The 40,686-nt window shown below is 69.3% G+C and carries 38 protein-coding genes, 1 tRNA gene and 1 pseudogene (1 of these 40 cut by a window edge); 22 read left to right on the top strand and 18 right to left on the bottom strand.

The window, feature by feature from the left end; translation table 11 throughout:
- Positions 1-290: S1 RNA-binding domain-containing protein (locus ACIQ6S_RS02050; RefSeq protein ID WP_397606888.1), on the top strand; the 290-nt coding region annotated here is incomplete at its 5' end.
- Positions 291-348: 58 nt separating this feature from the next.
- Here the strand turns inward: ACIQ6S_RS02050 and ACIQ6S_RS02045 are convergent.
- The 3 genes from ACIQ6S_RS02045 to ACIQ6S_RS02035 form a co-directional block, all read right to left on the bottom strand.
- Entirely contained in the window at positions 349-978 is a 630-nt protein-coding gene (locus tag ACIQ6S_RS02045) for a hypothetical protein (protein WP_397606887.1), read from the bottom strand.
- A 62-nt stretch (positions 979-1,040) separates the two neighbouring features.
- Positions 1,041-2,327 (bottom strand): diguanylate cyclase, encoded by a 1,287-nt coding sequence (locus tag ACIQ6S_RS02040; RefSeq protein ID WP_397606886.1) that lies wholly within the window; start codon positions 2,325-2,327, stop codon positions 1,041-1,043.
- A 66-nt stretch (positions 2,328-2,393) separates the two neighbouring features.
- A complete protein-coding gene (locus tag ACIQ6S_RS02035; RefSeq protein ID WP_397595595.1) occupies positions 2,394-3,236 on the bottom strand; it encodes a 23S rRNA (adenine(2030)-N(6))-methyltransferase RlmJ in 843 nt (280 codons plus the stop codon).
- Between the two features lie 69 nt (positions 3,237-3,305).
- Here ACIQ6S_RS02035 and ACIQ6S_RS02030 point away from each other — a divergent pair, with 69 nt between their 5' ends.
- Together ACIQ6S_RS02030 and ACIQ6S_RS02025 are read left to right on the top strand one after the other, a co-directional pair.
- Positions 3,306-5,147 carry a DUF885 domain-containing protein gene (locus ACIQ6S_RS02030; protein ID WP_397606885.1) on the top strand — a complete coding sequence of 614 codons (1,842 nt, stop codon included), beginning with the start codon at positions 3,306-3,308 and terminating at the stop codon, positions 5,145-5,147.
- The gene (locus ACIQ6S_RS02025) at positions 5,147-5,743 is read left to right on the top strand and encodes a GNAT family N-acetyltransferase (protein WP_397606884.1); all 597 of its coding nucleotides are present in this window, start codon (positions 5,147-5,149) and stop codon (positions 5,741-5,743) included. The genes ACIQ6S_RS02030 and ACIQ6S_RS02025 overlap by 1 nt, the downstream gene beginning before the upstream one ends.
- Here the strand turns inward: ACIQ6S_RS02025 and ACIQ6S_RS02020 are convergent.
- Complete coding sequence (locus tag ACIQ6S_RS02020; RefSeq protein ID WP_397606893.1) at positions 5,727-6,272, bottom strand: phosphatase PAP2 family protein; 546 nt, start codon at positions 6,270-6,272, stop codon at positions 5,727-5,729. The genes ACIQ6S_RS02025 and ACIQ6S_RS02020 overlap by 17 nt on opposite strands.
- On the bottom strand, positions 6,269-7,426 hold the full coding sequence (locus ACIQ6S_RS02015; protein WP_397606883.1) for a glycosyltransferase family 4 protein: 1,158 nt from the start codon (positions 7,424-7,426) through the stop codon (positions 6,269-6,271). The genes ACIQ6S_RS02020 and ACIQ6S_RS02015 overlap by 4 nt, the downstream gene beginning before the upstream one ends.
- Before the next feature lie 169 nt (positions 7,427-7,595).
- On the opposite strand from ACIQ6S_RS02015, the gene ACIQ6S_RS02010 reads away from it, so the two are divergent.
- Positions 7,596-9,830: a TonB-dependent receptor gene (locus tag ACIQ6S_RS02010; RefSeq protein ID WP_397606882.1), complete on the top strand. Its 2,235-nt coding sequence runs from the start codon at positions 7,596-7,598 to the stop codon at positions 9,828-9,830.
- On the top strand, positions 9,830-10,942 hold the full coding sequence (locus ACIQ6S_RS02005) for an alkaline phosphatase D family protein (protein ID WP_397606881.1): 1,113 nt from the start codon (positions 9,830-9,832) through the stop codon (positions 10,940-10,942). The genes ACIQ6S_RS02010 and ACIQ6S_RS02005 overlap by 1 nt, the downstream gene beginning before the upstream one ends.
- A gap of 6 nt (positions 10,943-10,948) precedes the next feature.
- Here ACIQ6S_RS02005 and ppx read toward each other — a convergent pair whose 3' ends face one another.
- From ppx to ACIQ6S_RS01980, 5 genes are all read right to left on the bottom strand, one after another.
- Positions 10,949-12,469, bottom strand: coding sequence for an exopolyphosphatase (gene ppx / locus ACIQ6S_RS02000; protein ID WP_397606880.1), 1,521 nt, complete (start codon positions 12,467-12,469; stop codon positions 10,949-10,951).
- A gap of 1 nt (position 12,470) precedes the next feature.
- Positions 12,471-14,579, bottom strand: coding sequence for a polyphosphate kinase 1 (gene ppk1 / locus ACIQ6S_RS01995; RefSeq protein ID WP_397606879.1), 2,109 nt, complete (start codon positions 14,577-14,579; stop codon positions 12,471-12,473).
- A gap of 77 nt (positions 14,580-14,656) precedes the next feature.
- Positions 14,657-15,985, bottom strand: coding sequence for a phosphate regulon sensor histidine kinase PhoR (phoR, locus tag ACIQ6S_RS01990; RefSeq protein ID WP_397606878.1), 1,329 nt, complete (start codon positions 15,983-15,985; stop codon positions 14,657-14,659).
- 16 nt (positions 15,986-16,001) lie between these two features.
- The gene (phoB, locus tag ACIQ6S_RS01985; RefSeq protein ID WP_297875290.1) at positions 16,002-16,691 is read right to left on the bottom strand and encodes a phosphate regulon transcriptional regulator PhoB; all 690 of its coding nucleotides are present in this window, start codon (positions 16,689-16,691) and stop codon (positions 16,002-16,004) included.
- Between the two features lie 146 nt (positions 16,692-16,837).
- Positions 16,838-18,433 carry a M48 family metalloprotease gene (locus ACIQ6S_RS01980; RefSeq protein ID WP_397606877.1) on the bottom strand — a complete coding sequence of 532 codons (1,596 nt, stop codon included), beginning with the start codon at positions 18,431-18,433 and terminating at the stop codon, positions 16,838-16,840.
- 130 nt (positions 18,434-18,563) lie between these two features.
- On the opposite strand from ACIQ6S_RS01980, the gene grxC reads away from it, so the two are divergent.
- The 3 genes from grxC (at position 18,564) to ACIQ6S_RS01965 (ending at position 20,324) form a co-directional block, all read left to right on the top strand.
- Positions 18,564-18,830, top strand: coding sequence for a glutaredoxin 3 (grxC, locus tag ACIQ6S_RS01975; RefSeq protein ID WP_397573615.1), 267 nt, complete (start codon positions 18,564-18,566; stop codon positions 18,828-18,830).
- A gap of 38 nt (positions 18,831-18,868) precedes the next feature.
- A complete protein-coding gene (locus ACIQ6S_RS01970) occupies positions 18,869-19,210 on the top strand; it encodes a carboxymuconolactone decarboxylase family protein (RefSeq protein ID WP_297875433.1) in 342 nt (113 codons plus the stop codon).
- 103 nt (positions 19,211-19,313) lie between these two features.
- Positions 19,314-20,324, top strand: coding sequence for an isocitrate dehydrogenase (locus ACIQ6S_RS01965; RefSeq protein ID WP_397606876.1), 1,011 nt, complete (start codon positions 19,314-19,316; stop codon positions 20,322-20,324).
- Positions 20,325-20,419: 95 nt separating this feature from the next.
- On the opposite strand, the gene ACIQ6S_RS01960 is transcribed toward ACIQ6S_RS01965, so the two are convergent.
- The 5 genes from ACIQ6S_RS01960 to ACIQ6S_RS01940 all read right to left on the bottom strand — a co-directional run bounded on the left by ACIQ6S_RS01960 (position 20,420) and on the right by ACIQ6S_RS01940 (position 24,826).
- A complete protein-coding gene (locus ACIQ6S_RS01960) occupies positions 20,420-21,178 on the bottom strand; it encodes a Bax inhibitor-1/YccA family protein (protein ID WP_397573613.1) in 759 nt (252 codons plus the stop codon).
- A gap of 29 nt (positions 21,179-21,207) precedes the next feature.
- Positions 21,208-21,876, bottom strand: coding sequence for a YoaK family protein (locus ACIQ6S_RS01955; protein WP_397606875.1), 669 nt, complete (start codon positions 21,874-21,876; stop codon positions 21,208-21,210).
- Positions 21,873-22,676, bottom strand: coding sequence for a bifunctional hydroxymethylpyrimidine kinase/phosphomethylpyrimidine kinase (gene thiD / locus ACIQ6S_RS01950; RefSeq protein WP_397606874.1), 804 nt, complete (start codon positions 22,674-22,676; stop codon positions 21,873-21,875). The genes ACIQ6S_RS01955 and thiD overlap by 4 nt, the downstream gene beginning before the upstream one ends.
- Positions 22,677-24,074: a PhoH family protein gene (locus ACIQ6S_RS01945; RefSeq protein WP_397606873.1), complete on the bottom strand. Its 1,398-nt coding sequence runs from the start codon at positions 24,072-24,074 to the stop codon at positions 22,677-22,679.
- A 137-nt stretch (positions 24,075-24,211) separates the two neighbouring features.
- The gene (locus tag ACIQ6S_RS01940) at positions 24,212-24,826 is read right to left on the bottom strand and encodes a glycine cleavage system protein R (protein WP_397606872.1); all 615 of its coding nucleotides are present in this window, start codon (positions 24,824-24,826) and stop codon (positions 24,212-24,214) included.
- 26 nt (positions 24,827-24,852) lie between these two features.
- On the opposite strand from ACIQ6S_RS01940, the gene dapA reads away from it, so the two are divergent.
- Both dapA and ACIQ6S_RS01930 read left to right on the top strand, forming a co-directional pair.
- Positions 24,853-25,755 carry a 4-hydroxy-tetrahydrodipicolinate synthase gene (gene dapA, locus ACIQ6S_RS01935; RefSeq protein ID WP_397606871.1) on the top strand — a complete coding sequence of 301 codons (903 nt, stop codon included), beginning with the start codon at positions 24,853-24,855 and terminating at the stop codon, positions 25,753-25,755.
- Positions 25,756-25,771: 16 nt separating this feature from the next.
- Positions 25,772-26,281, top strand: a complete 510-nt coding sequence (locus tag ACIQ6S_RS01930; RefSeq protein ID WP_397574285.1) for a hypothetical protein — start codon at positions 25,772-25,774, stop codon at positions 26,279-26,281.
- A 39-nt stretch (positions 26,282-26,320) separates the two neighbouring features.
- On the opposite strand, the gene fdxA is transcribed toward ACIQ6S_RS01930, so the two are convergent.
- Both fdxA and ACIQ6S_RS01920 read right to left on the bottom strand, forming a co-directional pair.
- Complete coding sequence (fdxA, locus tag ACIQ6S_RS01925) at positions 26,321-26,644, bottom strand: ferredoxin FdxA (protein WP_397574286.1); 324 nt, start codon at positions 26,642-26,644, stop codon at positions 26,321-26,323.
- Positions 26,645-26,746: 102 nt separating this feature from the next.
- A tRNA-Glu gene (locus ACIQ6S_RS01920) sits at positions 26,747-26,822 on the bottom strand.
- A gap of 117 nt (positions 26,823-26,939) precedes the next feature.
- Between ACIQ6S_RS01920 and pcnB the strand changes: the two are divergent.
- The 6 genes and pseudogenes from pcnB to pgi form a co-directional block, all read left to right on the top strand.
- A pseudogene (pcnB, locus tag ACIQ6S_RS01915) lies at positions 26,940-28,283 on the top strand (polynucleotide adenylyltransferase PcnB); the annotation flags it as partial.
- On the top strand, positions 28,280-28,771 hold the full coding sequence (folK, locus tag ACIQ6S_RS01910) for a 2-amino-4-hydroxy-6-hydroxymethyldihydropteridine diphosphokinase (RefSeq protein WP_397606870.1): 492 nt from the start codon (positions 28,280-28,282) through the stop codon (positions 28,769-28,771). The pseudogene pcnB and the gene folK, both read left to right, overlap by 4 nt.
- A gap of 31 nt (positions 28,772-28,802) precedes the next feature.
- Positions 28,803-29,627 carry a 3-methyl-2-oxobutanoate hydroxymethyltransferase gene (gene panB / locus ACIQ6S_RS01905; protein WP_397606869.1) on the top strand — a complete coding sequence of 275 codons (825 nt, stop codon included), beginning with the start codon at positions 28,803-28,805 and terminating at the stop codon, positions 29,625-29,627.
- On the top strand, positions 29,624-30,484 hold the full coding sequence (panC, locus tag ACIQ6S_RS01900; protein WP_397606868.1) for a pantoate--beta-alanine ligase: 861 nt from the start codon (positions 29,624-29,626) through the stop codon (positions 30,482-30,484). Before panB ends, panC begins: the two co-directional genes overlap by 4 nt.
- A gap of 97 nt (positions 30,485-30,581) precedes the next feature.
- Positions 30,582-30,962 (top strand): aspartate 1-decarboxylase, encoded by a 381-nt coding sequence (panD, locus tag ACIQ6S_RS01895; RefSeq protein WP_297866694.1) that lies wholly within the window; start codon positions 30,582-30,584, stop codon positions 30,960-30,962.
- Between the two features lie 14 nt (positions 30,963-30,976).
- Positions 30,977-32,491, top strand: a complete 1,515-nt coding sequence (pgi, locus tag ACIQ6S_RS01890; protein ID WP_397606867.1) for a glucose-6-phosphate isomerase — start codon at positions 30,977-30,979, stop codon at positions 32,489-32,491.
- Between the two features lie 37 nt (positions 32,492-32,528).
- Here pgi and queG read toward each other — a convergent pair whose 3' ends face one another.
- Entirely contained in the window at positions 32,529-33,590 is a 1,062-nt protein-coding gene (gene queG / locus ACIQ6S_RS01885) for a tRNA epoxyqueuosine(34) reductase QueG (RefSeq protein WP_397606866.1), read from the bottom strand.
- Between the two features lie 24 nt (positions 33,591-33,614).
- On the opposite strand from queG, the gene ACIQ6S_RS01880 reads away from it, so the two are divergent.
- The 6 genes from ACIQ6S_RS01880 to ACIQ6S_RS01855 form a co-directional block, all read left to right on the top strand.
- Positions 33,615-35,084 carry an NAD(P)H-hydrate dehydratase gene (locus ACIQ6S_RS01880; protein ID WP_397606865.1) on the top strand — a complete coding sequence of 490 codons (1,470 nt, stop codon included), beginning with the start codon at positions 33,615-33,617 and terminating at the stop codon, positions 35,082-35,084.
- Complete coding sequence (tsaE, locus tag ACIQ6S_RS01875; RefSeq protein ID WP_397606864.1) at positions 35,081-35,575, top strand: tRNA (adenosine(37)-N6)-threonylcarbamoyltransferase complex ATPase subunit type 1 TsaE; 495 nt, start codon at positions 35,081-35,083, stop codon at positions 35,573-35,575. Before ACIQ6S_RS01880 ends, tsaE begins: the two co-directional genes overlap by 4 nt.
- Positions 35,576-35,676: 101 nt before the next feature.
- Positions 35,677-37,059 (top strand): N-acetylmuramoyl-L-alanine amidase, encoded by a 1,383-nt coding sequence (locus ACIQ6S_RS01870; RefSeq protein ID WP_397606863.1) that lies wholly within the window; start codon positions 35,677-35,679, stop codon positions 37,057-37,059.
- Between the two features lie 64 nt (positions 37,060-37,123).
- On the top strand, positions 37,124-38,974 hold the full coding sequence (mutL, locus tag ACIQ6S_RS01865) for a DNA mismatch repair endonuclease MutL (protein WP_397606862.1): 1,851 nt from the start codon (positions 37,124-37,126) through the stop codon (positions 38,972-38,974).
- 11 nt (positions 38,975-38,985) lie between these two features.
- Positions 38,986-39,993, top strand: a complete 1,008-nt coding sequence (locus ACIQ6S_RS01860; RefSeq protein ID WP_397606861.1) for a DUF1684 domain-containing protein — start codon at positions 38,986-38,988, stop codon at positions 39,991-39,993.
- 2 nt (positions 39,994-39,995) lie between these two features.
- A protein-coding gene (locus tag ACIQ6S_RS01855; RefSeq protein ID WP_397606860.1) for a TraB/GumN family protein crosses the window boundary here: on the top strand, positions 39,996-40,686 show its 5' portion. The gene runs 212 nt beyond the window's last position; only the first 691 of its 903 coding nucleotides appear in the window; its start codon is at positions 39,996-39,998; its stop codon lies off the right edge, out of view.

Raw genomic sequence — 40,686 nt, 5'->3', positions numbered from 1 at the left:
CTGCCGCGCAGGCCGCGAAGGCGCGCATCGAGCAGATCACGTCGGACGTCGAGCCGGGCCGCATCTACGAAGGCAAGGTCGCCAAGATCATGGACTTCGGTGCGTTCGTGACGATCGCCCCCGGCAAGGACGGCCTGGTGCACATCTCGCAGATCTCGGACGAGCGCGTCGAGAAGGTCAGCGACAAGCTGAAGGAAGGCGACGTGGTGCAGGTCAAGGTGCTGGAAGTCGACAAGCAGGGCCGCATCCGCCTGTCGATCAAGGCCGTGGCCGAGGGCGAGGGCGTCTAAGCCTTCGCCTCGCTGCCGAGCTGGAACGAAAAAACCCGCCGGAAGGCGGGTTTTTTCGTTATCGCGTCAGAAGGCGAGCTTCGCGGGCGACGCGCTTGAGTTCGGCCGCATCGATGGTGTTGTTTGCCTGAGAGGCCGCGAGTAGCAACGACGCCAGCTCGTCCAGCACGGCCACGATGCGGTCGCCGCGTGTGCCGGCGCCGTGCAAATGCAGCTGTGCGCAGCGGCCCATGCGATCACGGACGTGCAGCATCGTGCCATCGAGGTGATGGTACTGGTACGGTTCCAAGGATGCCGTGCGCAGCGCGCTGTCGAAGAGCTTCACGAAAACGTCGTTTTCGTCGGGTGGTAGCGTTGCCGAGCCGTTCCACGTCGGTCGCCCGAGAACGCTTTCCGTGGACGTGCGGTCCTGATGGTCGTACGTGCTGACGGTCCATCGTCGTCCATCGACCCCGAGCACGATCCTGTCGAAAAAGCTCGGGAAGATGAGAATCTCCCAAGTCGACGTGGGCGGCGGCATCAACTCATGCGTGAACTTGGGGAGCCCTGGTTCGGATACGTGGCAACTAAACATGCCCGACGCGTCGGCCTGCTCGCGCGCGATCCGGGCAGCAGCGTTCCTTTCACCAATCTGCCTCGCCCACTCGTTGGAAATCGGGCTGAGCGCGGGTACCGAGGCCAGCAGCATAGCCCCGAGTGCAATGCGCCGCGCATTGCCCCACGCGAATGGCAGAGGCTTCGCCACCCGAATCAGGCCGACGTCGACGCCGTCATCTCCACGCGATTCCGCCCACCCGCCTTGGCGATGTACAGCATGCGGTCCGACTCGTTGAGCGCGGCATGCATCGGCACCTTGGCGCTGCTGGCAGGCAGGCGGCAGACGCCGATGCTGGTGGTCAGCGAGAAGGTGCGGCCGTCGGGCAGCTCCACCGAGAGGGCGGCGATGCGCTCGCGAAGCGCCTCGAAGTAAGCGCGGCTGGAATCGGCATCGAGATCGCCCGCCAGCACCACGAACTCCTCGCCGCCGAAGCGGGCGACGACGTCCTCGGCACGCATGTGCGCCTGCAGTGCGCGAGCGACGGACTTGAGGGCGAGGTCGCCGCCGTCGTGGCCCCAGGTGTCGTTGATCTTCTTGAAGTGGTCGATGTCGAGCGTGGCCACGGCGCACTCGCGGCCCGCGGCATGCAGCGCATCGATGCGGCGCTCGGCGAGCTCGAAGAAATGGCGGCGGTTGGACAGGCCGGTGAGGAAATCCTTCGTCGCGAGATCCTGCAGCGTGCCGATGAGGTCGAGGTTGTCGACGTTCTGCGAGACGCGGCAGAAGAATTCCTCGCGCGAGAACGGCTTGTGCAGGAAGTCGTTGGCGCCGTTCTTCAGGAAGCGCGCCACGAGCTCCGGCTTGTTGGCGCCCGACACGCCGATGATCGCCATGCGGTCGCGCGCGTAACGTTCGCGCAGCTTGGCGCTGAGGTCGACGCCGGTGAGGCCGGGCATTTCGTGGTCGGTGATGACGAGGCGGATGCCCGGGTCCTGATCCATCGCAAGCAGGCCGTCCTCGCCACTGCTGGCCAGCAGCACGCGGAAGCCGTAGGACGACAGCAGCTCGGCGACCATCAATCGTGCCGACGGTGAGTCGTCGACGACGAGTGCGGCGATGCGGCGGTTGCGGTCCAGGCGCTGGGCCAGCCAAGCCAGGTACTCGAGGTGTCCGGGTGCGCTCTTGATGACGTAATCGACGACGCTGCGGCCGAGGATACGGTCACGCAATGCCTCGTCGTACTTGCTCGACACGACGACGATCGGCAGGCCGGTCTCGGCGAAGCGGTCGATGATGGCGTCCTGCGCGGCGTCGGGAAGGACCAGCCCGCTCAGCACGAGGAAGATGTCCGGGTTCGCGGCGAGTGCCGTTTCGGCTTCGGCCATCGTGCGCGCGAGGACGACCGGCAGCCCGGCGCGTTCCTCCATCGCTTCAGCCAGCATGCCGGCGTAACTGCGGGAGTTCTCGACGATGAGGACGCGTTGGGGCAGGGCGGCCATGGCGGGGGCTCCGTGATGTTGGGCCGAGCATCGCCCTTGGCCGGGCCTGCGGCAAGCCAAACGGTGTCAAGGCGCCGGGCGCAGCCACTCCAGCCGGTGCGAGGCGTGGTGCTCCCCAAGCATCCGGGCCAGCACCGGCAGGGCCGGGGCGAGCGCGGCGTCGAGCTTCCACGGCGGGTGGAACATCAGCATGCCGCTGCCGTTGAGCCGCAGCGGCGAATCGTCGGGGCGGACGAGGACCTCCGCGCACAGCAGGCCGCGCGGGGCGAGCAGGGTGGCCTGGCGGAAGAAGCCGTGCAGCGCCCGCCGCTGCTTGATCGGATACCAGACCGCCACGCCGCCGGTGGGCCAGCGTTCGAGCGCCGTGCCAACGGCCTCGAGGACGCGCGGGTACTCCGCTTCCTGGGCTTCGTAAGGCGGGTCGATGAGCACCAGGCCGCGCTTCTCCTTCGGCGGCAGCAGGGCCCGGGTGGCTTCGTAGCCGTCGCGCGCATGGGCGGCGGCGCGCGGATCGCCGGCGAGGTTCGCCTTCAGGGTCGCGGCTTCTTCCGGCTGGAGTTCGCAGGCGGCGAGGCGATCCTGTGGGCGCAGGGCGGCGAGGGCGATCCGCGGCGAACCGGGGTAGGCGCGGAGCCGTCCGTCGGGGTTCGAGCGGCCGACGACCTCGCACAGGCGCTGCACCGCCGCGGGCAGACCATGCCGGCCCCAGAGCCGACCGATGCCCGCCTGGCCTTCGCCCGTGCGTTCCGCCGCTTCGGCATCCAGGGCGTAGTGCCCGCGGCCGCCGTGGGTGTCGAGTACGAACACCGGGCTGTCCTTGGCGGTGAGCGCGTCGAGCCAGGCGAGCAGGGTGACGTGCTTCAGGACATCGGCGTGGTTGCCGGCGTGGAAGGCGTGGCGGTAGTTCATGGCGCGCAGTCTAGCGCTGTGCACCGGTGGCCCGCGCTAGCATGCGGACTTCCACACGGAGGGGGTTCCATGGCCAAGTTGTTCCGCTGGACGTTCCGCGGCGCGCTCCTGCTGCTGCTCGCAGTGACGTTGTTCGTTCTGCACAGCCTCTATTTCAAGCCGGTCAGCATCCGCATCTTCTACGAGCGGGTGTTCGCGGAATTCGCGCTCGAGAGCCCGCAGATCATCTCGAGCCTCGGCATGCTGCCGCCGTCCATCGACTGGACCGCCGACGAGCTGGACGACTATTCCCTCGCGAAGGGCGAGGAACAGATGGCCAAGCTGAAGGCCGACCTCGCCACTTTGCGCAGCTACGACCGCGCGGCGCTGGACGACGCCCTCAGCTACGACGTCCTCGAGGTGTTCCTGCAGACGCAGGCCGACGGCGAGCGCTTCCGCTTCCACGACTACCCGCTCAACCAGCTGTTCGGCATCCAGAGCAATCTGCCGAGCTTCATGGCGTCGCAGCATCGCATTGCCGGGCTCCCTGGTGCCGAGGCCTATGTGGCCCGCCTGCGCGAGATCCCGCGGGTGGCGGCGCAGGTGCGCGAGGGCATGGCCAAGCGCGAGCAGCTCGGCATCATTCCGCCCACGTTCGTGGTGGAGAAGGTGACGGCCGAGATGCAGGCCTTCGTCGCCACCGAGCCGAAGCAGAACATCCTCTACACCGCCTTGGCCGACAAGATGGCCAAGGCCGACGAAGCGATCGCCGAGGCCGACCAGCAGCGAATGCTCGCCGATGCGGAAGCCGTGATCCGCGACCAGGTGTATCCGGCCTACCAAGGGTGGATCGACGACTACGTGGCCCTGCTGCCGAAGACCACCGGCAACCACGGCGTCTGGGCCCTGCCGGACGGCGCGGCCTTCTACCAGCACCAGATCCGCATGCACACCACCACTGACATGACGCCGGAGCAGGTGCACGAGCTCGGCCTGCGTGAGGTGGCGCGCATCGAAGGCGAGATGGACGCCATCCTGAAGGGCGAAGGCCTCGTCGAGGGCACGATCGGTGAGCGCGTGCGCACGATCGCGGCGCGCCCGGACCAGCTCTATCCGGACACCGACGAAGGGCGCGCGCAGATCCTCGCCGACTACCAGGCCATGATCGACGCCATCGACGCCGGCCTCGGCCCGTACTTCAACGTCCGCCCAACGCAGCCGGTGAAGGTGGAGCGCATCCCCGAGTTCAAGGAGAAGACCTCGCCGGGCGCCTACTACCAGCCGCCGGCCTTGGATGGTTCGCGGCCGGGCGTGTTTTACGCCAACTTGCGCAGCGTGCAGGAGATCCCTCGCTTCAGCATGCGGACGCTCGCGTACCACGAGGGCATTCCCGGCCATCACTTCCAGCTCGCGATCCAGCAGAAGATCCAGGGCGTGCCGACCTTCCGCAAGCTGCTGCCGTTCACCGCGTACTCGGAAGGCTGGGCGCTGTACTCCGAGAAGCTCGCTGCCGAGATCGGCTTCCAACCCACGCCGCTGGACGACCTTGGCCGCCTGCAGGCCGAGATGTTCCGCGCCGTCCGCCTCGTGGTCGATTCCGGCCTGCACCACAAGCGCTGGACGCGCGAGCAGGCGATCGACTACATGGTCGAGAAGACCGGTATGCCGCAGACGGATGTCGTCGCCGAGATCGAGCGCTACCTCGTGATGCCGGGGCAGGCGCTGGCCTACAAGGTCGGCATGAACACCATCGTCGAACTGCGCGACGAAGCGAAGCGCGAACTCGGCGAGGGCTTCGACCTCGCGGCCTTCCACGACGTGGTGCTGACCAACGGCTCGCTGCCGATGACCCTGCTGCAGCAGCGGGTGCGGGCGTGGATCGCGGCGGAGAAGGCAAAGGCGGGCGGCGCCGAGGCCGCGGTGGCCGGTTGATGGAGCGCCGCGTCGTCCGTGGCGCCGAGGTCGGGCTGTTCCTCCCCGACCTCGCGCGCCTGCGTATCGGCGTGTTCCGGGAATGGCCCTACCTGTACGCCGGCAACGAGGCGTATGAGCGGGCCTATCTCGAAGTGTATGCCCGTTCGCCCGACAGCGTTTTCGTGCTGGCGATGGACGGTGGGCGCATCGTGGGCGCGTCGAGCGGCCTGCCGCTGGCCGACGATGCCGAGGCCTTCCGTGCGCCGTTCGAGGCGGCAGGGTTCGACATCGCGCGGGTGTTCTACTTCGGGGAGTCGGTGCTGCTGCCCGAGTACCGTGGCCGCGGGCTCGGGCATGCGTTCTTCGACGCCCGCGAAGCGCACGCGGCGGCGCTGGGGCGTTTCGACTGGACGGCGTTCTGCGCGGTCGACCGCGATGCGTCCGATGCGCGACGTCCGCCGGACTATCGCGGCAACGAGGCCCTGTGGGGCAAGCGCGCCTACGTGCGTCGCGACGACTTGCGCTGCACCCTGGGGTGGCCGGAAGCCGAGGGCGGCCCCGACGTGGCGCACACGCTGACCTTCCGCTTGCGTCCGATCAGCCGAAAAGGCTGACGCCCGGCACCGCCCACAGCGCGATGCCGGCGAGCATGGCGCCGATGCCGGTGGCGGCCAGTACATCGCTCGGGTAATGCACGCCGAGGAACACGCGGGACACCGCGATGCTGGCGGTGAACGGAATCAGCCACACGGCGAAGCCGGGGTAGTGGGCCAGCGCGACGAGCGTGAAGCTGACGGCATGCAGCGTGTGCCCCGACGGGAAACTGAATTCGTCCAGCGGCGCCACCCAGGCCCGCACCGCCGGGTCGCGGTGGCAGGGGCGGGCGCGACGGAAGAAGCCCTTCATGCGCCGATAGAGGATGGCCGCGATGCCGCCGACCACGGCCATGTGGGCCGCGGCGTGCAGGCCTTCCTCGCCGCCGAAGACCGCGAGGACGGCCATCATCGCGTACCAGAACACGCCGTCGCCCAAGCGGCTGACGGCCTTGAAGTAGAGGCGCACGGCGCGGTACGTGCACCAGCCATTCAACTGCAGGCACCAGTGGTGTTCGCGTTGGACCAGTGCGGAGCGCGTCATCATCAGGCGGCCCTCTCGAGCGGGTGGGTGATTTGGATGAGCAGGTCGGCGAAGTCGCGCGACACGCGGTCCGGCGACAGGCCCTCGACGGCCTCGCGGGCAGCGCTGCCCATCGCGATCCGCTGCGGGGAGAGGGCGACATCGAGGAAGCGCGCGAGGAAGGCCGTCTCGTCGCCGAAGCGAAGCGCCGCGCCGTGCAGACCGTTGCGGAGGTGCTCACGCGCCGCACCGTAATCGAAAGCCACCGTCGGCAGGCCCGAGGCCATGGCTTCGAGGGTGACGTTGCCGAAGGTTTCCGAGAGGCTCGGGAAGCAGAACACGTCGGCGGAGGCGAAGTGCGCGGCCAGTGCATCCCCGCGCAAGGTGCCGGCAAAGATCACCTCGGGATGCTGCGCCGCCAGCGCCGGTCGTTCCGGACCATCGCCGACGAGCACGAGCTTCGTGGTGGACCTCTCGGCCTTGAGGGCCTCGTAGCAGCGCATCAGCAGGGGCAGGTTCTTCTCCGGCGCGATCCGGCCGACATGGACGATGGCCAGATCGTCCGGGCCAACGCCCCACTGTTCGCGAAGCGCGTCGGCACGGAAGGACGGATGGAAGCGCACGGTGTCCACGGCTCGGCCGAGGCGATGGGGGTGGCGGAAGCCCTGAGCCGTCAGTTGCTCCACCAGCTCGCTCGTCGGCACGAGGGTGGCGTCGGCGCGATTGTGGAAGCGGCGCAGCCACGCGAACACCCAAGGCGCGAGGAACCCGGCGCCGTAGCGGCCCACGTAGTCGTCGAAGCGCGTGTGGAAGCCGGTGGCGACGGGGATTCGCAGGCGCTTCGCCGCGCGCAACGCCGACCAGCCCAGTGGGCCTTCCGTGGCGATGTAGATCGCGTCCGGCCGTTGGCGCATCCAGCGCGCCGCCAGCTTCCGGCCCGCCGGCAGGCCGAAGCGCATGCCGGGATAGCGCGGGATCGGTGCGCCGTCGACGCGGAGCAGCTCCGGGGATTCATCGCTCAGTTCGCCCGGGCGCGCAGGGCGCACGAGGCCCACGTCGTGCCCGAGCGCCCTCAGCCCGTCATGCAGGGATTGCACGGTGAGGGCCACGCCGTTGATCTCCGGCGGGTAGGTCTCGGTGACGAGCTCGAAGCGGCGGGCGAGGGCGGCGGTCGTGTCCATGCCGCGAGCCTGAAGGCGATGCGCGGCACGGCGGTGACATCGCGATGACGCTGGCGTGACGCAGTACCGGCAATCGGGTGTCACGTGAATTCAACGATGCGGTCACGCTTTTCCGCCAGTGTGCGCGCCCACTCCTCCGATCGGAGGTTGGCCCCCAATGGAGTTCCAGATGTCGTCGATCACCCCCTGCCGTCGCCCTCGCCACCTGCTTGCCCTCGCGGTCGCCGCCGCGCTTGCCCCGCTGGCCGCTTCCGCCAATCCCGAGGTGCGCGATGACGCCGCCGTCCTCGACGCGGTGAACGTGGTCGGCACCGGCGAAACCCGCCAGGTGCAGGCGCTGGGCCGCGAGGAGCTTGCCCGCCAGCCCGCCGGCAGCAGCGCGCTCAAGCTGCTCGGCAAGCTTCCCGGCGTGCACTTCACCTCGGCCGACCCGTGGGGCAACTACGAGTGGTCGACGCGCTTGAACATCCGCGGCTTCAACCAGAACCAGCTGGGCTTCACGTTGGATGGCATCCCGCTCGGCGACATGAGCTACGGCAACCACAACGGTCTGCACATCAGCCGCGCGCTGATCGCCGAGAACCTCGGCTTCGCCGAAGTCTCGCAGGGCAGCGGCGCGCTCGACACCGCGTCGTCGTCGAACCTCGGCGGCACCGTTCGCTTCGCTTCGCGCGGTCCGCAGGCCGAGCGCGGCGCCACCCTCGCGCAGACCGTCGGCAGCGACGACACGCTGCGCACCTTCGCGCGCTACGACACCGGTGACCTCGATGGCTTCTCGGCCTTCCTCTCGGGCGCCAAGCACGATGCCGAGAAGTGGAAGGGCTACGGCGCGCAGGATTCGCGCCAGGTCAACGCGCAGGCGCGCTACGCCGACGAGGCGTGGAGCCTCGGCGCGCTCATCAACACCTCGCGTCGCAACGAGACCGACTACGCGGATCTGTCGCTGGAGTCGGCGCGCCGCCTCGGCATGGATTGGGACAACTACGCGCGTGACTGGACGCGCGCCATCCGCGCCGGCTTCGGTCAGTTCTCGGGCGGCGTGAACAGCCTGGACGACGCCTATTACCTCGGCCGTGGCCTTCGCGACGACAACCTCTACGCGGTGAACACCGACATCGCCATCGGCGACGGCGGCAGCTTCAAGGCGCAGGTCTATCGCCACACCAACGAAGGCCAGGGCCACTGGGTGACGCCGTACTCGCCGAGTTCGGCCACGCTGCCGCTGAGCCTGCGTACCACCGAGTACACCATCGATCGCGGCGGCCTCACCGCGGGCTTCGAGCTGCCCTTGGGCGCGCACACCTTGAGCTTCGGCCTGTGGCACGAGGACAGCGATCACAACCTGCAGCGCAACTTCTACTTCCTCAACGCCGACACCCCGCCGAACCGCGGCTACTTCTACCGCAGCCCGGACGTGCGAGTGTTCGAACAGGATTTCGACAGCCGCACGCAGGTCTGGTACGTCAACGACCGCATCGCGCTGATGGACGGTCGCTTCACCATCGACGCCGGATTCAAGGCGCTGGACGCCGAGATCGAGGCGGTGAACCGCCGCGGCACGCGCGCGCAGGGTCGCATCGAAGCCAAAGACAGCTTCCTGCCGCAGCTTGGCCTGCGTTTCGAAGTGGCGCCGGGCTTCGAGCTGTTCGGCTCGTACGCGGAGAACATGGCGGCCTTCCGCGCTGGCGTGAATGGTCCGTTCTCGGCCAGCCAGTCGGGCTTCAACGCCATCCGCGACACGCTCCGCCCGGAGACCTCGACCACGTTCGAAGGTGGCCTGCGCTACGGCAACGAGGCCTTCCAGAGCTCGCTCACGCTGTATCGCGTGGACTTCGAAGACCGCCTGCTGACCATCTCGCAGTGCGCCGGCATCGTCGGTTGCCCGAGCGTGCTGGCCAACGTCGGCGACGTCGAGACCTCGGGCGCCGAAGCGGCGATCGACTGGCGCCTCGGCGGTGGCTTCTCGCTGTTTGGTTCGCTGTCGTGGAATTCGTCGGAGTACGCCTCGAACTACCTCGACGGCACGACCCTCGTGCCGACCGACGGCAAGACCGTGGTCGACACGCCGGAGATGCTCGCCAACGTCGAGCTGCGCTACGCCGCGGACGCCCTCGAAGCCCGCATCGGCATGAAGTACACCGACGAGCGCTTCATCACGTTCGTCAATGACTCGCGCGTGCCGGACTACTGGGTCACCGACGCCTCGGTCTCGTACCGCTTCGGCGACCTCGGCCTCGCCAAGGACCTGAAGGCCACGCTCAACGTCACCAACCTGTTCGACGAGGACTACTTCGCCAGCGTCGGCACGAACGGTTTCGTCGCTCGTGACCCGCAGGGCCTGAACTACACGCTGGTCACTGGCGCGCCGCGCCAGGTGTTCCTGACGCTCGAGGCCTCGTTCTGATGCGTCGCCTGCCGTCGGTGGCCGTGCGCCACCTCGGCTTGGCGCTCGCGCTCTGCCTTCCTCCGGTGGCCCTCGCGGCCCCGGAGGCGGGCGGCGACCGTGCGCCCGCCCTGACCCGCATCGCCTTCGGTTCCTGCGCCGAGCAGCACAAGCCGCAGCCGATCTGGGCGGCGGTGCAGGCCGCCGACCCCGAGCTCTTCCTGTTCCTCGGCGACAACGTCTACGGCGACACGCGGGATCGTGGCGAACTCGAGCAGGCGTACGCGGCTCTGGCCGCGCAGCCGGGCTTCCAACGCCTGCGCGCGTCGACGCCGTTGATGGCGACGTGGGACGACCACGACTACGGCGAGAACGACGCTGGGGCCGAGTACCCGATCAAGGAAGCCTCGCGCGAAGTCTTCTTCGACTTCTGGGACGAACCGGCCGACTCACCCCGTCGAACGCACGAGGGCGTGTACACCAGTGCGATGTTCGGGCCGCCGGGGCAGCGCGTGCAGGTGATCCTGCTCGACCTGCGCTGGAACCGCACGCCGATCGCGCGCAACACGGCGTTCCCGGACGACGGGGCGCACGAACGCTGGGGCCGGCGCGAGGCGAGAGCAGGGCGTCCGGTACCGGGGCCCTATGCACGCGACCCGTCGCCGGACGCGACCATGCTCGGCGAGGCGCAGTGGGCGTGGCTGGAAAGCCAGCTTCGCGAGCCGGCCGAGGTCCGCCTGATCGGTTCCAGCCTGCAGGTGTTGGCCGACTTCCCCGGCTGGGAGGCCTGGGTGAACTATCCGCGCGATCAGGCGCGGCTGTTCCAGTTGATCCGCGACACCCGCGCCGAAGGCGTGGTGTTCCTCTCCGGCGACACGCACTACGGCGAACTCACGCGTCTCGACGCGAATGTGCCTTACCCGATGGTCGACCTGACCTCGAGCGGGCTCACCGAGGAATGGCACGTGCCGGTGCCCAACGCGCTCCGCGTCGGCGAGGCCCACCACCGTGCGAACTTCGGCCTCGTGGAGATCGACTGGGCCCGTCGCGAACTGCGCTTGGGCCTGCGGGACGCCGAAGGTGCGGCGCTGGTCGATCAGCGCGTGCCGATGTCGTCCTTGCGGGTTCGCTGAGGACGCTCAGCCGCCGTCGAGTTCCAGACGCAGGCCGATGTCGCGCAGGTGCTCGCGCTCGGTGTCGAGGTCGGCGCGGGTCAGCGGGTGGGCGTCGAGCCAGCGCTTCGAGAGCTTCAACTGCAGCTCGCCGCTGCCCACCCGAAGGCGCAGGCCGGGGATCTTCCCGGCCTCGTGGGCCCGGTGCAGCAACACCGCGAGCCGCAGCAGCATCGCGCAGCGCTGGGCCGCGGGGGCGAGGCGGTCGGGCAGGCCCTCGAAACTGGTGAGCCGCAGCGCGCGGCGCTGGTTGCGGACGAGCGTGGCGAGGAACTGCTGCTCGGTGCGCGAGAAGCCGGCGATGTCGGAGTTCTCGAGGATGTAGGCGCCGTGCACGTGGTACTGGCTGTGCGCGATGGCGAGGCCGAGCTCATGCAGGCGCGCGGCCCAGGCCAGCATCTGGCGGTCCGGGGCCTCGAGGCCCCAGTCGGTCTCGACCTCGTCGAACAGCGCCAGCGCCGTCGCTTCCACGCGTTCCGCCTGCGCGGTATCGATGGCATAGCGGGTCATCATCGCCGCGACCGACTCTTCGCGCGGGTCGGTCTTGCCGCCGCGACCGACCATGTCGTGCAGCACGCCTTCGCGCATCGCCGCTTCGCTGACGTGCAGCTTGCGGATGTCGAGTGCCTCGAACGCCGTAGCCAGCACCAGCACGCCGCCGGCGATCACGGGCTGCCGCTCCGCGCTGAGGCCCGGGAGCTTCAGTGTCTCGATCGTGTCGAAAGCAAGCACGCGGTCGGTTAGGCCGGTCAGCGCGGTGTCGGTGATCAGGCCGCCCTTCGATAGCTTGAGCGCTTCGCAGATCTCGCCGATGGCCTTGATCGTGCCCGAGGAGCCGAAGGTCTCCTTCCACCCCAGCTGGCGGTACAGCGCGGCGAACTGCTGGAACTCGGCGGCCATTTCGATCTGGGCGTCCTTCCAACGCTTGCGGCTCAACTTGCCGTTGGCGAAGAAGCGCTTGCTGGTGGCCACGCAGCCCATCTGAAGGCTTTCGCGCTCGATCGGGGTCATGCCGTCGCCGATGATGAACTCGGTGGAGCCGCCGCCGATGTCGATCACAAGGCGCCGCGACTTGCCCGGCGGGTGGCCGTGCGCGACGCCGAGGTAGACGAGGCGCGCTTCCTCGCGGCCGGCCACCACTTCGATGCCGTGCCCGAGCGCGGTTTCGGCCGGCAGCAGGAAGCTCTGCGGGTTGCGCATCTGCCGCACGGTATTCGTGGCGATGGCGCGCACCTGCGCCGGCGGCACGCTGCGCAGTTTCTGGCCGAAGCGGGCGAGGCAATCCAACGCGCGTGCGACGACATCGGGGCGCAAGCCGCCGTTGACGTCGAGGCCTTCCGCGAGGCGCACCGTCTCCTTGATGCGGTCGACGATCCGCAGCTGGCCCAGCGTGTAGCGGGCGACGACGAGGTGGAAGCTGTTGGAGCCGAGGTCGACGGCCGCGAGAAGGTCGCCGTCCTGCAGGCTGCGGCGCGGACTGTTCGGCATGTCAGTGGCAGATCTTGGCGAGGAGGGACTGCTGGGCGGAATGCGGCATGTCGTCGCCCTCCACCGCCACGCGCTCGTAGCGGCCGTCGGCCTGCAGCTGCCAGCTCTGCGTGTTGTCGGCCAGGTAGTTGGCCAGTTCCTCGTCGAACACCCGCTTCGAGAGCTTCGGATCGAGGATGGGGAAGCAGGTCTCGACGCGACGCAGCAGGTTGCGCTCCATCCAGTCGGCGCTCGAGCAGTAGAGCTGCGGCGATTCGTCGTTCTGGAACCAGTAGACGCGGCTGTGCTCGAGGAAGCGGCCGACCACCGAGCGGACGCGGATGTTCTCGGACAGTCCCTTCACCCCGGGCCGCAGGGCGCAGGCGCCGCGGACGATCAGGTCGATCTGCACGCCAGCCTGCGACGCAGCATAGAGCGCGCGGATGACGCCGGCCTCGTTGAGCGCGTTCATCTTGGCGATGATGCGCGCCGGCTTGCCCTCGCGAGCGTGCTGCGCTTCGCGGGCGATCTTCGCCAGCAGGCCGCCGTGCAGGGTGAAGGGCGAGGTCAGCAGCTGCTTCAGCTTGAACGAGGGCGCGAGGCCGGAGAGCTGCTGGAACAGCGCGTGGACGTCGGCGCCGATCTCCTCGTTGGCCGTCATCAGCCCGATGTCGGTGTATGTGCGGGCGGTGCCGGCGTGGTAGTTGCCGGTGCCGAGATGCACGTAGCGGCGCAGGCGCTGCCCCTCGCGACGGACGATCAGCATCATCTTGGCGTGGGTCTTGTAGCCCACGACGCCGTACAGCACCTGTACGCCGGCCTCCTGCAGGCGATCGGCGAGGCGGAGGTTCGCCTCCTCGTCGAAGCGGGCGCGCAGCTCGACGACCACGGTGACGTCCTTGCCGTTGCGCGCGGCGGTGACCAGGTGTTCGATGAGCGGCGAATCCTTGCCGACGCGGTACAGCGTCTGCTTGATCGCCAGCACGTCGGGGTCGTGCGCGGCGTGCGCCACCAGGTCGAGCACCGCGTTGAAGGTCTCGTAGGGGTGGTGCATCAGGATGTCGCGCTCGCGCAACTGGTCGAAGGGCGCGTCGGTATCGAGCCGCGTGGGCCGCGGCGTGAACAGCGGCCACTTCAGTTCCGGCCGGTCGACGAGGTCGATCACCTGGATCACGCGGTTGAGATTCACCGGGCCGTTGATGCGGTAAACGGCGTTCTCGGGCAGCGAGAAGTTCTGCAGAAGCACCTGCACGATCGTGGTCGGGCAGTTCTCGGCGATCTCCAGCCGCACTGCCGGGCGGAAGCCGCGACCCACGAGCTCCTCGCGCACGGCATGCGCGATGTTCTCCACTTCCTCCTCGTCCACCACCAGCTCGGAGTTGCGCGTCACGCGGAACTGCCAGGCGCCCTTGACCTTCATGCCGGGGAAGATCTCGTCGACGAAGGCGGTCAGCACCGCCGAGAGCAGCACGAAGTCGTGCGGCGCGCCGGAGATCTCCGTCGGGATGTGGATGATGCGCGGCAGCGAGCGCGGCGCACGGACGATGGCCATGCCGCCGGCGCGGCCGAACGCGTCCTTGCCATCGAGCACCACGACGACGTTGAGCGACTTGTTGAGAATGCGCGGGAAGGGGTGCGCTGGATCGAGCCCGAGCGGCGAGAGCACCGGCATGATCTCGTGCTCGAAATACTCCTTCAGCCAGCGCTTCTGCTTCGCGCTCCAGGCGTCGCGCGGCAGGATGCGCACGCCGGCCTCGTTCAGGGCGGGGCGGAGGGTGTCGTTCCAGAACTCGTACTGCGCGTTGACCAGCGCGCTGGCTTCGTCGTGGATCTGGTTCAGCAGGGCGATGGGCGCCACGCCGTCGACGGTGGCGGTCGAACCGAACTGCACCGTCGTGCGCAGCGACGCGACGCGGATCTCGAAGAACTCGTCGAGGTTGGTGCAGCTGATGCAGAGGTAGCGCAGGCGCTCCAGCAGCGGGATCGTCGGGTCCTCGGCCTGGGCGAGCACGCGGCGGTTGAAGGCCAGCTGCGACAGCTCGCGGCTGAGGAAGAGTTCGTTGTCGGGCAGGCCCGAGGTGCCGGTGGAAGCGACGGCGGCGGCGGGCTTTCGGGGCGACTTGGTGGGCACGGGGCGGCCTTGCGTGAACCGGACTCTGGATTGGAAACGACGCAGCTGCGGCTGGCAAGCCGTGGCGCGCGGCAGGCTCAGGCGTCGTCGCTGCCGCGCGCGCGCTCGACCACGGCTTCCGGCCCGAACACGCAGGCGAAGACGCTGCCCTTGCCGACTTCACTGCGGATGTCGAGGCGGCCCTGGTGCAGGTTCAACACGTGCTTGACGATGGAGAGGCCGAGCCCGGTACCGCCGGTTTCGCGGGCCCGGCTGGTGGAAACGCGGTAGAAGCGTTCGGTCAGGCGCGGGAGGTGCTGCGCCGGGATGCCGTAGCCGCTGTCTTGTACCGCCAGCACGACGCCGCCGTCGGCACCGCGTTCGAAGCGGACGTCGATGCGGCCGTCGACCGGCGTGTAGCGGACGGCGTTGGAGACGAGGTTCGAGAACGCGCTGTGCAGCTCCCGCGTCGATCCGAGCAGGTCGATGTTCGCGCTGTCCTCGACATGGATGTGGTGCCGGCCAGCGGAGAGCGCCTGGGCTTCGCGCTTCAGCGTCAGCAGCAGCGGCGCCATCGCCACCACTTCCCGATGGGCGAGGGCTTCCTGCGCTTCCAGGCGCGAGAGTGTGAGCAGGTCTTCGACCAGCTGCGACATGCGCGCGGACTGCTTGCGCATCTCGTCGAGCATCGGGCCGAGTTCGGGGTAGTCGTCGGCGTCGAGGATGTCGAGGTAGCCGTGCACGACCGTCAGCGGAGTGCGCAGTTCGTGCGAGACATTGGCGACGAAATCGCGGCGCAGCTGCTCCAGGCGCAACAGCTTGGTGACATCGCGGACCACCAGCAACCATTGCGCGGGGGAGTAGGGCAGCAGGCGCAGGCTGAGGCGGACGTTCGCGTCGAGCGGCGAGGCCTGGTCGAGCAGGGGCTCGTCGGTCTGCCCGACATCGAGCCATGCCCGCACCTTCGCATCGGGGAACACCGCGCCCACCATGCCCTCGTTCCCCTGCGGGCCGAGGCCCAGAAGCTCCCGGGCCTGCCGGTTGCACCAGTCGATCCGGCCGCTGTCGCGGTCGACGAGCAGCACGGCATCGGGCATCAGCGTGGCGGCGCGCCGGTAGCCACGCACCAGCCCGAGCAAACGCTTTGTGCGGGCGCGGCCTTCGTTCTGGCGGCGGTGGAGGAGCATTTCGAGGTCGTCCCAGAGGCCGCGGCCATCGATATCGCGCAGGCGGCGGCGTTGGTAGAGGCGGGCAAGCAGGCGATGCAGGCGCCAGTAATGCCAGCCGAGGATGGCGAAGGCGGAGAGCGCGAGCAGGGGCCAGAGCGCGTCCAGCCACGCGCCGAGGAGGGCTGCGGCCGCGAAGATCGCCACGAGGCGGGCGACCGACGCGCGCCAGGCGCGACGCAGCAGGGCCCCGACGGTCATGCTGCGTGGGTGTCCGTCACGGGGTTTCCGAGAACCGGTAGCCGCTGCCGCGGACGGTCTGGACCATGCCGTCGAGCTGCTGCGGCTCCAGCGCCTTGCGCAGCCGGCGGATGTGCACGTCTACGGTGCGTTCTTCGACGTAGACGTTGCCGCCCCAGACGTGGTCGAGGAGCTGCGCGCGGGTGTAGACGCGGTCGGCGTGGGTCATGAAGAAGTGCAGGAGCCGGTATTCCGTCGGGCCGACGTGGATCGACTCGTCGCCGGCGTACACCCGGTGGGCGGCGCCGTCGATGCGCAGGCGGCCGATCTGGACGCTGCCGTCGGCCTCGTCCTCACGCGAGCGGCGCATGACCGCCTTGATGCGGGCCAGCAGTTCACGGGCCGAGAACGGTTTCACCACGTAGTCGTCCACGCCGGACTCGAGGCCCGAAACGCGGTCGTTCTCCTCGCCGCGCGCCGTCAGCATGATGATCGGCACGTCGCGGGTGAGCTCGTCTTTGCGCCAGCGACGGGCGAGGTCGAGGCCCGAGGTGCCCGGCAGCATCCAGTCCAACAGGATCAGGTCGGGCACGCGCTCGACGATGGCGGTCTGCGCCTCGCGGGCGTCACCGGCATGAACCGGCTCGTACTCGCCCTTGCGGAGGGCGAAGGCCACCATGTCACGGATGGCGGGCTCGTCGTCGACGATGAGGATGCGCTTCTGCACGGGATGTCCAGGCCATGGGGTCAGGGCGCCAGTAGATAAAACTTTTGTGACGCGACCATGACGACTGAAAGGGAATCGTCACAGCGCTGACGCAGCTTGTCGAGCCCTTGGCCCCCTCGTGCGGGGGTGAAGGGGGCCGCCATGGCTCAGGAACGGCGTTCGCGCCCCTGGTCCTCGGGCCGCAGGCCCGCCCGGCGCATCTCCAGCACCACGGGCATGATCTCGGCCATCCGGGCCTCGACGCGGGCGCGCTGGACGTAGTCGACGTCGTCGCGATGTTTGAGGCTGTCGAACTGCTTGAGGGCGTCCTCCGCGCGGCCGGCGAGAAATGCGGCCTCGGCATGCGCCTCGACGGCGCGGTTGGCGTCGCCAGCGAGCTCACTGGCCCGGGCGAAGCTGCGCTGCAGCAGTAGGTCGCCGCTGGCGGCGGCCAGCAGCGGGCGGAGCAGGGCTTGGGCGCGTTGGCCGGAGCCCGAATCCCCGCGCTCGGTCAGGGTCTCGGCGTAGCTGAGGGTGATCGCACGATGCTGGGGGTTATCCGCCAGCAAGCCCTCGTAGTGCCGGGTGGCCTCCACCGGGCGGCCCGCCTTGTGCAGGGCCTCCGCGGTGGCGAGCCGCAACCAGAGGTTGGTCGGGTCGACGGCCAACAGCCGCTCAAGGCGGGTGACGGCTTCGCTCGCGTGGCCCGCGCGAAGCATCGCCAGGGCGTGGCCGTATGCGACCTCGGGGCGAGGCGCGGTGACGGGATTCTTCTCGTACTCGGCGACGGCGTCGCGCGCGGTGGGGGCCGTCAGCACGCGCAGGCGCTCACGGGCCCAATGGAATTCGCTGGGCCGCGCGTTCGCGGCGCTCGGCAAGGGGCGCAGCGCGGCCGGCAGCAGCAGATGCCCTTCGTCACGGACGGGTGTGTCCCGCCAGGGCGCCTGCTTCGACATGGCCGCGGCACGGTCGCGGGCTTCGGCGATGCGCGTCGTCGTCACCGGGTGGGTGCGCAGGTATTCCGGGGCCTGCCAGCCCCCCGTGTTGCCTCGCGAGGCGCGCTCCATCCGGCCGAAGAAATCGGCGATGCCCAGCGGATCGAAGCCGGCGCGCGACAGCGTCTCGATGCCGATGCGGTCCGCTTCCGATTCGTTGCTGCGGGTGTAGTTGATCTGCATCTGCGCCATCAGCGCCTGGGCGCCAACCACCGCGGCCTGCATCGCATCGTCGGCGGAACGCGAGTTGCTCTGCGACGCCGCCGCCAGCGCGCCGATCATCGCCAGCATGGTCGGCAGCTGCATCTGCTGGGATTTCTCGGCGGAGCGCAGCACGTGTCGCTGCGTCACGTGCGCGACCTCATGGGCGAGCACCCCGGCCACTTCGTCCTCGCGCTCGGCGGTGAGCACGAGGCCGGCGTTCATGCCGACGAGGCCGCCGAGGGTGGCGAACGCGTTGATGCGGCGGTCGCGCATCATGAAGAAGGTGTAGCCGTGGTCCGGCTCGCCGCTCGAGGCCGCCACGCGGAACCCGAGGCCCTGCAGCCAGCCTTCGACGAGCGGGTCGGCCACCAGCAGGTCCTGGCGGCGCAGCTCACGCATGAGCATCGCGCCATAGCGCGCCTCGTCGGCCGGGGTGATCAGGCTGGCGGCGGACGAGCCCATCTGCGGCAGCGCCTCCGGCCGCGACTGCGCGTCGGCGGCAGGGCCCGGGAACAGCGCGAGGGCGAGGGCGGCGGGGAGGGCGAGCAGGGGCGTTGGGCGCATCGTCTGAGCATGCCGAAAGGGGGGCGCGGGCTGGTGAACCCGCCGTTAAGCCGGGCCCGACCACGCTGGAAAAGACCGCGGGCCGGCCGCATAGTTCGGCGCCTTCCCGCACCGTTTTGGAGCCGCCGAGATGTCCCGCGCCGAGGTCGTGATGTATTCGTCCGCGATCTGCCCCTATTGCGTCGCCGCCAAGAACTTCTTGAAGCAGCGCGGCGTCGAGTGGCGCGAGGTGCGCGTCGACCTCGATCCGGTAGCGCGAAGCGAAATGCTCGAGCGTGCCAAGCGCACCTCGGTGCCGCAGATCTTCATCAACGGCACCCACGTCGGCGGCTTCGACGACATGGTGGCCCTCGACCGCGCCGGTGGCCTGGCGCCCCTTCTGGAGTCCGCCCCGTGAGTGACCGCGTCACCGAATTCACCGCCTTCCGCAAACGCATGAACGAGCGCATCCTCGCCGAGGACAACCAGGTCGTGCGTCGCTTCTTCGCGCTCGACACGCAGACCTACAAGCCCGGCGCGCTCGACCTCAAGACCAAGGAAATGCTCGGCCTCGTGGCTTCGATGGTGCTGCGCTGCGACGACTGCATCGCCTACCACGTCGCCCAGTGCCAGCAGGCCGGCGTCACCCGCGAGGAGTTCTTCGAGGTGTTCTCGGTCGGTCTCGTCGTCGGCGGCTCGATCGTGATCCCGCACCTGCGCCGCGCGGTCGATTTCCTCGACCAGCTCGAGGCCGGCGCCGCCGAGGCCCCCGGCGCCCACGACGCCGCCCACGGCTGAACCAACTCCCGGTTCCTTGACCGCCGTCAGAAGCCGGCCCGGCGCCGCTGCGGCATAATCCGCGCGCCGCCCGCACTGGATCGGGCGAGAAAAGGAAAAAGACATGTCTCAGACGATTGCGGTGATCCGCGGGGACGGCATCGGTCCCGAAATCATGGATGCCTCGCTGGGCGTGCTGGACGCGATGAAGCTCGGGCTGCAGTACGAGTTCGTCGAAGCCGGCATGTCGGCGATGGAGAAGACCGGCGAATTGCTGCCCGCCGCCACCTTGGACGCGATCCGCAAGCACCGCATCGCCTTCAAGAGCCCGCTGACCACGCCGGTCGGCGAGGGCTTCACCTCGATCAATGTCGCGCTGCGCAAGACCTTTGACCTGTACGCCAACGTGCGTCCGGCGATCAGCTTCCCGGGCACCAAGGCGCGCTACGAGAACATCGACATCATCACGGTGCGCGAGAACACCGAGGGCGCCTACATCGGCGAGGGCCAGTCGGTGTCGCCGGACGGCGAGACCGCCCTGCTCACGCAGAAGGTCACCCGCAAGGGTTCGGAACGCATCGTCCGCTACGCCTTCGACCTGGCGCGCCGCGTCGGCCGCAAGAAGGTCACGGTGGTGCACAAGGCGAACATCCTGAAGTCCACCTCGGGCCTGTTCCTCAAGGTCGCCCGCGAAGTGGCGCAGCAGTACCCCGACATCCAGTGCAACGAGATGATCGTGGACAACACCTGCATGCAGCTGGTGATGCGCCCGGAGCAGTTCGACGTCATCGTGACGACGAACCTGTTCGGCGACATCGTCTCCGACCTGTGCGCCGGCCTCGTGGGTGGCCTCGGCCTCGCCCCGGGCGCCAACATTGGTGAACATGCCGCCATTTTCGAGGCCGTGCACGGTTCGGCCCCGGACATCGCTGGCAGGAACATCGCCAATCCCTGCGCGTTGCTGTTGGCCGCCGGCCAGATGCTCGACCACCTCGGTCACGTCGACCACGCCAACCGCCTGCGCCAGGCCATCCGCGACACGCTGGAAGCCAAGGACGGCGTGACGCCGGACGTGGGCGGCACCGGCACCACGCAGAGCTTCGCCAAGGCTGTCGCGGCGCGCGTCACCGCCTGATCGCGGGTTCGAAGCAGCCAAAGGGAAGGGCGCCGCAAGGCGCCCTTTTCCGTTTCCGCGTTGGTGATGGCCCCGTGTGCGTGGGGCCGACGTGATCAGTCGTCGCCGCGCAGCTTCGAGAGCAGGCGCAGGATCTCGAGGTACAGCCAGATCAGGGTGACGATCAGGCCGAAGGCGCCATACCACTCCATCGACTTCGGGGCGCCAGCCTCAACGCCGCTTTCGATGAAATCGAAGTCGAGCACGAGATTCAGCGCGGCGATCACGACCACGAACGCCGAAAAGGCGATGCCCAGCCAGCCGCTGTCGTGGATGAAGCCCATGCCCTCGAAACCCATCAGGCGCATGCCGATGTTGACGAGGTAGAGCAGCGCGATGCCGCCGGTGGCCGCGACCACGCCAAGCTTGAAGTTCTCGGTGGCGCGGATCAGGCCGGACTTGTAGGCCAGCAGCAGCGACGCCAGCGTGCCAAAGGTCAGGCCCACGGCCTGCAGCACGATGCCCGGGAACTGCGCTTCGAAGACTGCCGACACAGCACCGAGGAACAGGCCTTCGACCAGGGCATACAGGGGCGCAGTGACCGGGGCCCAGGTCTTCTTGAAGACCGTGACCAAGGCCAGCACGAAGCCGCCGATGGCGCCGCCCCAGACGTAGGGCATCAGGCCGGGGATGCTCTCCGGACCGGTGTAAAGGTTCCAGGTGTAGGTCGCGGTGATCAGCACCATCGCGAGCAGCAGGGCGGTCTTGTTGACCGTGCCGCCGATCGTCATCGTCTGGCCATCGCGGGTGACGACGCGGCCCGAGCCGACGTCGAGGAAGGTGTTCTCGCCGAGAACCGGGTTGCCGCTGCGCATGTGTTGCTCCTTGCCGGGGGATGTCCCGCTCAAACCTTGCCCGCGCGGGGCGCCGGGCGCAAGGCGTGGGCGATGGCGAGGCCGGCAGCGATGGTCGCCGCAACGAGCAGCACTTCCGGCCCGATCCAGCGCATGCCCCAGGCGCCCACCAGCGCGCCGCTGGAAAACCCGCCGATCACCAGCAGGCAAACGGCAATGCGCTTTCTCTCCACCGGCAGGCCCCGCAGGGCGTGGCCGAGGTAGATGGCGAGGTCCGTGAACATGCCGCTCAGGTGCGACGTCCGCATCACCGCGCCGCTGAACGTCGTCGCCATCGCGTTCTGCAGGCCGACGGCGCTGGCCAGCAGGTAGTAGGCCGCGGGTTCGCGCCAGAGGAACGCCTGCGTGGCCGCCAGCACCAGCAACGCTTCGATCCACAGCGCCACGCTGTAGCGTCGCCCGAGGCGCAGATGCTCGTCGCGGATCAGCCAGCCGCTGAAGACCGCGCCGATGCAGAACGCCCCGAGGATGCCGAGCAGGTGGAGTGCGCTGTCCCAGCGGCCGAAGCCGACGTGCCCGGCGACCAGGGTGGTGGTGCCGGTGAGGTGCGTGACGGCCTCGGCGCCGAAGGCCAGCAGGCCGACGGCATTCATCAGCCCGGCCGCGAAGCTCAGTGCGCCACCGGCCACCCAGACCCAGCGCGGCAGCTGGTCGATCATCGTTCGCGGAAGCGCCAGAAGTGGTCGAGCACGACGACGTCGCCGAGACCGGGGCGGTACCCGGCCGCCAACGCGCCGGCGATGTATTCGGTGCCGAGGCGGGCGGCCTGCGACGGTGTCTCGCCGAGGGCGAGATTCGCCGCAATCGCCGAGGCCAGCGTGCAGCCCGTGCCATGGCCTTCCAGTGGCAGGCGGCGGCTGCGGAAGCTCGCGCGCAGCACGCCGCTGCCGAAGCGGTCGATCACTTCGGCCTCGGCGAGATGCCCGCCTTTCAGCAGCACGCCGTCGGCGCCGAGGTCGAGTAGTTCGACAAGTGCGGCATCGGCGTCCGCGCCCGGGGCGATCCGGCGCCCGAGCAGCAGTTCGGCTTCGGGCAGGTTCGGCGTCAGCACCGTCGCCATGGGCAGCAGCCTCGTGCGCAGTGCGTCGAGGGCGTCGTCGGCCAGCAGCTTGGCGCCGCTGGTCGCCACCATCACCGGGTCGACGACCAGCGCCGCGGGCTTCCAATGCGCCAGTGCGTCGGCCACGGCATGGATGATGTCGGCCGTGGCGAGCATGCCGAGCTTCACCGCGCGCACGTCGAAGTCCTCGAAGCAGGCGTCGATCTGCGCCCGCAGGAAGCCGACATCGGGCGCATGCACGGCGGTGACGCCGCGGGTGTGCTGGGCGGTCAGGGCGGCGAGCGCGGAGAGCCCGTGCACGCCGTGTGCGGCGAAGGCCTTGAGGTCGGCTTGGATGCCCGCGCCACCGCCGCTGTCCGAGCCGGCGATGGTCAGGGCCGAGATGACGCGTTCGTGCACTCAGAGCACCTCGGAGGCGAAATCGGCCAAGCGCGAACGCTCACCGCGGCGCAGCGTGATGTGCGCGCTGTGCGCCCAGCTCTTGAAACGATCCACGGCGTAGGTGAGGCCCGAGGTCGTTTCGGTGAGGTAGGGTGTGTCGATCTGTTCAACGTTGCCCATGCAGATGATCTTGGTGCCGGGGCCGGCGCGGGTGATCAGGGTCTTGATCTGCTTCGGCGTCAGGTTCTGCGCCTCGTCGACGATCACCCAACGGTTGAGGAAAGTCCGGCCGCGCATGAAGTTCATCGAGCGGATCTTGATGCGGCTGGCGAGCAAGTCATTGGTCGCGCCGCGGCCCCAGCTGCCTTGGTCCTCGGCGTGCGTCAGCACCTCGAGGTTGTCGGTGAGCGCGCCCATCCACGGCGTCATCTTCTCTTCCTCCGTGCCGGGCAGGAAGCCGATGTCCTCGCCGACGCTCACCGTCGCACGGGTCATGATGATCTCGCGGTAGCGCTGCACGTCCATGGTCTGCGCTAGGCCGGCGGCCAGCGCCAGCAGCGTCTTGCCGGTGCCTGCGGTGCCGAGCAGGGTGACGAAGTCGATCTCCGGGTCCATCAAGGCGTTCAGAGCGAAGTTCTGTTCGCGGTTGCGCGCGTTGATGCCCCAGACCTGTCGGTTGGGCGAGCGGAAGTCCTCGACGATCTGCAGCACCGCGCGATCGCCGTCGAGCTTCGCCACCTTCAGTTCGACATCGTCCTCGCCGGGAAGGTAGAGGTACTGGTTGGCGTACCAACCATCCTCGGGGGCGGCCTTGATCTCGTAGAAGGTGCGGCCGCGCTCGGTCCAGCTGCGGAGGCTGTCGCCGTGACGCTTCCAGAAATCCTCGGGCAGCTGGGTCGCGCCGGTGTAGAGCAGGTTGAAATCGTCGAGCGCCCGGTCGTTCTCGTAGTCCTCGGCCTGCACGCCGACGATGCTCGCCTTGATGCGCAGGTTGATGTCCTTCGACACCAGCACCACCGGCGTGCTCGGGTTCTCCATCCGCAGTTGCAGGATCGAGCCGAGGATCTGGTTGTCCGGCAGCACCGTGCCGAAGCCCTTGCTGATGTCGACCGGCTTGGTCTGGAACAGCAGCCGGCCGAGCATGTCCGCCGCCCGCAGCTGCAGCTCCTTCGGACGCAGCAGGCTGATGCCGCCCTCGATGCCACGATTGCCGTGGGCCACGACCAACTCGTTGAGGAAGCGGCTGACCTGGCGCGCATTGCGGGCCGATTCCGTTTGCCCCTTCTTGTTGTTGTCGAGTTCCTCCAAAACCATCATCGGCAGGAACACGTCGTGTTCCTCGAACTTGAACAGCGCCGTCGGGTCGTGCATCAGCACGTTGGTGTCGAGCACGTAGATGCGCTTGCTCTGCGTCATGGAAGCTCCTCGGGGCGGGGCAGGGATGCGGCAAAGAAAAAGCCGCCATCACGCGGGGGCGTCATGGCGGCTGGGTGTCGGCGTGCGATGGTCACGCGGCGCGGCGGCGAATCAATGGAGGCATGGGGTCATCGGCGTCAGAACTTCATCGGGTCCATGATGGCGTCGAGGTTCAGGTCGTCGCAGAAGGCGAGGAAGTCGTCGCGCAGCGCGGCGATGTGCATGCTGGCCGGCACGCCGATCGTGACGTGCGCGGAGAACATGTCCGCGCCGGTCTGCATGGCGCGATAGCGCGAGCACTGCAGGTTCTCTACGGTGATGCCCTGGCGGTCGAAGAAATCCGCGAGCTGGTAGAGGATGCCCGGGCGGTCGGAGGCGACCACCTCGACGATGTAGGGGATCAGGTTGGACTGCACGGGCTTCGGGCCGGTGCGATACCAGTGGATCTTCATCCCGTCGTCGCGCTCCATCCGGCCGAGCATCGCCTCCAACTTGGCGACCGCATCCCAGGAGCCGGTGGCGAGCGCCGTGACCGACACATCCCGGCCCACGGTGGAAAGACGGGCGTCGGCGAGGTTGCAGCCCGAGTCGGCGATGCGTCGGCTGACGGCGAGGAGCGGGGAGTCCGGATGGGTCGAATACGCGCTGATCAGCAGCAGGTTTTCGTTCGACGGCGGACGGGGCGTGGATTCACTCATTGCCGGCAGCATACTTGCCGCGTTCTTCGCGCCGCAAGTAACATCAAGGCTCATTTCTCCCCCACCGAACGAGCCCTGCCTTGCGACTTTCCGGCAGCATCACCGCGCTTGCCACCCCGTTTTCCATCGACGGGACCTTGGACCTCCGTGCCTGGGCGCAGATGCTGGAAAAACAGATCGCGTCGGGCACGTCCGCTGTTGTGGTGGCTGGCTCCACCGGTGAGGCGGCGGCGCTCACGGACGATGAATACGACACGCTGCTGGTCGAAGCCGTTCGCGTCGTCGCCGGTCGTATCGGCGTGATCGCCGGCACCGGGCTCTCGAACACCGCCAAAACCATCGCCCAGACCCGTCGTGCCGCGGAGTTGGGCGCGCAGGCTGCTTTGGTCGTCACGCCGCCCTACGTGCGCCCCACGCCCGCTGGCCTGGTGGCGCACTATCGCGCGGTGGCGGCGCAGGGTGGGCTGCCCGTGATCCTCTACAACGTGCCGGGTCGCACCGGGGTCGACATGGCGCCGGAGACGGTGGCGGAACTGGTCGGCGTCGACGGCATCGTCGGTCTGAAGGAAGCGCGTGGCGACGCCGAACGCTGGGCAGCCCTGGCGCCGCTCGCCGCCCCGGGCTTCGCGTTGCTGTCGGGCGACGATCCGACCTTCGTGGAAGCCATGCGCGCCGGTGCCGTGGGCGTGATTTCGGTGGCCTCGAACGTCGTTCCCGCCAGCTTTGCAGGGATCGCCGCGGCCGCTCGCGACGGCGCGTTCGACGCTGCCGCGGTTCAGGACGCCGGCCTACGACCGCTCTACGATTTCCTCGGCTGCGCGCCGAACCCGATTCCGCTGAAGGCCTTGCTGAAGGCCCAAGGTTTCGGTGCCGACCTGCGCTTGCCGCTGCTCCCGCTCGAGGCGCCGCACACTGCGTCGCTGGCGGTCATGTTGTCCCTCGTCGAACGCGCCGAAGCCTCGGCCGCGCGTCGCGCCGCCTGATTCCCTGGAGATGTCCATGCCCCTGTCCACCCTGAAGCGCCCGCTGATCCTCGGCCTCCTCGCCACTGCGGCGACCGTCGCCCTGTCCGGATGCTCGCTCTTCCGCGGCAAGGACGCCCCGTACCTCGAAAGTCGCGAGAGCCGTCCGCTCGAAGTGCCGCCGGACCTCGTCCTGCCGTCGTCGAGCGCGGCGCTCCAGATCCCGCCGGCCGCCGCTGGCACGGCGTCACCCGGCGAGGCGCCGCCCGCGGCCCTTGGCGTGGCCACCAGTTTCGACATCAGCGATACGGCCGAGAACGCGTTCCGCCGCGTCGGCCTGGCGCTCGGCCGCATTGATGGCGCCACGGCCACGCCCGTCGCGGCACTGAACAGCTACGAGGTCGGGTTCCGTGGCGAGAGCTTCCTCGTTCGGCTGGCAGCGCGTGGCGAGACAGTGCGCGTCGACGCCATCAGCCCGGAGGGCGCGGCGATCAGTGGCGGCGCGGCGGGCGAGCTGCTGGGCCTGCTTCAGGCGCGCCTGCAGTAACGCGCCTCGATGGGCGTCGCGCCCACGGGCGCGCGCCGCTCAGCGCAGCAGCAGCGGGAGCTTGCCCGGCTTGCCGTCCCACTCGGCGGCGTCGGGCAGCGGTTCCTTGCGCGTGGTGATCACGGGCCACGCTGCGGCCAGCTCCTTGTTCAGGGCGATCAGCCCCTCTTGGCCGGCCGGCACGTCGTCTTCGGGAAAGATCGCCTTGGCCGGGCACTCGGGCTCGCAGAGCGTGCAATCGATGCACTCGTCCGGATCGATGACGAGGAAGTTCGGGCCTTCATGGAAGCAATCGACCGGGCAGACCTCGACACAGTCGGTGTACTTGCACTTGATGCAGTTCTCGGTAACGACGAAGGGCATGGCTTGGGCGACGTTCGGAAGGCGGATAGGGTAGCGCCGCGGCGTGGCCGATGGCGTGGGCCCGGAAAAGACGAGGCCCGGCATTGCCGGGCCTCGTGGAATTGGCGCTCCCTACGGGATTCGAACCCGTGTTTTAGCCTTGAGAGGGCCACGTCCTAGGCCTCTAGACGAAGGGAGCATTGGTTGGTCGCTTCCTGCGAGTCCGGTAGGATAACGGATTCGTTCCACATTCTCCAGCCTCTACGGCGCCATCCTGGATACCCACCACCCCATGTCCGAAACCGTCGCGCCCCTGGTGATTTCCCGCGAGGCCCATCCGATCTCGCGCAAGAACATCAGCTCCGCCGCCCTGAAGGTGCTTTACGGGCTCCGCGACGCCGGCTTCAAGGGCTATCTGGTGGGCGGTGCGGTCCGCGACCTGCTCGCCGGCCGCCAGCCAAAGGATTTCGACATCGCCACCGACGCCACGCCGGAACAGGTGCGCGAGGTGTTCCGCAATTGCCGGCTGATCGGCCGGCGCTTCCGCTTGGCGCATGTCGTCTACGGCCGCGAGATCATCGAGGTCGCGACGTTCCGCGCCAACGACGACGATGGCAGTGGCGACCGGGAGACGCAGGACGATGGCCGCGTGCTGCGCGACAACGTCTACGGCAGCATCGAAGACGACGCGGTGCGGCGCGACTTCACCGCCAACGCGCTGTACTACGCCATCGAGGACTTCTCGGTGCGCGACTATGTCGGTGGCTACGAGGACGTGCTGGCCCGCCGGCTCAAGCTGATCGGCGACCCGGAGAAGCGCTACCGCGAAGACCCGGTCCGGATGTTGCGTGCCGTCCGCCTCGCCGCGAAGCTCGAATTCACCATCGACGAGAGCGCCGCGGCGCCGATGCCCGCGCTGGCGCCCCTGCTCGCCGGTGCGGCGCCTGCTCGCTTGTTCGACGAATCCCTGAAGCTGTTCCTTGCCGGGCACGGCGAGGCGAGTTTCCTCGGGTTGGAGGCCCACCAGCTGTTGCCAGCCGTGCTGCCGGAAACGGCGGAGGCGCTGCGCACCAACCGGAGCGGCCTGCTGCGCTCGATGGTGCTCGATGGCTTGCGCAACACCGACAAGCGGATCGCCGAGGACAAGCCGGTCACGCCCGCCTTCCTCTATGCCGTGCTGCTGTGGCCGGCCTACTGCCGCGAGCTGGCGCGCCTGCAGGCGCAGGGCCTCGAGCCGGCGGTGGCCCAGCAGCGTGCCGCCGATCGCGTGACCCTCCACCAGGCGCATCGCATCGCGCTGCCCCGGCGGTTCTCGCTGCCGATGCAGGAGATCTGGATGCTTCAGCCGCGCTTCGCGCTGCGGCAGAAAAAGCGCGTGTTCCGCACGCTGGCCCATCCGCGCTTCCGCGCCGCGTTCGATTTCCTCGAGCTCCGCGCCAAGGTGGCGCCGGAACTCGCCGCCGACCTGCTGTTCTGGCGCGACGCGCAGTTGCAGGCCCCGGCCGCGCTGTCCGAATCGTTGGACCACGGAGGCCTGGGGCTCGACGAGGCGGGCGAGGGCGATGCGCTGGCCGAGGGCGCAACGGGGGATGGCGGCCCGCGCCGCCGCCGTCGTCGCCGTCCGCGTCGTGGCGGCCCGGGAGCCGGCGCTCCGGCATGACCGCGCGGCGGGCCTGGGTGGGGCTGGGCGGCAATGTGGGTGACGTGTCCGCGTGCTTCTCCTCCGCCCTGGCGATGCTGGGGGCGGCCGATGGCGTCGATGTCGTCCGCGTATCGCGCCGCTATCGCACGCCGGCCTGGGGCGTGACCGACCAGACCGACTTCATCAATGCCGTGGCGGAGCTGGCCACGACGCTGTCGCCCCTCGATGTGCTGGCCGCACTTCAGGCCACCGAGCGCGCCCATGGCCGCGACCGGGCCCGCGAGCAGCGCTGGGGGCCACGCACGCTGGACCTCGACCTGCTGGCGATGGAAGGCGTCGTGCTCGACACGCCGGCGTTGCAGTTGCCGCATCCGCGCTTCGCCGAGCGGGCCTTCGTGCTGGTGCCTTGGGCCGAGATCGCCCCCGAACTCGACCTGCCCGGTGCCGGTCGCATCGCGGTTCTTGCCGTTGCGCTGGATCGCTCGGGCATCGAGGCGATACCTTAGGCGCCCGATCGCGACCGGCTTCCGCCCCCGCATGTATGCCTCCGACGCGCCCCCGCCGCGCCCGCCCGTCAACGTCCCCGAGCTGCGCCGGTTGAAGTCCGCCGGCACGCCGATCGTGGCGATGACCGCCTATGACGCCGGCTTCGCCGCGGTGCTCGATGCCGAGGGCGTGGACTTCGTCCTGGTGGGCGATTCGCTGGGCATGGTGGTGCAGGGCGAGGTCAGCACGCTGCCGGTCACCGTCGACCAGATCGTCTATCACTGTCGGGCCGTGGCGCGTGGCTTGCGCGGCGCGCTGCTCGTGGCCGACATGCCCTTCGGGGCCGATGCGACACCTGAGCGGGCCTTCGACGCCGGCGTGCGGATGCTCAAGGAAGGCAACGCCGGGATGGTGAAGATCGAGGGCGCCGGCGTGAAGCTCGACGCCATCCGCTTCCTTGTCGAGCGCGAGATCCCGGTCTGCGCCCATCTGGGCCTGACGCCGCAGTCGGTGCTGCGGCTCGGTGGCTACAAGGTGCAGGGCCGCGAAGCCGCGGCCGCCGAGCAGCTCAAGCGCGACGCGCGGGCGGTCGAAGCCGCAGGCGCCACGGCGCTGGTGCTCGAGTGCGTGCCCTCCGCCTTGGCCGAGAGCATCACCCGTGAGCTGTCGATCCCCACCATCGGCATCGGCGCGGGCGCGGGTTGCGACGGCCAGATCCTGGTGCTGCACGACCTGTTGGGCGTCAGTGGCGGTCACCGACCGCGCTTCGTGAAGAATTTCCTCGCCGATGGCGGCTCGGTGCAGGGCGCTGTCCGCGCCTATGCCGAGGCCGTGCGTTCGCGCACTTTCCCCGCGTCCGAGCACGCCTACGCATGATCCGCACCGTCCGCACCGTCGCCGAATTGCGCGCCCACCTCGCCGGCTGGCGCGACCAGGGGCATCGCATCGCGCTGGTGCCTACCATGGGGAACCTGCACGCGGGGCACCATTCGCTGGTCGAGTTGGCCAAGCAGAACGCCGACAAGGTCGTGGCCAGCATCTTCGTGAACCCGACGCAATTCGGGCCGAGCGAGGACTTCTCGCGCTATCCGCGCACGCCCGAGGCCGATGCCGAGGGGCTCGCGCAGGCGGGCTGCGACCTGCTGTTCCTGCCCTCGGTGGAAACCATGTATCCGCTGGGCGCCGAGGCCGCGGTGCGCATCCGCGTGCCCGGCGTGGCCGATGTGCTGGAAGGCGCCCATCGCCCGGGCCACTTCGACGGCGTCGCGACGGTCGTGGCGCGCCTGTTCAACATGGTGCACCCGGACGTCGCCCTCTTCGGCCGCAAGGACTACCAGCAGCTGCAGGTGATCAGGCACATGACGAAGGACCTCGCCTTCGCCATCGACATCGTGCCCGGCCCGACCATGCGCGAGCCGGACGGATTGGCCATGAGTTCGCGCAACCAGTACCTGTCGGAGGACGAGCGCCGCGTCGCCGTCGAGATCATCCGCAACCTGCGCACGCTGCGCGATCAGACCGCGCTGGGCCTGCCGCCGGCGGGCCTGGAGCAGGAAGCCGTCGAGCGCCTGACGGCGGCGGGTTTCGATGTCGACTACGTGGCGATCCGCCGCGCCGACCTCTCCATTCCTGACGGCGGCAGCGAGCCGGGCCTCCTGGGGCTGGTCGCCGCGCGCCTCGGCCGCACGCGCCTGATCGACAACCTCGATTTCGACGGCGTCGACGCCCGCTGAACGCCGTTTCGGCGACGCTGCGCGCACGGGTGGGCTCGATTGCGGGCTCCACCCCTCGCCCCTACACTCCGCGCCTTCACGCCTCCGGACCGCCCCCATGCAGCTCACCCTGCTGAAAGCCAAGATCCACCGCGCCTCCGTCACCCACGCCGAGCTGCATTACGAAGGTTCGTGCGCCATCGACGGCCGCCTGCTCGACGTGTCGGGCATCCGCGAGTACGAGCAGGTGCACATCTTCAACATCAACAACGGCGCGCGCTTCGTCACCTACGCCATCCGCGGCGAAGAGGGCAGCGGCGTGATCTCGGTGAACGGCGCCGCAGCGCATCTCGCCGGTCCGGGCGACCTGGTGATCATCTGCGCCTACGGCCAGCTCGACGAAGCGGAAGCGGCGAAGTTCAAGCCGACGCTGGTCTACGTCGACCGCCAGAACCGCCTCACCCACACCAACCACAGCATCCCGGCGCAGGCCGCCTGACCCCAGGACAACGAATGCACTCGATCGCGGCGCGTCTGGCACACCTGAAGTCCCACGGCGCCCGCCTCGCGGGCCACTCGTTGAAGCAACTGATCGCGAGCGAGCCCGATCGCGCGGCGCGCATGGCGCTGAAGGTCGACGGCCTGTACGCGAGCTTCGCGCGCCAACACGTCGACGCCGAAGCCCTCGACGCCCTGCTGGCGGTGGCTCAGGCCAGCGGCATGGGAGCCGCGATCCGCGAGCTCCTGCACGGCGCCTCGGTGAACCGCTCGGAAGGCCGTCCGGCCTTGCACAGCGCGCTGCGCACCGCGTTCGAGGCCCCGGTCGCCTCCGGGGCGGCCCGCGAAGCGCACGAGGCGCGCCAGCGCATGGCCGACATGGCGCAGGCGCTTCGTGCCAGCGGCGTCACCGACATCATCAACGTCGGCATCGGCGGCTCCGACCTCGGTCCGCGCCTGGCGCTAGACGCGCTGAAGGACTTCGGCGACGGCCGCTTCACCATCCATTTCCTCAGCAACGTCGATGCCCATGCGGCGACGCGGCTGCTGGCCGGGCTCGAGCCTGCGAAGACCGCGGCCATCCTCGTTTCGAAGAGTTTTGGCACGCAGGAAACCCTCCTCAACGGCCAGCTGATCCGCGATTGGCTCGGCGGCGGTGAGCGCCTGTACGCGGTGAGCGCGAACGTGCCCAAGGCCGAGGCCTTCGGCATCGATCCGTCGCGCGTACTGCCGATGTGGGACTGGGTGGGCGGCCGCTACTCGCTGTGGTCGGCGGTCGGTTTCTCGGTGCTGCTGGCCCTCGGCGAGGACGGCTTCGCCCAGATGCTGGCCGGTGCCGAGGCGATGGACCGGCACTTCCTCGAGGCGCCGGCCGAGTCGAACCTGCCCTTGTGGCATGCGCTGTTCGCGGTGTGGAACCGCAACGCCGAGGGCCACTCGGCGCAGGCGGTGCTGCCTTACGACGAGCGCCTTCGCTTGCTACCGGCCTACTTGCAGCAGCTGGTGATGGAATCGCTGGGCAAGCGCGTCGACCACGAGGGCGCGGCTATCGAGCACGACACCGTGCCGGTGCTGTGGGGTGGGGCAGGCACCGACAGCCAGCACAGCTTCTTCCAGGCCTTGCACCAGGGCACGCAGGTGGTGCCGGCGGATTTCATAGGCGTCATCCAGCCCGACCACGCGCACGCCGCGCAGCATCGCGTGCTGCTCTCGCATTTGCTGGCGCAGGTCGAAGCACTGGCGAATGGTGACGAGGGCGATCGTCCGCAGCGGCACTTCCCGGGCAATCGACCGAGCACCCTGATCCTGCTCGACCGCCTGACGCCGCGCAGCTTCGGTGCGCTGGTTGCTCTGTATGAGCACAGCGTCTACGCGCAGTCGGTGATCTGGGGCATCAATGCCTTCGACCAGTTCGGGGTGGAGCTCGGCAAGACGCTGGCCGGCGGCCTGCTGCCCGTGCTGGAAGGCCAGGCGCACGCGCAGGACCCGATCAGCGCCGCCTTGGCCGCGGAGATCCTCGCCCGCGGTTGAAGCCTCCGGCGTCCCCCGGCGGGGCGTCGGGGTGGACTCAGTCCGGCGCTTTCGCGGCCTGTTCCGCAAGCGCCCACTCGACGTGCTCGCGCACCAGCGGCGACGGGTGTGTCGCACGGGCGTGGAGGGCTTCCACGGCAGCCACGGAGTGCGGCGCGTTGCCCAGCGCGACAGCGATGTTCCGCAACCAGCCCTCGTGCCCCGTGCGGCGGATCGCTGAGCCTTCGGTTCGCTTGAGGAACGCGTCCTCGTCCCACGCGAACAGTTCCACCAGCGACGCGGTGTCCAGCCCATGGCGCGGCTCGAAGTCGGGCAGGGCATGGCGTTGGGCGAACTTGTTCCAGGGGCAGACCAGCTGGCAGTCGTCGCAGCCGAAGATGCGGTTGCCCATGGGGCGGCGGAACTCGAGTGGAATCGTCCCGGGGTTCTCGATCGTCAGGTAGCTGATGCAGCGGCGCGCGTCGAGCACGTTCGGTGCGACGATGGCCTGCGTGGGGCAGATGTCGATGCAGCGCGTGCAGGTGCCGCAGTGCTCGGTGGCGGGTTCATCGACCGGCAGGGGCAGGTCGGTGTACAGCTCGCCGAGGAAGAACCAGCTGCCGGCTTTCGTGTTGATCACGCAGGTGTTCTTGCCGATCCAGCCGAGGCCTGCGTCGCGGGCTAGTGCGCGTTCGAGCACGGGCGCGGAGTCGACGAAGGCGCGGTAGCCGAACGGGCCGACGACTTCGGCGATGCGGTCGGCGAGCTTCTGTAGCCGCGCGCGCAGCACTTTGTGGTAATCGCGGCCCAGCGCGTAGCGCGCGACATAGGCGCGCGTGCCGTCGGCCAGCGTGTCCCAGCAGGCCGCGTCGTCGTCGACGCCGTAATCCATGCGCACGCTGATGACGCGCACGGTGCCCGGCACCAGTTCGTCCGGGCGGCTGCGCTTCGTGCCATGGGTGGCCATCCAGTTCATCGAACCGTGGTGGCCTTCGGCGAGCCAGCGCGCGAGATGCGCTTCGTCCCTCGCCAGCGTGCCCGCACTGATGCCCGCCTGCTGGAAGCCGAGGTCTTCGGCCCAGCGCTTGATGTCGGCGGCGAGCGCGGCCCAGTCGTGCATGGCGCGAAGTATAGAATCCGCGGCATGCCTCATGCCCTGCCGCTGTACCGCGCTGACGCTGTGCGTGCCATCGAGCGCGCGGCTTTCGCGCGCGGCGTCGACGCCCTCGGGCTGATGACGCAGGCCGGCGAAGCCGCTGCCGCACTGCTGCGCGAGCGCTGGCCGCAGGTGCGGCGGGTCGGCGTGCTGTGCGGGACGGGCAACAACGGCGGCGACGGCTATGTGGCCGCGCTGGCCCTGCATCGCAGCGGGCTTCAGGTCGATGTGGTGGCCAGCGATGAGCCGCGCACGCCGGAGGCCCGGTCCGCAGCGGCCCGTTGGATCGCGGCCGGGCAGGGTGTGCGCTCGCCGGCCTCCGGCCTTCCCGATGTGGACGCTTGGATCGACGCCTTGTTCGGCATCGGGCTCTCCCGCGCCCCGGAAGCGCCCATGGCCGGATTGATGCAGGCGGTGGCCGCGCAGCGGCGTCCGGTGCTGGCGCTGGATGTGCCCTCGGGCATCGATGCCGACCGCGGCAGCGCGCCTGGCGCGTTCCTTCCCGCGGCGATGACGCTGTGCTTCGTCGCCGCCAAACGCGGCCTGTTCACCGCCCTGGGCCGTGAGGCTGCGGGCGAAGTGCACGTCGACCCGCTGGGCCTCGACGTCGATGCGCTGGCCGCCGAGGCCTCGGTGGGGGCGCCGTCAGCGTGGGCGGTGCGAGCCTCGGCCTTGGCCGACGCGCTTCCCGTGCGGCGCCTCGATAGCCACAAAGGCCATCACGGTCGGGTGCTTTGTCTGGGCGGCGACCACGGCACGGCCGGAGCCCTCGTGCTCTGTGCGGAAGCCGCCGCCCGTGGCGGTGCCGGCTGGGTGGAAGCGCTCTCGCGCCCGGAGACGGTGTTTGCGCTGAATGTCGCTCGGCCGGAAGTGATGGCCGGGGTTGTTCAGACTAGTGACGCCCTCGCTTCGCGACTCGCCGCCGCCGACGTGGTGGCGGTGGGCCCCGGTCTGGGGCAGGGCGAGTGGGGACGCGGCCTGTTCGAGGCGGCGTTGGCCTCGGGGCGTCCGCTCGTGCTGGATGCCGATGCCCTGAACCTGCTGGCCGAGGCGCCGCGCCCGGTGCCCGGCGCCGTGCTGACGCCCCATCCCGGCGAGGCGGCGCGTCTGCTCGGATGCCTTACCGAAGAGGTGCAGGCGGATCGTTTCGCCGCGCTGGACGCGCTGGTCGCGCGCTTCGGGGCGGCGGTGGTGCTCAAGGGGGCCGGCACTGTGGTTGCTGCGCCCGGCGCAACCCCGCGCCTCATCGATGCCGGGCATCCCGGCATGGCCTCGGCCGGCATGGGCGATGCGTTGACCGGGCTCGTGGCGGCGCTGCGGGCGCAGGGCCTGTCACCCTTCGACGCAGCGTGGGTCGGTGCGCTGGGGCATTCGGCGGCAGCGGATACTGTCGGCCGCCGTCGGGGCCTGCTCGCCAGCGACGTCATCGAGGCCTTCGGTCTGGTGTTGAACCCATGACTGCGCCCTTCCTACCCGACGCCGACGCGACGGCGGCCTTGGGCGCCCGCCTCGCCGCGACCCGGCCTGAGCGCGCCGTGGTTCACCTGCAGGGTGACCTGGGGGCCGGCAAGTCCACGCTCGCGCGAGCCCTGCTGCGGGCGCTGGGGGTGACGGGCACGATTCGCAGCCCGACCTACACGTTGATCGAGCGCTATGCGCTGCCCGACGGGGAGGCGGCGCATCTCGATCTTTACCGCCTCGGCGATGCGGGTGAGCTGGATTTCCTGGGCATGGACGAACTGCAGGACGCTGCCGCCCTGTGGCTGGTGGAGTGGCCGGAGCGGGGCGGCACCGCGCTGCCGGCGCCGGATCTGGTGATCCACCTCGCCTTGGAGGCGGAAGGGCGACGCGCGGTACTCAAGCCCCTGAGTGACGCCGGCCGGGAGTGGATCCGGCGGCTCGACGGCGCCGCCGGTGGGGCCGCGGCCGGGATTTCTGCCGCCACTTAGGGTCGGTTCATCAGGAAGATTCGCAGGAACAGGCTGCAGGCTACGGATTGCAAAGGAAAAAGTGCTTGCATTGCGCCGGGGGCGGTGCTTGAATCGCCCCCATGCCGCGCGCCTCTGCTCTCAACCTGACCCGCTGGTTGCACCTGGCCGTCCTGGTCGCGGGCTTGGCGTATGCCGCGTTTGCCCACGCCGAGGTCCAGTTGGGCCAACTGCGTCTCAGTGCCGGCGAGGAAAGCACCCGCGCCGAGCTGCAGCTCGACGCCGCTCCCGGCGATTACCGTCTTTTCAGCCTCGCCAATCCGGACCGGTTGGTTCTGGATCTTCCGGGCGCTGCCCTGGCCGACGGATTCCGTCCGCCGGCACCGAATGGCCGCGTGATCGGCGTCCGCACGGGCTCGCCGGAAGCCGGCAAGCTCCGCATCGTGTTCGACCTCGCCGGGGCCGTGCGTCCGCGCACTCGCGTCGAAGGCACAGGCCGTGCCTCGCGCCTCGTGCTTGAAATGTTCCGCGACGAGGCCGCCATGGCGGCCAACACCCCGTCTGCAGTCGCGCCGGTGACGAATGCTCCGGCAACGTCCGCGGCAGCCGCGCCATCGCCGGTGTCCGGCGCGCGCGAGTTGCTGATCGCCATCGACGCCGGCCACGGTGGCCGTGATCCCGGCGCTATCGGCGGCGGCGGCACCTACGAGAAGACCGTCACGCTGAAGGTGGCGCGCGCGATGGCCGAGGAAATCGACCGTCATCCCGGCATGCGCGCGCTGCTGATCCGCGACGGCGATGTGTTCATTCCGCTCGGCGACCGCTACCAGAAGGCGCGCGACGCACAGGCCGACCTGTTCATTTCCGTGCATGCCGATGCCGCGCAGAGCCGACAGGCCAACGGCGCGTCGGTGTTCGTCCTGTCGACACGAGGCGCCTCGAGCGAAGCAGCGCGCTTCCTCGCTGACCGCGAGAACAATGCGGATCTCGTCGGCGGCGTGAGCCTCGAGGACAAGGACCGCAGCCTCGCCGCGGTGCTGCTCGATCTCTCGCAGAGCGCGACGATGCGCGTCTCCGACGAGGCCGCGAACCACGTGCTCGATGAACTGCGCAGCGTCGGCAAGACGCACAAGCCGCAGGTCGAACGCGCCAATTTCTGGGTGCTGCGCTCGCCCGACGTCCCCTCCATGTTGGTGGAGACGGGTTTCATCACCAATGCCGCCGACGAGCGCAAGCTCAACGATGCGGGTTTCCGTCGCCGTCTGGCCGAAGTGGTTGCCCGCGGCGTCAGCGACTACTTCGGCTCGCAGCCGCCGCCCGGCACGTGGTTCGCCGCGAACCCCTCGCGGGGCAGCCGCCAGCATGTGGTCGCGCGCGGCGAGACGCTCGGCCTCATCGCCGCGCGGCACGGCATCTCGCTGAGCCAGTTGCGCAACGCCAACGACAAGCGCGACGACGTCGTGCGCGTGGGCGAGCGCCTGCGCATCCCGGCCGCGCCGCAGTAGTCCGCACGCGCGGCGCGGCGCGCCCGACCGCTATCATCGGGGCCTGTTCCCGCGCGATGCCGGCATGCCGATCCAGCTGCTCCCCGAAGTCCTGATCAACCAGATCGCCGCCGGCGAAGTCGTCGAGCGGCCGGCGTCGGTCGTGAAGGAACTGGTCGAGAACGCCCTGGATGCCGGTGCGCAGCGCGTCGAGATCGATCTCGAGGAAGGCGGGGCTCGGCTAATCCGCATCCGCGACGACGGCGTCGGCATGGCGCCCACCGAATTGCCGATGGCGGTCTCGCGGCATGCCACCAGCAAGATCGCCAGCCTCGACGATCTCGAAGCCGTGGCGACCCTCGGCTTCCGCGGCGAGGCGTTGCCCTCGATCGCCTCGGTGAGCCGGTTCTCGCTGGCCTCGCGGACGGCCACGCAGGAGCACGGCGCGAAGCTCGATGTCGACGGTGGGCGGCTCGGCGAGGTCATCCCGCATCCGCATGCGCAAGGCACGACCGTCGAGGCGCGCGACCTGTTCTTCAACGTGCCGGCGCGACGCAAGTTCCTGAAAGCCGAACGCACGGAGCTCGGCCACGTCGAGGACTGGTTGCGCCAACTCGCGCTCGCGCGTCCGACCATTGAACTGAAGCTCAACCACAACGGACGGCTGCTGCGGCATTACCGCCCCAACGGCGGCGACGCACCGAAGCGCTTGGCCGAAGCGCTGGGCCCGGAGTTCCACGAGCGTGCGCTCGGCCTTGACCACGCCCAGGCCGGGCTTCGCCTGCATGGTTGGATCGGCCTGCCCACCGCCTCGCGCAGCAGCGCCGACCAGCAGTTCTTCTACGTCAATGGCCGCGCCGTCCGTGATCGCATCGTCGCGCATGCGGTGCGGCAGGCTTACGCCGACGTGCTGTACCACGGGCGCCATGCGAGCTTCGTTCTGTTCCTCGAGCTCGACCCGCGCCGTGTCGACGTCAACGTCCATCCGGCCAAGCATGAAGTGCGTTTCCGCGATGGCCGGCTGGTGCACGACTTCATCTTCCGTACGCTGCACGAAGCCTTGGCCGATGCCCGGCCCGCCGACGCCGTAGGGGCGCCGTCGAGTCCCGTCGGCCCGACGCCCAGCCCGGTGGCCGGACTGCCGCAGTGGGCGCCGGCCGACCAGTCGCGGCTTGGGCTCTCGGTGGGCGACACCATGGCCGCCTACCGCACGCTGTATGCCGCGTCGGGTGGTCTCGAGGCCAGCACATCCGGCATGCCGGCCTCGATTGCGTCAACGCCGTTCCCCAGCGCCGGTGCCGTGCATCAGTTGGCAGCCGCGGAGGCGCGCGCAGGAGTCGACGACACCGTCGCGCCACCGCTCGGCTTCGCGCTTGCGCAGCTGCATGGCGTGTACGTGCTGGCGCAGAACGCCCAGGGCCTCGTGCTCGTCGACATGCATGCGGCACATGAGCGGATCACCTACGAGCGCATGAAGGCCGCCTTCGCCGCGCAGGACCTTCGGGCGCAGCCGCTGCTGGTGCCCGAAGCTCTCGCGGTGAGCGAGCGCGAAGCCGATGCTGCCGAGCAGCACGCGGTGCTGTTGTCGTCGCTGGGTTTCGAGGTGCGCCGCACGGGACCGCAGTCGCTCTCGCTGCGCAGCGTGCCCGCGCTGCTGGCCGACCTCGACGCCAAGCCCCTGTTGCTCGATGCCTTGGCGGAGCTGCGTGAACACGGCAACACGCGCAAGGTCGAAGAGGCCGTCCATGGGCTGATGGGGGGCTGGGCCTGCCGCAGCTCGGTGCGCGCCAACCGCCGGCTGACCGTGCCGGAAATGAACGCTCTGTTGCGCGACATGGAGGCGACGGAACGCGCGGCCCAATGCAACCATGGGCGCCCGACCTACGTACAGTTGGAGCTCGCGGAACTGGATCGATTGTTCCTCCGCGGCCGATGAAGGAGTCCTACATGCCCCGCAACGCCTCTTCCCAAAACGACTCGCCATGGCGCGTCGGCCTTCCCACCCTGCTTGCCGCGCTGCTTGCCGCGGGCTGCAGCGGTGATTCCGGCCCATCGCAGGCGGAAATCGACGCCCAGGCGAAGCGCGAAGCCGCCGCCGTCGCAGCGGCGACCGTGCACGCGCGCAGCGTCAACGAAGTGCGAGAGACGCGCCTTGCGAACCTGCAGAAGCCGGATGGCTGGCTGTCGCTCGTCGGATTGCACTGGCTGAAAGCCGGCAACAGCTACGTCGGCAGCGGAGCCACCAAGGGCGTGCGTCTGGCTGCGGGTCCCGAGGAGGTCGGCATGATCCGGCTGGAGCGAGACGGCACGGTCACGTTCCGGGCCACCCGCGGCGCCGGTGTCATGTACGACGGCCAGCCTGCCGATGGCGGTACGCGCCGGCTCGTCACGGATGCCGAGGGCGGCACGCCGACGGTCGTCGGCTTCAATCAGGGCGATGCCAGCTTCATCGTCATCAAGCGCGGCGAGAACTACGGCCTCCGCGTCCGCGACGCCTTGGCGCCGACGCGCACGCGCTTCCCCGGCCTCGACTATTTCGACATCGATTCGGCGTTCCGCTTCGACGCGCGTTTCGAAGCCCATCCGCCGGGCCAGACGATCTCCATCGTCAACGTCCTGGGCATCGAAGAAGCGATGGCCAACCCGGGCGTCGTGGTGTTCCAGAAGGACGGCGTCGAGTTCCGGTTGGAGGCGGTGGACGAAGGTGATGGGCGCCTGTTCCTGATCTTCGCCGACCGCACCAGTGGGCATGAGAGTTACGCCGCGTCGCGCTTCCTCTATGCGGAGCAGCCGGCCGACGGCGGAACGACCGTGGTCGACTTCAACCGCGCGTACAACCCGCCCTGCGCATTCACCGAGTTCTCGACCTGCCCGATGCCGCCGCCGTCGAACCGACTCAACCTGCGCATCGAAGCCGGCGAGAAAAAACCGCTTCCGCTGTTGGCGTCGCCCTGAGCATGGCGAATCGCGGCGGTTGGAGGGCGTTCGCGTTCGCCGCAGCGCTGGCGATGGCGTCGAGCGCGACAGTCGCCGCGGACAGCGCGCCCCCGCGGCCGCTGCTGTGGAAGGCCAGCGATGGCGACAACGCGGTGTACCTGCTGGGCACCTTCCACCTGCTGGAGGCTGGGGATTACCCGCTCGATCCGATGGTCTACGCCGCGCTCGATGACGCGGAGCAGGTCTTCTTCGAACTCTCGCCGGAAGCCCTGGCGGACCCGGCCCTCGGACTGAAGTTCGCGCAGGCTGGCATCCGAACGGACGGCCGGACTCTGCAGCAGACGATGGATGCCCCGACATGGGCGGCCACCGTGCAGTTGGCGTCGGAGGCCGGCCTGCCGCTCGAAGCCCTGCAGCGGATGGAGCCGTGGTTCGCCGCGCTGACGCTCACCATGGCCGAGATGACCGCCGCCGGCCTCGATCCGGCGCTCGGGCTCGACAAGCATCTCGCCCAACGCGCCACGCGCGAGGGCAAGCGCACGGCGGGGCTGGAGACGCCCGCGGACCAGATTCGTCTTTTCGATGGCATGAAGCCCGGTGTGCAACTCGCGCAGCTGCGCGATGTGGTCGAGCGCTCCGAGGAGATCCGCAGCGAGACCGAATGGCTGCACCGGCAATGGCGGGAAGGCGACGTGGATGCGCTGTACTGGG

The sequence above is a fragment of the Silanimonas sp. genome (assembly GCF_044377035.1).
Classification (GTDB): Bacteria; Pseudomonadota; Gammaproteobacteria; order Xanthomonadales; family Xanthomonadaceae; genus Silanimonas.
This window is presented reverse-complemented; position numbering and strand designations above follow the sequence as displayed.

Bases quoted from the DNA above. Each gene is read 5' to 3' on its own strand.
- ACIQ6S_RS01980 (WP_397606877.1), bottom strand. From the start codon at position 18,433: ATGCGCCCAACGCCCCTGCTCGCCCTCCCCGCCGCCCTCGCCCTCGCG.
- ppx (WP_397606880.1), bottom strand. From the start codon at position 12,469: ATGCCGAACAGTCCGCGCCGCAGCCTGCAGGACGGCGACCTTCTCGCG.
- ACIQ6S_RS01860 (WP_397606861.1), top strand. From the start codon at position 38,986: ATGCCCCGCAACGCCTCTTCCCAAAACGACTCGCCATGGCGCGTCGGC.
- folK (WP_397606870.1), top strand. From the start codon at position 28,280: ATGACCGCGCGGCGGGCCTGGGTGGGGCTGGGCGGCAATGTGGGTGAC.
- queG (WP_397606866.1), bottom strand. From the start codon at position 33,590: ATGCACGACTGGGCCGCGCTCGCCGCCGACATCAAGCGCTGGGCCGAA.
- phoR (WP_397606878.1), bottom strand. From the start codon at position 15,985: ATGACCGTCGGGGCCCTGCTGCGTCGCGCCTGGCGCGCGTCGGTCGCC.
- ACIQ6S_RS02030 (WP_397606885.1), top strand. From the start codon at position 3,306: ATGGCCAAGTTGTTCCGCTGGACGTTCCGCGGCGCGCTCCTGCTGCTG.
- ACIQ6S_RS01970 (WP_297875433.1), top strand. From the start codon at position 18,869: ATGAACGAGCGCATCCTCGCCGAGGACAACCAGGTCGTGCGTCGCTTC.
- mutL (WP_397606862.1), top strand. From the start codon at position 37,124: ATGCCGATCCAGCTGCTCCCCGAAGTCCTGATCAACCAGATCGCCGCC.
- grxC (WP_397573615.1), top strand. From the start codon at position 18,564: ATGTCCCGCGCCGAGGTCGTGATGTATTCGTCCGCGATCTGCCCCTAT.
- ACIQ6S_RS01955 (WP_397606875.1), bottom strand. From the start codon at position 21,876: ATGATCGACCAGCTGCCGCGCTGGGTCTGGGTGGCCGGTGGCGCACTG.
- panC (WP_397606868.1), top strand. From the start codon at position 29,624: ATGATCCGCACCGTCCGCACCGTCGCCGAATTGCGCGCCCACCTCGCC.
- ACIQ6S_RS02045 (WP_397606887.1), bottom strand. From the start codon at position 978: ATGCTGCTGGCCTCGGTACCCGCGCTCAGCCCGATTTCCAACGAGTGG.
- tsaE (WP_397606864.1), top strand. From the start codon at position 35,081: ATGACTGCGCCCTTCCTACCCGACGCCGACGCGACGGCGGCCTTGGGC.
- ACIQ6S_RS01940 (WP_397606872.1), bottom strand. From the start codon at position 24,826: ATGAGCCTTGATGTTACTTGCGGCGCGAAGAACGCGGCAAGTATGCTG.
- ACIQ6S_RS01870 (WP_397606863.1), top strand. From the start codon at position 35,677: ATGCCGCGCGCCTCTGCTCTCAACCTGACCCGCTGGTTGCACCTGGCC.
- ACIQ6S_RS01945 (WP_397606873.1), bottom strand. From the start codon at position 24,074: ATGACGCAGAGCAAGCGCATCTACGTGCTCGACACCAACGTGCTGATG.
- panD (WP_297866694.1), top strand. From the start codon at position 30,582: ATGCAGCTCACCCTGCTGAAAGCCAAGATCCACCGCGCCTCCGTCACC.
- ACIQ6S_RS02035 (WP_397595595.1), bottom strand. From the start codon at position 3,236: ATGAACTACCGCCACGCCTTCCACGCCGGCAACCACGCCGATGTCCTG.
- ACIQ6S_RS01960 (WP_397573613.1), bottom strand. From the start codon at position 21,178: ATGCGCAGCGGCAACCCGGTTCTCGGCGAGAACACCTTCCTCGACGTC.
- panB (WP_397606869.1), top strand. From the start codon at position 28,803: ATGTATGCCTCCGACGCGCCCCCGCCGCGCCCGCCCGTCAACGTCCCC.
- ACIQ6S_RS02015 (WP_397606883.1), bottom strand. From the start codon at position 7,426: ATGGACACGACCGCCGCCCTCGCCCGCCGCTTCGAGCTCGTCACCGAG.
- pgi (WP_397606867.1), top strand. From the start codon at position 30,977: ATGCACTCGATCGCGGCGCGTCTGGCACACCTGAAGTCCCACGGCGCC.
- ACIQ6S_RS01930 (WP_397574285.1), top strand. From the start codon at position 25,772: ATGCCCCTGTCCACCCTGAAGCGCCCGCTGATCCTCGGCCTCCTCGCC.
- ACIQ6S_RS02005 (WP_397606881.1), top strand. From the start codon at position 9,830: ATGCGTCGCCTGCCGTCGGTGGCCGTGCGCCACCTCGGCTTGGCGCTC.
- ACIQ6S_RS02040 (WP_397606886.1), bottom strand. From the start codon at position 2,327: ATGGCCGCCCTGCCCCAACGCGTCCTCATCGTCGAGAACTCCCGCAGT.
- fdxA (WP_397574286.1), bottom strand. From the start codon at position 26,644: ATGCCCTTCGTCGTTACCGAGAACTGCATCAAGTGCAAGTACACCGAC.
- ACIQ6S_RS02010 (WP_397606882.1), top strand. From the start codon at position 7,596: ATGTCGTCGATCACCCCCTGCCGTCGCCCTCGCCACCTGCTTGCCCTC.
- ACIQ6S_RS01965 (WP_397606876.1), top strand. From the start codon at position 19,314: ATGTCTCAGACGATTGCGGTGATCCGCGGGGACGGCATCGGTCCCGAA.
- ACIQ6S_RS01880 (WP_397606865.1), top strand. From the start codon at position 33,615: ATGCCTCATGCCCTGCCGCTGTACCGCGCTGACGCTGTGCGTGCCATC.
- ACIQ6S_RS02025 (WP_397606884.1), top strand. From the start codon at position 5,147: ATGGAGCGCCGCGTCGTCCGTGGCGCCGAGGTCGGGCTGTTCCTCCCC.